Source organism: Streptomyces sp. NPDC042364, assembly GCF_056437585.1.
In genome coordinates this window covers 56,873-114,543 of the sequence record NZ_JBWKAJ010000011.1, presented here as the reverse complement: position 1 = coordinate 114,543, position 57,671 = coordinate 56,873, and the positions used below count along the sequence as shown (strand labels likewise).

48 protein-coding genes (1 of these 48 cut by a window edge) are annotated in these 57,671 nt (G+C 70.3%); 33 read left to right on the top strand and 15 right to left on the bottom strand.

Annotated elements, in window-relative coordinates; translation table 11 throughout:
- Positions 1-99: 99 nt before the first annotated feature.
- Positions 100-1,092, bottom strand: coding sequence for a PAC2 family protein (locus tag AC067N_RS22890; RefSeq protein ID WP_478680721.1), 993 nt, complete (start codon positions 1,090-1,092; stop codon positions 100-102).
- A gap of 157 nt (positions 1,093-1,249) precedes the next feature.
- On the bottom strand, positions 1,250-1,921 hold the full coding sequence (locus AC067N_RS22885; RefSeq protein WP_478680720.1) for a FadR/GntR family transcriptional regulator: 672 nt from the start codon (positions 1,919-1,921) through the stop codon (positions 1,250-1,252).
- 279 nt (positions 1,922-2,200) lie between these two features.
- Between AC067N_RS22885 and AC067N_RS22880 the strand changes: the two genes are divergently transcribed.
- Positions 2,201-4,000 carry a GNAT family N-acetyltransferase gene (locus AC067N_RS22880; protein ID WP_478680719.1) on the top strand — a complete coding sequence of 600 codons (1,800 nt, stop codon included), beginning with the start codon at positions 2,201-2,203 and terminating at the stop codon, positions 3,998-4,000.
- Here AC067N_RS22880 and AC067N_RS22875 read toward each other — a convergent pair.
- The 5 genes from AC067N_RS22875 to AC067N_RS22855 all read right to left on the bottom strand — a co-directional run bounded on the left by AC067N_RS22875 (position 3,957) and on the right by AC067N_RS22855 (position 11,289).
- Positions 3,957-5,858 carry an AMP-binding protein gene (locus AC067N_RS22875; RefSeq protein WP_478680718.1) on the bottom strand — a complete coding sequence of 634 codons (1,902 nt, stop codon included), beginning with the start codon at positions 5,856-5,858 and terminating at the stop codon, positions 3,957-3,959. The genes AC067N_RS22880 and AC067N_RS22875 overlap by 44 nt on opposite strands.
- Positions 5,859-6,050: 192 nt before the next feature.
- Positions 6,051-7,667, bottom strand: a complete 1,617-nt coding sequence (locus AC067N_RS22870; protein ID WP_478680717.1) for a glycerol-3-phosphate dehydrogenase/oxidase — start codon at positions 7,665-7,667, stop codon at positions 6,051-6,053.
- A 53-nt stretch (positions 7,668-7,720) separates the two neighbouring features.
- Positions 7,721-9,259: a glycerol kinase GlpK gene (glpK, locus tag AC067N_RS22865; protein ID WP_478680716.1), complete on the bottom strand. Its 1,539-nt coding sequence runs from the start codon at positions 9,257-9,259 to the stop codon at positions 7,721-7,723.
- Positions 9,260-9,352: 93 nt separating this feature from the next.
- The gene (locus AC067N_RS22860) at positions 9,353-10,153 is read right to left on the bottom strand and encodes an MIP/aquaporin family protein (protein ID WP_478680715.1); all 801 of its coding nucleotides are present in this window, start codon (positions 10,151-10,153) and stop codon (positions 9,353-9,355) included.
- Between the two features lie 371 nt (positions 10,154-10,524).
- Complete coding sequence (locus tag AC067N_RS22855) at positions 10,525-11,289, bottom strand: IclR family transcriptional regulator (protein ID WP_478680714.1); 765 nt, start codon at positions 11,287-11,289, stop codon at positions 10,525-10,527.
- Between the two features lie 372 nt (positions 11,290-11,661).
- Between AC067N_RS22855 and metH the strand changes: the two genes are divergently transcribed.
- From metH to AC067N_RS22835, 4 genes are all read left to right on the top strand, one after another.
- A complete protein-coding gene (gene metH, locus AC067N_RS22850) occupies positions 11,662-15,192 on the top strand; it encodes a methionine synthase (protein WP_478680713.1) in 3,531 nt (1,176 codons plus the stop codon).
- A gap of 190 nt (positions 15,193-15,382) precedes the next feature.
- Complete coding sequence (locus AC067N_RS22845; RefSeq protein WP_478680712.1) at positions 15,383-16,078, top strand: HAD family hydrolase; 696 nt, start codon at positions 15,383-15,385, stop codon at positions 16,076-16,078.
- A gap of 448 nt (positions 16,079-16,526) precedes the next feature.
- Positions 16,527-18,131, top strand: a complete 1,605-nt coding sequence (locus tag AC067N_RS22840) for an ABC transporter substrate-binding protein (RefSeq protein ID WP_478680711.1) — start codon at positions 16,527-16,529, stop codon at positions 18,129-18,131.
- Between the two features lie 83 nt (positions 18,132-18,214).
- On the top strand, positions 18,215-19,798 hold the full coding sequence (locus tag AC067N_RS22835; protein WP_478680710.1) for an ABC transporter substrate-binding protein: 1,584 nt from the start codon (positions 18,215-18,217) through the stop codon (positions 19,796-19,798).
- Positions 19,799-19,877: 79 nt separating this feature from the next.
- Here AC067N_RS22835 and AC067N_RS22830 read toward each other — a convergent pair whose 3' ends face one another.
- Both AC067N_RS22830 and AC067N_RS22825 read right to left on the bottom strand, forming a co-directional pair.
- On the bottom strand, positions 19,878-20,549 hold the full coding sequence (locus AC067N_RS22830; protein WP_478680709.1) for a response regulator: 672 nt from the start codon (positions 20,547-20,549) through the stop codon (positions 19,878-19,880).
- Between the two features lie 14 nt (positions 20,550-20,563).
- Positions 20,564-21,487, bottom strand: coding sequence for a RecB family exonuclease (locus AC067N_RS22825; protein WP_478680708.1), 924 nt, complete (start codon positions 21,485-21,487; stop codon positions 20,564-20,566).
- A gap of 230 nt (positions 21,488-21,717) precedes the next feature.
- Between AC067N_RS22825 and AC067N_RS22820 the strand changes: the two genes are divergently transcribed.
- From AC067N_RS22820 to AC067N_RS22810, 3 genes are all read left to right on the top strand, one after another.
- Positions 21,718-23,685: a site-2 protease family protein gene (locus AC067N_RS22820; RefSeq protein WP_478680707.1), complete on the top strand. Its 1,968-nt coding sequence runs from the start codon at positions 21,718-21,720 to the stop codon at positions 23,683-23,685.
- A gap of 70 nt (positions 23,686-23,755) precedes the next feature.
- Positions 23,756-24,658: a tRNA (adenine-N1)-methyltransferase gene (locus tag AC067N_RS22815; protein WP_478680706.1), complete on the top strand. Its 903-nt coding sequence runs from the start codon at positions 23,756-23,758 to the stop codon at positions 24,656-24,658.
- 191 nt (positions 24,659-24,849) lie between these two features.
- A complete protein-coding gene (locus AC067N_RS22810; protein WP_478680705.1) occupies positions 24,850-25,425 on the top strand; it encodes a hypothetical protein in 576 nt (191 codons plus the stop codon).
- A gap of 81 nt (positions 25,426-25,506) precedes the next feature.
- Here the strand turns inward: AC067N_RS22810 and AC067N_RS22805 are convergent, their stop codons facing one another.
- Positions 25,507-25,812, bottom strand: coding sequence for a ferredoxin (locus AC067N_RS22805; protein WP_478680704.1), 306 nt, complete (start codon positions 25,810-25,812; stop codon positions 25,507-25,509).
- A 245-nt stretch (positions 25,813-26,057) separates the two neighbouring features.
- On the opposite strand from AC067N_RS22805, the gene arc reads away from it, so the two are divergent.
- From arc to prcA, 6 genes are all read left to right on the top strand, one after another.
- Positions 26,058-27,824 (top strand): proteasome ATPase, encoded by a 1,767-nt coding sequence (gene arc, locus AC067N_RS22800; protein ID WP_468099690.1) that lies wholly within the window; start codon positions 26,058-26,060, stop codon positions 27,822-27,824.
- Positions 27,825-28,057: 233 nt separating this feature from the next.
- Positions 28,058-29,569 carry a depupylase/deamidase Dop gene (gene dop / locus AC067N_RS22795; RefSeq protein WP_478680703.1) on the top strand — a complete coding sequence of 504 codons (1,512 nt, stop codon included), beginning with the start codon at positions 28,058-28,060 and terminating at the stop codon, positions 29,567-29,569.
- 189 nt (positions 29,570-29,758) lie between these two features.
- Complete coding sequence (locus AC067N_RS22790) at positions 29,759-29,974, top strand: ubiquitin-like protein Pup (RefSeq protein ID WP_123544333.1); 216 nt, start codon at positions 29,759-29,761, stop codon at positions 29,972-29,974.
- Between the two features lie 119 nt (positions 29,975-30,093).
- Positions 30,094-30,606: an endonuclease VII domain-containing protein gene (locus AC067N_RS22785; RefSeq protein WP_478680702.1), complete on the top strand. Its 513-nt coding sequence runs from the start codon at positions 30,094-30,096 to the stop codon at positions 30,604-30,606.
- Positions 30,558-31,403, top strand: coding sequence for a proteasome subunit beta (gene prcB, locus AC067N_RS22780; RefSeq protein ID WP_478680701.1), 846 nt, complete (start codon positions 30,558-30,560; stop codon positions 31,401-31,403). The genes AC067N_RS22785 and prcB overlap by 49 nt, the downstream gene beginning before the upstream one ends.
- A gap of 68 nt (positions 31,404-31,471) precedes the next feature.
- Entirely contained in the window at positions 31,472-32,209 is a 738-nt protein-coding gene (gene prcA, locus AC067N_RS22775) for a proteasome subunit alpha (RefSeq protein ID WP_478680700.1), read from the top strand.
- Positions 32,210-32,305: 96 nt separating this feature from the next.
- On the opposite strand, the gene AC067N_RS22770 is transcribed toward prcA, so the two are convergent.
- Positions 32,306-33,322 (bottom strand): LacI family DNA-binding transcriptional regulator, encoded by a 1,017-nt coding sequence (locus AC067N_RS22770; RefSeq protein ID WP_478680699.1) that lies wholly within the window; start codon positions 33,320-33,322, stop codon positions 32,306-32,308.
- Positions 33,323-33,477: 155 nt separating this feature from the next.
- Between AC067N_RS22770 and AC067N_RS22765 the strand changes: the two genes are divergently transcribed.
- From AC067N_RS22765 to AC067N_RS22690, 16 genes are all read left to right on the top strand, one after another.
- Complete coding sequence (locus AC067N_RS22765; RefSeq protein WP_478680698.1) at positions 33,478-34,737, top strand: MFS transporter; 1,260 nt, start codon at positions 33,478-33,480, stop codon at positions 34,735-34,737.
- A 9-nt stretch (positions 34,738-34,746) separates the two neighbouring features.
- Positions 34,747-36,108 (top strand): Pup--protein ligase, encoded by a 1,362-nt coding sequence (gene pafA, locus AC067N_RS22760; RefSeq protein WP_055517796.1) that lies wholly within the window; start codon positions 34,747-34,749, stop codon positions 36,106-36,108.
- Between the two features lie 571 nt (positions 36,109-36,679).
- Positions 36,680-37,654, top strand: coding sequence for an FKBP-type peptidyl-prolyl cis-trans isomerase (locus AC067N_RS22755; protein ID WP_478680697.1), 975 nt, complete (start codon positions 36,680-36,682; stop codon positions 37,652-37,654).
- A 56-nt stretch (positions 37,655-37,710) separates the two neighbouring features.
- Positions 37,711-38,082: an FKBP-type peptidyl-prolyl cis-trans isomerase gene (locus AC067N_RS22750; protein WP_478680696.1), complete on the top strand. Its 372-nt coding sequence runs from the start codon at positions 37,711-37,713 to the stop codon at positions 38,080-38,082.
- 147 nt (positions 38,083-38,229) lie between these two features.
- Positions 38,230-39,183 carry a helix-turn-helix transcriptional regulator gene (locus AC067N_RS22745; protein WP_478680695.1) on the top strand — a complete coding sequence of 318 codons (954 nt, stop codon included), beginning with the start codon at positions 38,230-38,232 and terminating at the stop codon, positions 39,181-39,183.
- Between the two features lie 14 nt (positions 39,184-39,197).
- Positions 39,198-40,268 carry a helix-turn-helix transcriptional regulator gene (locus AC067N_RS22740; protein WP_478680694.1) on the top strand — a complete coding sequence of 357 codons (1,071 nt, stop codon included), beginning with the start codon at positions 39,198-39,200 and terminating at the stop codon, positions 40,266-40,268.
- Between the two features lie 41 nt (positions 40,269-40,309).
- The gene (locus tag AC067N_RS22735; RefSeq protein ID WP_478680693.1) at positions 40,310-40,570 is read left to right on the top strand and encodes a hypothetical protein; all 261 of its coding nucleotides are present in this window, start codon (positions 40,310-40,312) and stop codon (positions 40,568-40,570) included.
- Positions 40,571-40,580: 10 nt separating this feature from the next.
- Positions 40,581-40,775 (top strand): hypothetical protein, encoded by a 195-nt coding sequence (locus AC067N_RS22730; protein WP_478680692.1) that lies wholly within the window; start codon positions 40,581-40,583, stop codon positions 40,773-40,775.
- Between the two features lie 246 nt (positions 40,776-41,021).
- Positions 41,022-41,312, top strand: a complete 291-nt coding sequence (gene tatA, locus AC067N_RS22725) for a Sec-independent protein translocase subunit TatA (RefSeq protein WP_478680691.1) — start codon at positions 41,022-41,024, stop codon at positions 41,310-41,312.
- Between the two features lie 42 nt (positions 41,313-41,354).
- Entirely contained in the window at positions 41,355-42,302 is a 948-nt protein-coding gene (gene tatC / locus AC067N_RS22720; protein ID WP_478680690.1) for a twin-arginine translocase subunit TatC, read from the top strand.
- Positions 42,303-42,397: 95 nt separating this feature from the next.
- Positions 42,398-45,247: a DEAD/DEAH box helicase gene (locus AC067N_RS22715; protein WP_478680689.1), complete on the top strand. Its 2,850-nt coding sequence runs from the start codon at positions 42,398-42,400 to the stop codon at positions 45,245-45,247.
- A 664-nt stretch (positions 45,248-45,911) separates the two neighbouring features.
- The gene (locus AC067N_RS22710) at positions 45,912-47,558 is read left to right on the top strand and encodes a sensor histidine kinase (RefSeq protein ID WP_478680688.1); all 1,647 of its coding nucleotides are present in this window, start codon (positions 45,912-45,914) and stop codon (positions 47,556-47,558) included.
- Positions 47,555-47,962: a roadblock/LC7 domain-containing protein gene (locus AC067N_RS22705; protein ID WP_478680687.1), complete on the top strand. Its 408-nt coding sequence runs from the start codon at positions 47,555-47,557 to the stop codon at positions 47,960-47,962. The genes AC067N_RS22710 and AC067N_RS22705 overlap by 4 nt, the downstream gene beginning before the upstream one ends.
- Positions 47,959-48,369 carry a DUF742 domain-containing protein gene (locus tag AC067N_RS22700; protein ID WP_478680686.1) on the top strand — a complete coding sequence of 137 codons (411 nt, stop codon included), beginning with the start codon at positions 47,959-47,961 and terminating at the stop codon, positions 48,367-48,369. Before AC067N_RS22705 ends, AC067N_RS22700 begins: the two co-directional genes overlap by 4 nt.
- The gene (locus tag AC067N_RS22695; protein ID WP_478680685.1) at positions 48,350-48,970 is read left to right on the top strand and encodes a GTP-binding protein; all 621 of its coding nucleotides are present in this window, start codon (positions 48,350-48,352) and stop codon (positions 48,968-48,970) included. Before AC067N_RS22700 ends, AC067N_RS22695 begins: the two co-directional genes overlap by 20 nt.
- 110 nt (positions 48,971-49,080) lie before the next feature.
- A complete protein-coding gene (locus AC067N_RS22690; protein WP_478680684.1) occupies positions 49,081-50,565 on the top strand; it encodes a cytochrome P450 in 1,485 nt (494 codons plus the stop codon).
- Positions 50,566-50,583: 18 nt separating this feature from the next.
- Here the strand turns inward: AC067N_RS22690 and AC067N_RS22685 are convergent, their stop codons facing one another.
- Positions 50,584-51,525: an RluA family pseudouridine synthase gene (locus AC067N_RS22685; RefSeq protein WP_478680865.1), complete on the bottom strand. Its 942-nt coding sequence runs from the start codon at positions 51,523-51,525 to the stop codon at positions 50,584-50,586.
- A gap of 126 nt (positions 51,526-51,651) precedes the next feature.
- The gene (locus tag AC067N_RS22680; RefSeq protein WP_478680683.1) at positions 51,652-52,743 is read right to left on the bottom strand and encodes a hypothetical protein; all 1,092 of its coding nucleotides are present in this window, start codon (positions 52,741-52,743) and stop codon (positions 51,652-51,654) included.
- Between the two features lie 651 nt (positions 52,744-53,394).
- Between AC067N_RS22680 and AC067N_RS22675 the strand changes: the two genes are divergently transcribed.
- Positions 53,395-54,195: an N-formylglutamate amidohydrolase gene (locus tag AC067N_RS22675; RefSeq protein ID WP_478680682.1), complete on the top strand. Its 801-nt coding sequence runs from the start codon at positions 53,395-53,397 to the stop codon at positions 54,193-54,195.
- A gap of 166 nt (positions 54,196-54,361) precedes the next feature.
- Here AC067N_RS22675 and AC067N_RS22670 read toward each other — a convergent pair whose 3' ends face one another.
- Both AC067N_RS22670 and AC067N_RS22665 read right to left on the bottom strand, forming a co-directional pair.
- Positions 54,362-55,207: a siderophore-interacting protein gene (locus AC067N_RS22670; RefSeq protein ID WP_478680681.1), complete on the bottom strand. Its 846-nt coding sequence runs from the start codon at positions 55,205-55,207 to the stop codon at positions 54,362-54,364.
- 185 nt (positions 55,208-55,392) lie between these two features.
- The gene (locus tag AC067N_RS22665; protein WP_478680864.1) at positions 55,393-56,322 is read right to left on the bottom strand and encodes a 5'-3' exonuclease; all 930 of its coding nucleotides are present in this window, start codon (positions 56,320-56,322) and stop codon (positions 55,393-55,395) included.
- A 556-nt stretch (positions 56,323-56,878) separates the two neighbouring features.
- On the opposite strand from AC067N_RS22665, the gene AC067N_RS22660 reads away from it, so the two are divergent.
- Complete coding sequence (locus AC067N_RS22660) at positions 56,879-57,457, top strand: helix-turn-helix domain-containing protein (RefSeq protein ID WP_478680680.1); 579 nt, start codon at positions 56,879-56,881, stop codon at positions 57,455-57,457.
- 2 nt (positions 57,458-57,459) lie between these two features.
- Positions 57,460-57,671: the 5' end (the start) of a helical backbone metal receptor gene (locus tag AC067N_RS22655; RefSeq protein ID WP_478680863.1), read on the top strand. Its footprint extends 511 nt past the window's final position; only the first 212 of its 723 coding nucleotides appear in the window; it begins with the start codon at positions 57,460-57,462; the stop codon falls past the right edge of the window.

Here is a 57,671-nt window from a genome sequence, read left to right as displayed (position 1 = left end):
CCGGCCGCCGGGCCACCGCGGTGCGGTGGCACCCCGCGTATCCCCGTATCCCCGTCCAGAGCGCGGGGATACGCGGAACTCCTTACGGACGGGGGCCGATCAGTCCTCCGACGACTCCTCGTCGTCGCCGCCCGGCCGCTGGGGCTTCTGCGGTCGCGTCCGGCCACCGGGGTTGTCCTTCGGGTTCCACGCACCGGGCCCGGTGTCGCCCCCGTCGGCCGTGGCGTGTCCACCGGCCGAACCGGTGGGGCCGCCGTCGCGGCGCCGCAGATACCGCTCGAACTCGCGGGCGATCGCCTCACCCGACGCCTCGGGCAGCTCCGCCGTGTCCCGGGCCTCTTCCAGCGTCTGCACGTACTCCGCGACCTCGCTGTCCTCGGCGGCCAGCTGGTCCACGCCCACCTGCCAGGCGCGCGCGTCCTCGGGCAGCTCGCCCAGCGGGATGCGCACGTCGATCAGGTCCTCCAGACGGTTGAGGAGGGCCAGTGTCGCCTTCGGGTTCGGCGGTTGCGACACGTAGTGCGGCACCGCGGCCCACAGCGAGACCGCCGGGACGCCGGCGTGCGTGCACGCCTCCTGGAGGATGCCGACGATGCCCGTGGGGCCCTCGTACTTGGTCTCCTCCAGGTCCATCCGCCGCGCGAGATCAGGGTCCGACGTGACCCCGCTGACCGGAACCGGACGCGTGTGCGGGGTGTCGCCGAGCAGAGCGCCCAGGATCACCACCAGCTCCACACCCAGTTCGTGGGCGAAGCCCAGCAGCTCGTTGCAGAACGAGCGCCACCGCATCGACGGCTCGATGCCTCGGACCAGCACGAGATCGCGGGGCTTCTCACCGCCGACCCGCACCACCGACAACCTTGTCGTCGGCCAGGTGATCTTGCGTACGCCGCCGTCCAGCCACACCGTGGGGCGGTTCACCTGGAAGTCGTAGTAGTCCTCGGCGTCCAGCGCCGCGAACACCTCGCCCTTCCATTCCCGGTCCAGGTGCGCGACCGCGGCGGAGGCGGCGTCGCCGGCGTCGTTCCAGCCTTCGAACGCGGCCACCATGACTGGGTCGATCAGCTCGGGAACCCCCTCCAGCTCGATCACCCAGCGCCTCCTTCCGAACGTGCCCTCGCGTACGCCCCAACCTTACGGCGTGCCCAGGGGGCCTTCGCAGCCCCCTTGCACGGGGGAGTGAACGGATCAATGCCCCGTTCGCGCGGTGGAAACACTCGTGGCCGCCCGAGTGCGAGTGATCACCGCCTCACAGCGACGACCGCAGCCACTGCTCGACGCTCGCGATGTGGACCGTCGCCCAGGAGCGCGCGGCCTCGGCGTCGCGGTCGCGCAGGGCGGCGAGGATGGCGCGGTGCTCGTGGAGGGTGCGGCTGACGGCGTCCTCCTGGGTGAGACCGCGCCAGACGCGGGCGCGGGTGGTGGGGCCGGACAGGCCGTCCAGGAGGGAGCAGAGAACCGAGTTCCCGGAGCTCTGCACGATGCCCTTGTGGAACTCCAGGTCGCAGGCGACCAGTTCCTCCACGGACGGCTCGTCGCCCAGTTTGTCCAACTGGGCTCCCAACGCGTCCAGTTGCTGCTCACTGATCCGCAGGGCGGCCATCGCCGTGGCCGCCGGCTCCAGGATGCGGCGCACGGCGAGGAACTCCAGAACCGTGTCGTCGCGATGGAAGTCGACGACGAAACTCAGTGCCTCCAGCAGGAGCTGGGGGTCGAGGCTCGTCACGTACGTGCCGTCACCCTGCCGTACGTCCAGGATGCGGATCAGCGACAGGGCGCGTACCGCCTCGCGCAGGGAGTTCCGGGACAGCCCCAGGTCGGCGGCGAGCTCGCTCTCCTTGGGCAGGCGGTCGCCCGGGCGCAGCGCGCCGGAGACGATCATGTCCTTGATCTTCTCGATCGCCTCGTCGGTGACTGCCATGGCGTCCACCCTCCCTGTCGTTCCCTGCCCGCTCAGACATCCGATGTCTCAGGTCATTATGGGCCCACGACCCGGGGAAGGTTCCCCGGTCGACGGCGCCCCGGTTCAGGGCGCCCCACCGAAGGGCCTCCCGAACCGCGGTTCCCTCGATTCTTCCAGGTCGCGTACGGTGACGTGCCCCCTCCGCCCACCCCCGCCCGAGCTCCCGGCCCTCGGCCGTGTCCGACACCGGCCTAGGGTGATCACACGATCCGGAGTGCGGGAGGCACGGGGGTGGGGATGCGGATCCGAGCGGCGCGCACCGACGAGGCGGAGGCCCTGACCGAGCTGGTCCTGCGCTCGAAGGCCCACTGGGGCTACGACAGGGACTTCCTGGAGGCGTGCCGGGCGGAACTCACCATCCATCCGGACGACATCCACCGCCGCCGCGTCGTCGTCGCCGAGGACACCGACGGCCGAGTCGTGGGTGTGGCCGCCCTGGAGGGCACGGGTCCCGAGGGCAGCCTCGGCCTGTGCTTCGTCGAGCCCGCCGCCATCGGCCGGGGCGTGGGCCGCGCCCTGTACTTCCATGTGACGGGCGCCGCCCGCGCACTCGGCTTCACCCGGCTCACCATCGAGTCGGACCCGAACGCCGAACCGTTCTACCGCCGGCTGGGCGCCCGCCCCGTCGGCCGCACGCCCTCGGGCTCCCGAGCCGGTCGTGACCTCCCGCTCCTCGAGGTGCGTTTCCCGCCCCGGACCGAATGCTGGGCCCAGGTCTGGACGGGCGGACGCCGCGCGGTCCACCTCGGCAATGTCGCCGGGTTCCAGGCCCAGTTCGGCCCGGTCTCCACGCAGGCCGCGCACTACTCCTGCCTGGCCGCCTTCCTCTCGCCGCACCCGGCCGTCCTGATCCTGCCCGCGGCGGTCCCGCCCGACTGGATCGACCTGGCCGGCCGTGGGCTGGACTGGGGCGCCGTCGAGGTCTACGACGGCCTGACGGAACCCGGCCCGGCGAACGGCCGGGCGGCACACGCTGCCCGGCCGGTTCCGCCGGCCGAGGACGACGCCCTGACCCGGGCCGTCCTGTCCCGCCCGGCCCTCCTCCGGCGGCTGGACTCCCTCGACCTGCCCCTCCTGCCCTGGGGCCGCACCCCCGCCGTCGCCGAGCTGACCGGCGAACCCCTGCGCCCCGAGGCCCTGCGGTACGAGTCCAAGCGGGCCTCCCACGAGCTGTTCACCCGTCTCGCCCCCGCCCACCCGGAGATCCGGGTGCCCGAGCAGTGGCAGCCGGCCACCCGGCGGGAGGCGGCACGCCTGCTCCGGGCGCGGGGCCGCGCGGGCCTGGCGACGGTGGTCAAGACCGAGCACGGCGCCGGGGGCTCAGGCACCCGGGTGATACGGGACCACGGCCTGCGAAGACCTCCGCTGCCCCGGGGGCCCGTCCTTCTGGAGGAGTTCGTCACCGGGGAGACCGAACCCCGGGACCTGACCTTCGACGGACTGGTCGACGCGGACGGCCGGGTGCACGTGGTGGGCGTCGCCGTCATGGACGTCCTGGGCACCGCCTACCAGGGCGCCACCGTGGGCCCCGGTGCCGTGCCGTCACCGCTTGCCGAGGCCGTGACGCGGTTCGGCGAAGCCGTGGGGGAGCGGATCGCGGCGAGCGGCCACCGGGGCTGGTTCGACGTCGACTTCGTCACCGGCTCCGACGGCCGCCCGGCCCCCACCGAGATCAACCTCCGCATGACCGGCCCCTCCGTCGCCTTCATGGTCAAGGCCCGGCTGGACGACATCCGAGGGGGCGACCACCTCGTCCGCAGCGTCGACCACGTACCGCTCGGCGCCCGGCTGCCAGGCCCCGCCCTGTCCGCCTTCCTGCGCGAGACGACCGCCCGCTGCGCCGGGATCGACGCCGTCCTGCTGCCCTCGATCCCGACCGCGGCCTTCGCACCGGCCCCCTACCTGGGCGTCGTCCTCGCCGCGCACACCCGTGAACGCCTCGACGCCGCCGAGGCCCTGGTGCGCGCGGCGGCCCGTGACACCGGCCGGATGTTCACGGCCCAGGGGCGATCTCCGCGGGCGCCGGGCGCCGGGTGACGTACACCGCCACCACCGCCGCCGCGATCATCAGCGGCACATTGAAGGCGTACACCAGCGCCGCCTGCCGCTCCCAGTCGTTCTTCGCCGCGAGCCGGTAGAAGTTGTCCTGCGGCCACCAGGAGACCAGCAGCCACACCACGGCCAGATGGGCCGCCGTCGTCAGTCCGCCCGAGCGGCCCTGGCGGCGCATCAGCGGGCGCCCCGCGACCAGGAAGGCGAGGCCCGTGCCGAACGCCAGCAGCTCGGCGGCGTACAGCCCTCTGAAGAGCCACGACCACGGCGTGGGCACATATGTGAGGTCCGTGGAGCCCGGCCAGAGCACATCGGTGAGGACCGCTGCCGACGGAAGGACCACGACGAGCACCGCGCAGCCCACCCCGTAGAGGAACCCGGCCGGACCCATGGCCGCATCACCGCCCTTGCCGCTCACCGGCGCGGCCGTCCCGTGCCGCGCGGGCAGCGGCAGCAGCCGGCGGTCGATCCTCCCGGCCCGGTCACGGGGCAGCGCACCCAGGGTCACCACGGCCGCCGGGATCTCCTGCTCCGGCACCGCATCCCGCAGATGAGCGCGGATCGCGTCGGCGCCCGGAGCGGCCGCGGGGGAGGCCGGGACGACGTAGGCGACGAGCCGGTCCTCGTCCACGGCGGCGATCACCGACTCCCGTATCCCGGGATGCGCGGCCAGCGCGGCCTCGGCCCGGTAGGGGTCGACGGTACGGCCGCGGACGCGGACCCGGTGCGCCGGCCGGCCGCCGAACTCCAGCAGACCGTCCTCCCGCAGCGTCCCCGCGTCACCGGTGGGCAGGGCGTCGGAACCGTCCGAGCCGTCCGGGGGCGTCAGCCGGATCTCGCCGTCGCGGACCTCGGCCCGGCAGCCGGGGAACGGGCGGCCGAGCAGGCTGACCCGACCCGGCTCGGCGACCGGATCGCCGAGCTGGTCCGTCTCGAACCAGGTGCCGCAGCCCGCCACCTCCACGGTCCCGTAGACGTTGAGCAGCCGCGCCCCCGGCGCCAGCCGTCCCTGGAGCCTCACCTGCTCGTCGAGGGCGAGCCGTTCCCCGCCGACCGCCACCAGCCGCAGTCCCGCGGGCGGCGCGGCCTTGTCGAGCAGCAGCCGGGCCGAGTACGGGTCGGTGTCCAGCACCGTGACGTCCTCGGCGAAGGGGCGCCCCCACAAGGCGGGCCCGATCTCGTCCTCCGGCAGCACCAGCGTGCCCCCGGAGCACAGGGCCCGGATCCAGCCGTAGGCGAAGGCGGCGGTGTCGGTCGGCGCGGTCACCAGATGGACGTCGGAGGACCGGAGCCCGAACGTCTCGGACCAGGCCCGGTACGCGTCGTGCAGCCGCTGGTGGCCGACTTCCACCGCCCGCCGCTCGCCCGTGGTGCCCGCGGAGAACAGCACCGCGGCCGTGACCCCGCAGGGCGCGGCGGCGGGCTCGGGGGAATGGGCGTCGATCAGGGCCGCGTCGGTGTCGAGACAGACGACGGTACGGCCGGTGCCGTCGTCCACGGCGGGCCCGTAGCGCGCGTACGTCAGGACCGTGCGCGCCCCGGCCTGCTCCAGCGCCCGGCCGATGTCCCCCGTCGGCTGCCGCGGGCCGATCACGGCGAAGGCGCCCCCCGCCTTGAGCACGCCGAGTACGGCGATCAGCAGGTCCGGCAGCCGGGAGGCGCACACCGCGACGGTCTCGCCGGTGCCGAGCCCCGAGTCCAGCAGATGCCGGGCCAGGCGGTTGGCCCGGCCCTCCAGCTCCCCGTACGTCAGCCGGGTCGCCGCGGTGACCACCGCGGGCCGGTCGGGAGTCTCACGCGACCACGCCTCGAACAACCGATGGAGTTCGTTTGCCCCGTTCATGACCATTGATCATGGCAGAGGGAGAGCCGGCCGGGAAGAAGATCCGACCGGGCTACGCCCCGGACATACCGAGGGGGCGGCTCCACCGCCGTGGTGGAGCCGCCCCCTCGTGGTCCGGCCCCGGAGCGGAAGGGGCCGTTTCCCGGCCGGTCCGGCCCCGGTCAGGGGAGAGGGCCGGAGCGGCAGGCGGGTCTACTTCTCGTCGAGCAGGTCCTGGACCTTGGCGCGGACCTCGTCCGTCGCCAGACCCCGGATCGTCAGCGTCGTACGGCGGCGCAGCACGTCGTCGGCCGTCTCGGCCCACTCGGTGTCACGGGCGTACACGACCTGCGCCCAGATCTCCGGCGCGTCGGGGTGGACCCGCTCGGCCAGCTCGGGGTTCTCGTTGGCGAGCCGGGCGATGTCGAAGGCCAGCGAACCGTAGTGCGTGGCCAGGTGCCGCGCGGTGTCGGCGCCCATGCGGGGGCCCGGCGCCGGACGGTCGGTCAGCAGCCGGTGCGCGACCGCCCGCGGGTTGGCGATGCCCGGCAGCGGCAGCTTCCTCGGCAGCGTGGACACCGGCTCGAAGTCCTCGCCGAGCGGGTGGCCCGGCAGGGTCTCCAGCTTCTTCATGATGGTGCGGCCGATGTGCCGGAACGTCGTCCACTTGCCGCCCGCGATGGACAGCATGCCGCCCCGGCCCTCGGTCACGACCGTCTCCCGCTTGGCCTTGGCGGTGTCGCCGGGGCCACCCGGCAGCACCCGCAGGCCCGCGAAGGCGTAGGTGATCAGATCGCGGTCGAGCTGCTGGTCCCGGACGGAGAACGCGGCCTCGTCCAGGATCTGGGCTATGTCCTTGTCGTTGACGGCGACGTCCGCCGGGTCGCCCTCGTACATCTCGTCCGTGGTGCCCAGCAGGAGCATGTCCTCCCAGGGCAGGGCGAACGTGATGCGGTACTTGTCGATCGGGGTGGCGAGCGCGGCCTTCCACGGGGAGGTCCGCTTCAGCACCAGGTGCGCGCCCTTGGACAGCCGGATCGACGGAGCCGCGTTCGGGTCCTCCATCCGGCGCAGGTGGTCGACCCACGGGCCGGTCGCGTTCAGCACCAGCCGGGCGCTCACGCCGAACTCGTCCCCGGAGAGCCGGTCGCGCAGCTCGGCACCGGTCACCCGGCCCTTGGTGAAGCGCAGCCCGGTGACCTCGGCGTGGTTCAGCACCACCGCGCCGGACTCGACGGCCGCGCGGACCGTCATCAGCGCCATCCGGGAGTCGTTCATCTGCCCGTCGCCGTACACGGCCACGGCCTTCAGGTTCTCGGTGCGCAGTTCGGGCACGTCCTGCGCGGCCTTCGCCGGCGACAGCAGATGGCCGACGCCGTCACCGAAGGCCGACAGCGCGGAGTAGGCGAAGACGCCCGCCCCGAGCTTCGCCGCGCCGTGCGGCCCGCCCTTGTACACGGGGAGGTAGAACGTGAGCGGGTTCGCCAGGTGGGGGGCCACCTGGCGGGAGACCGCACGGCGCTCGAAGTGGTTCTCCGCCACCAGCTTCACCGCGCCGGTCTGCAGATAGCGCAGACCGCCGTGGAGCAGCTTCGAGGAGGCGGAGGAGGTGGCGCCGGCGAAGTCGCCGGCGTCGACCAGCGCCACCCTGAGCCCGGACTGCGCGGCGTGCCAGGCGGTGGAGATGCCCAGGATGCCGCCGCCGATCACGAGGAGGTCGTACGACGCCTTGGAGAGCTGCTCCCGGGTCTCGGCGCGGCTCGGGTTCGAGCCGGACGCCGGGCGCGTCCCCAGGGCAGGCAGGGCTTGCAGGGTGGACTGACTGGTCATGTCGGGTTCTTACTCCTCATCAGAGCCGGTACCGGAGCCTTCGGGGCCCCTGCTCAGCTCTCGTCCTCGAGCCAGCCCATGGTCCGCTCGACGGCCTTGAGCCAGCTCTTGTACTCACGGTCGCGGGTCTCCGCGTCCATACGGGGGGTCCACTCGGCGGCCCGGCGCCAGTTGGCGCGCAGGTCGTCGGTGCTGGTCCAGAAGCCGACGGCGAGACCGGCGGCGTAGGCGGCGCCGAGGCAGGTCGTCTCGGCGACCATCGGACGGACCACGGGGGCGTCCAGGAAGTCCGAGAGCGTCTGCATCAGCAGGTTGTTGGAGGTCATGCCGCCGTCGACCTTGAGGGCCGTCAGCTCCACGCCCGAGTCCTTGGTCATGGCGTCCGTGATCTCACGGGTCTGCCAGGCGGTGGCCTCCAGGACGGCACGGGCGAGGTGCGCCTTGGTGACGTACCGGGTGAGGCCGGCGATCACACCGCGGGCGTCGGAGCGCCAGTACGGGGCGAACAGGCCGGAGAAGGCCGGCACGAAGTACGCGCCGCCGTTGTCCTCGACCGAGAGCGCGAGGGTCTCGATCTCGGCGGCCGTGGAGATGAGCCCCATCTGGTCGCGCATCCACTGCACCAGCGAACCGGTGACGGCGATCGAGCCCTCCAGCGCGTACACCGGGGCCTGGTCGCCGATGCGGTAGCCGACGGTGGTCAGCAGACCCGAGTACGAGTTGATGATCTTCTCGCCGGTGTTCATCAGCATGAACGTGCCGGTGCCGTAGGTGGACTTGGCCTCGCCCTCGGCGAAGCAGGTCTGGCCGAACAGGGCCGCCTGCTGGTCGCCGAGCGCCGAGGCGACCGGGATGCCGCCGAGCAGGTCGCCCAGCTTGCCGCCGGTGACCTCGCCGTAGACCTCGGCGGAGGAGCGGATCTCCGGGAGCATCGACAGCGGCACGCCGATGGACTCGGCGATCTTCTCGTCCCACTCCAGGGTGTGGAGGTTCATCAGCATGGTGCGGGAGGCGTTGGTGACGTCGGTGTAGTGCTTGCCGCCGTTGACACCACCGGTCAGGTTCCAGATGACCCAGGTGTCCATGGTGCCGAAGAGGATGTCGCCGGCCTCGGCGCGCTCGCGCAGACCCTCGACGTTGTCCAGCAGCCAGCGGGCCTTCGGCCCGGCGAAGTACGAGGCCAGCGGCAGACCGGTCTCCCGGCGGAAACGGTCCTGCCCGACGTTGCGGCCGAGCTCCTTGCAGAGGGCGTCGGTGCGGGTGTCCTGCCAGACGATGGCGTTGTGGACGGGCTCACCGGTGTTCTTGTCCCAGAGCAGCGTGGTCTCGCGCTGGTTGGTGATGCCGATGGCCTTGATGTCGTCACGGGTGATGCCGGCCTTCTGGATGGCTCCGGCGACGACTTCCTGGACGTTGGTCCAGATCTCGTTGGCGTTGTGCTCGACCCAGCCCGGCTTCGGGAAGATCTGCTCGTGCTCCTTCTGGTCGACGGAGACGATACGGCCGTCCCGGTCGAAGACGATGCAGCGGCTGGAGGTGGTGCCCTGGTCGATGGCGGCGATGAAGGGGCCGGCGGTGTGGGCGTCGGTCACGGTGTGCTCCTGGAAGTCAACTGGTCGAAGGCGGTACGTACGGCGCGTGCCGGGCGTCGGGCGACACCTGCGGCCCGCTCGTAGGTGGTGCTCTTAGGCGAAGGCGACGTTGTAGATGCCTGCGGCGACGGCGGCGCCGATCAGCGGACCGACCACCGGGACCCAGGCGTAGCTCCAGTCGGAGCCGCCCTTGTTGGGCAGGGGCAGCAGGGCGTGCACGATACGCGGGCCGAGGTCACGGGCCGGGTTGATCGCGTAACCGGTCGGACCGCCGAGGGACAGACCGATCGAGACGACGACGAGCGAGGTGATGAGGGCGCCGAGGGTGCCGAGGCCCTTGCCGCTGTCGTTGAGGCCCTGGGTGAGGACCGCGAGGACCAGCACGATGGTGCCGATGACCTCGGTGGCGACGTTCTGTACCGCGTTCCGGATCTCGGGGCCGGTGGAGAAGATGCCGAGCACGGGGCCGGCAGCGGTCTCGCGGGCCTCGACGGCCTTGGCCTTGGTGGTCTCGGCGTCCGAACCGCCGACGATCTCCCTGTCGGTGAGGTGGGCGTGGAACTGGCCGTAGTAGGCGACCCAGACCAGAGCGGCACCGATCATCGCGCCGAGCAGCTGCCCGCCCCAGTAGGTGGGGACCTGGCTCCACTCGATGCCGTCGTCCTTCAGGGCGAGCGCGAGGGTCACGGCCGGGTTCAGGTGGGCGCCGGAGAGCGGCGCGGAGGTGTAGACGGCCGTCAGAACGGCAAAACCCCACCCGAAGGTGATGGCGAGCCAACCGGCGTTACGGGCCTTGGAGGCCTTCAGCGTCACGGCGGCGCAGACGCCGCCGCCGAGCAGGATGAGTATGGCGGTACCGATGGTCTCGCCGATGAAGATGTCGGAGCTGGACACCCGCGACTCCTTTGTCCTTCGTCCAGGGGAAGGCGGACCCCGGGTCCCATTCCGGGGGTCCGCGCCCTCGGGGGTGAGAGCTGTGCCGGCCCTTGGCGTTGTCACACTCTAGCGCTTATTGCCGGTAGGTGTTCGACAATGCCGACCGATGGACGGGAGTCTTGCTGTGGCGTGAGTGCCTCGTCAAGGGTCCTGTTGTCGAAAATCCGATCGTTACTGATCGAACCGCCTTGTCGATCTCGCGTGGGCTGCTATGGGCGCGCACTCGGAGCATCGCGCCTGCGTACGGCGAGGGCCGGGACACTCTCGGTGTCCCGGCCCTCGAAGGATCGGCGGAGGCCGCACGTACTGATGTGTCGGCCTCGCGGCGGTCAGAAGCGGGCGGCGCCCAGGTCGCGCGAGACGGCGCGCGCGCAGTCCCGCACCGCCGCGATCAGCTCGGGACGCAGTTCGCCGTCCCGGCGAAGCCGCTCCACCGCGCCCGTGATGCCGACCGCGCCGACGGGCATGCGCCGGCGGTCGTGGATGGGGGCCGCGATCGAGGCGACGCCCTCCCAGGTCTCCTCCACGTCCGCCGCGTACCCGCGGGCCCTGGTGAGGTCCAGGACGTCCTCGAAGTCGTCCAGCTCGCACACGGTCCGCTCCGTGAACGCCTTGCGGTCGGTCTCCAGGACCTCGCTGTGGGCCACGGGGTCATAGGCCGCGAGGACCTTGCCGAGGGCCGTGGAGTGCAGCGGCTGCATCGCCCCTATCTCCAGCACCTGCCGGCTGTCGTCGGGCCGGAAGACATGGTGCACGATCAGGACGCCCCGCTGGTGCAGCACCCCCAGGTGGACGCTCTCGCCGCTGGAGCGGGCCAGGTCGTCCGTCCAGACCAGGGCCCGTGCCCGCAGTTCGTGGACGTCGAGATAGGTGGTCCCCAGACGAAGCAGCTCGGCGCCCAGCTGATACCGGCCCGAGGCGTCGTCCTGCTCGACGAAACCCTCCTGCTGGAGGGTGCGCAGTATCCCGTGGGCGGTGCCTTTGGCGAGGCCCAGCGACGAGGCGATGTCCGACAGGCCGAGTCGTCGCTCGCCACCCGCGAGCAACCGCAGCATCGCGGCCGCCCGTTCGAGCGACTGGATGTTCCGTGCCATCGCCGTCCTGCCTCCGTCCCCTTCGACCGCCGCCCGCACATGAACTTCCAACGTTCGGCAATGTCGAACACTACCGGTCGTTGCCGACCTCTCGCCAATGGCCGTCAAAACCTTTTCGGCCAGACGGGCCGAGCGGCGCCCCTTCGGTGCCGGTCCGCTGTCGTTCCGGTGTGCGTCCATGGGGCCCGGTGCCCGGGCGGTGTGCGTCGTTCGTCCGTCGTGGGAGTAAACCGCACTCGACCGCTCACGCCACGCCGGTCCGTCCCGTGGAACGCCCCTGACCATCCCCGGCGCTCCGGGCTACTCTGACGGCGTGCGTCTTCCGTGGGAAGGCGCAAAGCCGACAGCCGTCGCATTCCAGGGAGCACCTTCATGGCCTCGTCGCCGAATCCGTCCCCTTCGTCCGCAGCCGCAGCCGCAGGTCGGGCCCGTTCCGACGCCCTGCGCGAGGCCTTCGCCACCCGCGTCGTCGTCGCCGACGGCGCGATGGGCACGATGCTCCAGGCCCAGGAACCCACCCTGGACGACTTCCAGCAGCTGGAGGGCTGCAACGAAGTCCTGAACGTCACCCGCCCCGACATCGTCCGCTCGGTCCATACCGCCTACTTCGAAGCCGGCGTCGACTGCGTCGAGACCAACACGTTCGGCGCGAACCTCACCGCCCTCGGCGAGTACGACATCCCCGAGCGTGTCGCCGAGCTGTCCGAGGCCGGCGCCCGCATCGCCCGGGAGACCGCCGACGAGTTCGCCGCACGCGACGGCCGGCAGCGCTGGGTCCTCGGCTCGATCGGCCCCGGCACCAAGCTGCCCACCCTCGGCCACACCACCTTCACCGCCATCCGCGACGCCTACCAGCAGAACGCCGAGGGACTCCTCGCCGGCGGCGCCGACGCCCTGCTGGTGGAGACCACCCAGGACCTGCTCCAGACGAAGGCCTCCGTCCTCGCCGCCCGCCGGGCCATGGACACCGCCGGCTACGACGTCCCGCTGATCGTGTCGGTCACCGTCGAGACCACAGGCACCATGCTTCTCGGCTCCGAGATCGGTGCCGCGCTGACCGCGCTGGAGCCGCTGGGCATCGACATGATCGGCCTGAACTGCGCCACCGGCCCCGCCGAGATGAGCGAACACCTGCGCTATCTGTCGCGGCACTCCCGCGTCCGGCTCTCCTGTATGCCGAACGCCGGCCTGCCCGTGCTCACCAAGGACGGCGCCCACTACCCGCTGACCGCCCCCGAACTGGCCACCGCCCAGGAGAACTTCGTCCGCGAGTACGGCCTCTCCCTGATCGGCGGCTGCTGCGGCACCACCCCCGAGCACCTGCGCCAGGTCGTCGAACGCGTCCGCGACCTCACTCCGCCCGAGCGCCGGCCCCGCCCCGAGCCCGGCGCCGCCTCCCTCTACCAGACTGTCCCGTTCCGCCAGGACACCTCGTACCTGGCCATCGGTGAGCGCACCAACGCCAACGGCTCGAAGAAGTTCCGCGAGGCCATGCTGGAGGGACGCTGGGACGACTGCGTGGAGATGGCCCGCGACCAGATCCGCGAGGGCGCCCACATGCTCGACCTGTGCGTCGACTACGTGGGCCGCGACGGCGTCGCCGACATGGCCGAACTCGCCGGCCGCTTCGCCACCGCCTCCACCCTGCCCATCGTCCTCGACTCCACCGAGGTCGACGTCATCCAGGCAGGGCTGGAGAAGCTCGGCGGCCGCGCGGTCATCAACTCCGTCAACTACGAGGACGGCGACGGCCCCGAGTCGCGCTTCGCGAAGGTCACCCGTCTCGCCCAGGAGCACGGCGCCGCCCTGATCGCCCTGACCATCGACGAGGAGGGCCAGGCCCGCACCCCGGAGAAGAAGGTCGAGATCGCCGAACGGCTGATCGACGACCTGACCGGCAACTGGGGCATCCACGAGTCGGACATCCTCATCGACACCCTGACCTTCACCATCTGCACCGGTCAGGAGGAGTCCCGCAAGGACGGCATCGCCACCATCGAGGCGATCCGCGAACTCAAGCGCCGCCACCCGGACGTCCAGACCACCCTCGGGCTGTCCAACATCTCCTTCGGCCTCAACCCGGCCGCCCGCATCCTCCTCAACTCCGTCTTCCTCGACGAATGCGTCAAGGCCGGCCTCGACTCGGCGATCGTGCACGCCAGCAAGATCCTGCCGATCGCCCGCTTCGACGAGGAGCAGGTGCAGACGGCCCTCGACCTCATCTACGACCGCCGCGGCGAGGGCTACGACCCGCTGCAGAAGCTGATGGCCCTGTTCGAGGGCGCCACCGCCAAGTCCCTGAAGGCGGGCAAGGCCGAGGAGCTGGCCGCCCTGCCCCTGGAGGAGCGCCTCAAGCGCCGCATCATCGACGGCGAGCGCAACGGCCTGGAGGCCGACCTCGACGAGGCCCTCCTGACCCGCCCGGCCCTCGACATCGTCAACGACACCCTCCTCGACGGCATGAAGGTCGTCGGTGAACTCTTCGGCTCCGGCCAGATGCAGCTGCCGTTCGTCCTCCAGTCCGCCGAGGTCATGAAGGCCGCCGTCGCCCACCTCGAACCCCACATGGAGAAGTCCGACGCCGAGGGCAAGGGCACCATCGTCCTCGCCACCGTCCGCGGCGACGTCCACGACATCGGCAAGAACCTCGTCGACATCATCCTGTCCAACAACGGCTACAACGTCGTCAACCTCGGCATCAAGCAGCCGGTCTCCGCGATCCTCGACGCCGCCGAGGAGCACCGGGCCGACGTCATCGGCATGTCCGGGCTCCTGGTCAAGTCCACGGTGATCATGAAGGAGAACCTGGAGGAGCTGAACCAGCGCGGCCTCGCCGCGAACTACCCCGTCATCCTCGGCGGCGCCGCCCTCACCCGCGCCTATGTCGAGCAGGACCTGCACGAGATCTACGAGGGCGAGGTCCGCTACGCCCGCGACGCGTTCGAGGGCCTGCGCCTGATGGACGCCCTCATCGGCGTCAAGCGCGGCGTGCCCGGCGCCAAGCTGCCCGAACTGAAGCAGCGCCGGGTCCGCGCCGCCACCGCCACGGTCGTCGAGGAGCGCCCCGAGGAAGGCCACGTCCGCTCCGACGTCGCCACCGACAACCCCGTGCCCACCCCGCCGTTCTGGGGCACCCGCGTCAGCAAGGGCATCCAGCTCAAGGAGTACGCGACCTGGCTGGACGAGGGCGCCCTGTTCAAGGGCCAGTGGGGACTCAAGCAGGCCCGCACCGGCGAGGGCCCCAGCTACGAGGAGCTCGTGGAGACCGAGGGCCGGCCCCGGCTGCGCGGCCTGCTGGACCGCCTCCAGACCGACAACCTCCTCGAAGCGGCCGTCGTCCACGGCTACTTCCCCTGTGTCTCCAAGGACGACGACCTCATCATCCTCGACGACGCCGGCAACGAGCGCACCCGCTTCTCCTTCCCCCGCCAGCGCCGCGGCCGCCGTCTGTGCCTCGCCGACTTCTTCCGCCCGGAGGAGTCCGGCGAGACCGATGTCATCGGCCTCCAGGTCGTCACCGTCGGCTCCCGCATCGGCGAGGAGACCGCCAAGCTCTTCGAGTCCAACGCCTATCGCGACTACCTCGAACTCCACGGTCTGTCCGTGCAGCTGGCTGAGGCGCTCGCCGAGTACTGGCACGCCCGGGTACGCGCCGAGCTCGGCTTCGCCGCGGAGGACCCGACGGCCATCGAGGACATGTTCGACCTCAAGTACCGGGGCGCCCGCTTCTCCCTGGGCTATGGCGCCTGCCCGAACCTGGAGGACCGCGCCAAGATCGCCCAGCTCCTCGAGCCCGAGCGCATCGGCGTCCAGCTCTCGGAGGAGTTCCAGCTCCACCCCGAGCAGTCCACCGACGCGATCGTGATCCACCACCCCGAGGCGAAGTACTTCAACGCGCGATAGCCCGGCCCGAGCCGGGCGACAGCCCCGCGTACGCCGCCGCCCCACAGCCCCGCCCCGAGTACCGCGCCCGACCCCGGCCCGGTACCGGCGAAAGGCGCTTCGCCGCGCGGCGTCGTACACTGGTCGGTCCACCGCAGGCCGGTTCCCCACCCGGGAACCGGCCTGCTCGTCCCACAAGGAGGTGCGCCGGATGACCACGACGATCCCCGCGCTAGGAACCCGGACGGCCGAAGGCTCAGCCCTGCAGGCCGTGCTCCTGGACATGGACGGAACCCTGGTGGACACCGAGGGTTTCTGGTGGGACGTGGAGGTGGAGGTCTTCCGGACCCTCGGCCACACCCTCGACGAGTCCTGGCGCCATGTCGTGGTCGGCGGTCCCATGAGCCGCAGCGCGGGCTTCCTCATCGAGGCCACCGGCGCCGACATCACCCTCGCCGAACTGTCCGTGCTGCTCAACGACGGCTTCGAGGCCCGGATCGGTCGCGCCCTGCCGCTGATGCCGGGTGCGGCGAGACTCCTCGCCGAACTCGCCGCGCACCGCGTCCCCACCGCCCTGGTCTCCGCCTCCCACCGGCGCATCATCGACCGCGTGCTGGCCTCCCTCGGCCCCCAGCACTTCGCCCTGACCGTCGCCGGTGACGAGGTGGAGCGCACCAAACCGTTCCCCGACCCGTACCTCCTGGCCGCCGCGGGACTCGGTGCCGACCCGGTCCGGTGCGCGGTCGTCGAGGACACCGCGACCGGTGTGGCGGCCGCGGAGGCGGCGGGCTGCCATGTGGTCGCCGTGCCCTCCGTGGCCCCCATCACCCCCGCCGCCCGGCGCACCGTCGTGACCTCGCTGGAAGAGGTCGACCTGCCATTCCTGCACGGTCTGATGACCGGCTGACGACGGACATAAGCCCGCCCGTGCACCCAGCGTGAACAATTGAAAGCGCAATAAAGGGCAAGATCATTCACGGTCCCGGGGCGGGCCGGAATTCAGCCCCGCACAAACCGAATTCCCGTCACCGGGAAGCCTCTTCGGCCTGTGACGTTGAACACTCGGACCCGGCCCGGGCGGCCGGGTCCCGCCCGTCCAAACCCCGCTTACAGGGGCGTTTGGCGCGCCCATGTGTCCCGATTCATGAAGGGTGCCCCAAACATTCCCCCCGCGCCCTCATCCGTGCGTCCACACCCGGTTCCGCAGCGTGAGGGGAGCTCAACTCCGGCGCACGCGGGCCCCTTACACGAGGCGGGCTAATCTCGACGCGGAAACATCGCCGTACCCCCCCGAGGCGCGCCCGCACCACCCCGCAGGCACGCGTCCCGGAATTGAGCTCTGGAGAAACTCGAGCATGAACCGCAAGACCCTGGTGCTGCCGGCCGTCATCGGCCTGCTCGCCCCGGTGATCGCCGCCTGCGGCGCCACCGACGGCGCGAGCAGCGACGGCGACGCGATCGTCGTCGGCACCACCGACCGGTTCACCGCCTCGAAGCAGGGCCCGGCCCCGATCGACCCGGCCTACGCGTACGACGTCGGCACCTGGAACATCCTCCGCCAGACCGTGCAGACCCTCCTCGTCCAGCCCAGCGGCGACGGCGAACCGGAGCCCGAGGCCGCCTCCAGGTGCGGCTTCACCGACACCGGCAGCGAGCGCTACGTCTGCACCCTGCGCGACGGCCTCAAGTTCTCCGACGGCAGCCCGATCACCGCCGACGACGTCAAGTTCTCCATCGACCGCGCCCGCTCCATCAAGGCCGACAGCGGTGTCTTCGCCCTGCTGTCCACCATCGACCTCGTCGAGACCAAGGGCGACAAGCAGGTCATCTTCCACCTCAACGGCCCCGACGCCACCCTCCCGTACAAGCTGTCCACCCCCGTCGCCGGCATCGTCAACCCCGCCGACTACGCCAAGGACAGGCTCCGCGACGGCTTCGAGGTCGACGGCTCCGGCCCCTACACCCTGGACGCCGAGGTCGAGAACAACGAGCTCGTCAAGGCCGTCTTCACCAAGAACCCCCACTACAGGGGGCACTTGGACCCGAAGAGCGACCAGATCGAACTGCGGTCGTTCGCCGACGCCGACGCCATGGGCACCGCCTTCGAGGACGGCGACATCGACCTGATGACCCGGACCATGACACCGGCCCAGATCGACAAGTACTCCAAGTCCGAGGACAACGACATCGACCTCGTCGAGTCCCCCGGCCTGGAGATCCGCTACCTCGCCTTCAACACCGACGCCGCCCCGGTCAAGAGCACCGCCGTCCGCCGGGCCATCGCCCAGATCATCGACCGCGGCGCACTCGTCTCCAAGGTCTACGGCAGCCAGTCCGAGCCCCTCTTCTCGATCGTCCCGGCAGGCATCACCGGCCACTCCAACTCGTTCTTCAACAAGTACGGCGACCCCAGCGCCTCCAAGGCCGCCTCGATCCTGGAGCGGGCCGGCATCACCACCCCGGTCAAGCTGACCCTGCACTACACGACCGACCACTACGGCGCCGCCACCAAGAACGAGTTCGAGGTCCTGAAGAAGCAGCTCGACGGCAGCGGCCTGTTCGACGTCACCCTCAAGGGCGCGCCCTGGTCCACGTTCCGCCCCGCCGAACAGCAGGGCGAGTACGCCGTATACGGCATGGGCTGGTTCCCCGACTTCCCGGACGCCGACAACTACCTCGCGCCCTTCCTCGACACGGACAACTTCCTCAACTCGCCGTACGACAACAGCGAGATCCGCAGCAAGCTGATCCCCGAGTCCCGCCGCCAGGCCGACCGGCTGACCGCCTCCGAGAGCCTCACCGGCATCCAGGACATCGTCGCCGACGACGTGCCCATCATCCCGCTGTGGCAGGGCAACCAGTACGTCGCCGCCCGCGACGACGTCACCGGCGCCGAGTACGCCGTCAACTCCGCCTCCACGCTGCAACTCTGGCAGCTCGGCCGAGGCATCGGCGACTGACCGTCACTCCTCACCCCCGCGCGCCGGAACCCGGGGGAGCCCGGCGCGTTCAGACACCCGACGACGACACAAGGCACTCACACGTGAACATGCGCACCCAGTGGTCCGTCCTGACCATCGCGACAGGGCTGGCCGCCGGCCTGCTGACCGGCTGCGGCTCCGAAACCGGCGGAACCGGGGACTCCGGCTCCAACGTGGTGCTGGGGATGTCCGACGACGTCCTGGCCACCGACCCCGCCTCCGGCTACGACCCGGGGTCCTGGCTCCTCTTCAACAACGTCTTCCAGTCCCTGCTGAGCTTCCCCAACGGCGCCACCGAACCGGAGCCGGACCTCGCCGAGGAATGCTCCTTCGTCGGCTCCAGGACCACGGTCTACGAGTGCACCCTGAAGAAGGGCCTGAAGTTCAGCAACGGTGAGGCCCTCACCGCGAAGGACGTCAAGTTCTCCTTCGACCGCATGCTGAAGATCGACGACGACGCCGGCCCGGCGATCATGTTCCCCATGCTCGACAACGTCGAGACGCCGAACGACACCACCGTCCGCTTCAACCTCAAGTACGCCGACGCCACGTTCCCCAGCAAGATCGCCTCCGGCGCCGGCGCCATCGTCGACGAGAGCTCCTACGACGCCGACGGCCTCCGCAAGGACGGCGAAGCCGTCGGCTCCGGCCCCTACAAGCTGGAGTCCTTCGGCGAGGACGAGGCCGTCTTCGCCGTCAACGACAACTACAAGGGCTCCGCCGACGTCGAGAACGAGGGCATCACCCTCAAGTTCTTCCACGGCGACCAGGACGCCCTGAAGAAGGCCCTCCTGGAGGGCGAGGTCGACGTCGCCTTCCGCGGCCTCAGCGCCGGAGCCATCTCCGACATCGAGACCGACACCTCCACCGCCAGCGGCGTCGAACTCGTCGACGGCACCGGAGCCGAGGTCCAGCACCTGGTCTTCAACATGAACGACCCCGTCACCGGCAAGATCGGCGTCCGCCGCGCCATCGCCCACCTCCTCGACCGCGAGGCCCTCGTCGGCGAGGTCTACCAGGGCACCGCCACCCCGCTGTACTCGATCATCCCGGCCGGCATCACCGGCCACAACACCGCCTTCTTCGACACCTACGGCGCCCGCCCCTCCAAGGCCAAGGCGGAGGCCGCCCTGCGCGCCGACGGCATCACCGACAAGGTCGAACTCACCCTCTGGTCCACGCCGTCCCGCTACGGCCCCTCCACCGACCAGGAGCTGGAGGCCATCGCCAAGCAGCTCAACGACAGCGGCCTGTTCGACGCCAAGGTGAAGTCCGTCGAGTTCGCCCAGTACGAGAAGGACATCGCCGCCGGCAAGTACGGCCTCTACGTCAAGGGCTGGGTCCCCGACTACCCGGACCCCGACAACTTCACCAGCCCCTTCTTCGGCAAGGGCAACGTCCTCGACAACAACTACACCAACAAGACCATCACCGGTGAGCTCCTGCCGAGCACCGCCGCCGAGAGCGACCGCTCCGCCACCGAGCAGGAATACGCAGAGCTGCAGAACATCGTCGCCGAAGAGGTCCCCCTCATCCCGGTCTGGCAGGCCAAGCAGTACGCCGTCATCCGCGACAACGTCTACGGCCTCGAGTACTGCCTCGACGCGTCCACCGTGTTCCGCTTCTGGGAGATCAGCAAGGGCTGACGACCACCCCGGTCACACCCGAGGGCGCCCTCTTCACCGTGAAGAGGGCGCCCTCGGCGCGTTCCTGACGCGGCTTCGGCTACTGGGGCCCGGGGCGCACCAGCCCGCTCTCGTACGCGTACACCGCCGCCTGGACCCGGTCCCGCAGCCCCAACTTGGTGAGCACATGCCCCACATGCGTCTTCACCGTGGTCTCACTGACGAAGAGATCGGCGGCGATCTCCGCGTTCGACAGTCCCCGCGCCACCAGCTTCAGCACCTCGACCTCACGGTCGGTCAGCGTGTGCAGCGTGTCCGGCACCGGCTCGTCCCCCGACGGCAGATGCTCCGCGTACTTGTCCAGGAGCCGGCGCGTGATGCTCGGCGCCAGCATCGCCTCACCCCCCGCGACCACCCGGATCGCCTGCACCAGCTCATTGGCCGGCGCGTCCTTCAACAGGAATCCGCTGGCCCCCGCGCGCAACGCCTCCACCACGTACTCGTCCAGATCGAACGTGGTCAGCACCAGCACCTTCGCCGGACCGTCCCGCCCGGGACCGGTGATCTGACGGGTCGCCTCCACCCCGTCCATCCGGGGCATACGAATGTCCATCAGAACCACATCGGGCTGCAACGCCCGCACCTGGTCGAGCGCCTGCAGGCCGTCTCCGGCCTCCCCGACGACCGCGAGGTCCTGCTCCGCCTCCAGAATCATCCGGAAGCCGGTACGCAGCAGCGGCTGGTCGTCGACCAGTAGGACGCGGATGGCCACGAAAATCTCCTTCGCTAGTCCGCGCCCATTCTGCCCTGCGCCCGGGCGGGAGACTCCGGCGACCTCACCTGCAAGGGATACGGCGGGGGAGTACCACCGAATTCCGGACACACCGCCTGGTGGTCGCACCAGCCGCACAGCTTCGTCGGCCGGGGCCGCCACTCACCGGTCTCCGTGGCCTGCCGGATCGCCTCCCAGAGCGCGAGCAGCTTGCGCTCCACCCGCTCCAGATCAGCCATCACCGGGTCGTACGTCAGCACATCACCACTGCCCAGGTAGACCAGCTGCAGCCGGCGCGGCACCACCCGCTTCAGCCGCCACACCACCAGCGCGTAGAACTTCATCTGGAAAAGCGCGCCCTCCGCGTACTCGGGCCGCGGCGCCTTCCCCGTCTTGTAGTCGACGATCCGCACCTCACCTGTCGGCGCCACGTCCACCCGGTCGATGATCCCGCGCAGCCTGAGCCCCGAATCCAGCTCCGCCTCCACGAACAACTCCCGCTCGACCGGCTCCAACCGGGTCGGGTCCTCCAGCGTGAACCAGCGCTCCACCAGCCGCTCGGCCTCCGCCAGCCACCCCGCAAGCCGCTCGCCCTCCGGGTCGTCCGCGAACAGCTCCACGACCTCCGGCTTCGTCTCCCGCAGCCGGTCCCACTGCCCCGGCACCAACGACTTGGCCCTCGGCGCGGTCCGCTCCGCCGCCGGCGCGTCGAACAGCCGCTCGAGCACCGCGTGCACCAGGGTGCCGCGCGTCGCCGCCTCACTCGGCTTCTCCGGCAGCCGGTCGATCACCCGGAACCGGTACAGCAGCGGACACTGCATGAAGTCACTGGCCCGCGAGGGCGACAACGAGGCCGGGGGCGCCGCCTCCCGCACGGGGCGCCCGCCGCCTTCGCCGCCGGAGGGGTCCGTACCGGTGCCGTCGGTGCTGGTTTCCATGACCACAGACCATAGGGCCCGCCACTGACAGTGACCGCCAGGGGCCCCCGACGGCGGACGCCGAGCGCCCCGCACGCCCCGGTCCACGACGAGGCCCGTGTGCCTCGTGCGACGCGGGGAAAACTGGGGGGTGCCGGGGCGGAACCCATGACGGGGACCGCATAGCATCGACCACAGACCCTTCCGCCCCTGGACAACGGCGCGGAAGACGCTTCGAACGAGGGGACATCGTGGAGACGAGCGGCGGGAGCGGGCAGCCGCGGTCCGGTAACGACGAGGCGAGCGAGCACACGGACGGCGACGTGACCCATACCGTCGGCACCGCCCCCAGCGCCCCCACCGCCCCTGCCGAGCCGACGATCGCCGGGGGCAGCGGTGCCCGTCGCGACCCGCAGGCCACGGAGGGCACCGGGAAGCAGAAGGCCGCGTCCCCCGAGACCGCCGAGGCCCCGAACGCCACCGGCGGAGCGGGAGCCCCGAACGCCACTGCGGCCACCGAGCAGCCGAAGACCGCCGGAGGCACCGGCGAGGTCGGCGAGCCGAACGGTTCCGAGGAGCCCGAGAACACGAGGCGCTCCGCGGACGCCGAGAGCACGGGCCGATCCGCGGACGGAGAGGACACGGGCCGATCCGCGGACGGAGAGCGCGCCGGGCAGCCGGACGCCTCCGAGAACCCCCAGCCGTCCGGCGGCGCGCGGCCCCCCGAGGACACGCAGCGGCCCGCGGGCTCGGACACCCCCCCGCCCGAAGCTCCCCGGGCGGCACCGGAGGCACACCTCGCCGAGGAGCCCCGCCCGGCTGACGGCCCCCCACGACCCGACGCCGCCCAGCCACCCGCCGACGCCCACCCGGCGGAACCGTCCGAGCCCAGCCGGCGAGCCACGGGAACCCGACCGCCGGAAACGCCGCACACGCCCGACAGCCCCCATCCCTCGGCCGACCCCACCCCCCTGCGCAAGGAACCGCCGGCCGGCTCCGACGACACGGCCGGCACCGCGCGGCCCCATGCCCACGGCGGCGGACCAAAGCCCCCCGAGCGGCCCAAGGAGCCCGGGGGCGGCATCCTCATGGGGCGCCCCTTCGGCGTACCCGTCTACGTGGCACCCAGCTGGTTCCTCGTCGCCGCCCTCATCACCTGGGTCTTCGGCGGCCAACTCGACCGCGTCCTGCCCGAACTCGGGGGCCTGCGCTACCTCGTCTCCCTCTTCTTCGCGGTCGCCTTCTACGCCTCCGTCCTCGTCCACGAACTCGCCCACACCGTCGCCGCCCTCCGCTTCAAACTCCCCGTGCGACGCATCCAGCTCCAGTTCTTCGGGGGTGTCTCCGAGATCGAGAAGGAGTCCGAGACGCCCGGCCGTGAATTCGTCCTCGCCTTCGTCGGCCCCCTCCTCTCCCTGATCCTCGCCGGCGTGTTCTACCTGGCCCTGCTCGTCGTCGAACCCGGCACCGTCCCCGGAGTCCTGCTGGCCGGCCTGATGATCTCCAACCTCATCGTCGCCGCCTTCAACCTCCTCCCCGGCCTGCCCCTCGACGGCGGCCGCATGCTCCGCGCCGTCGTCTGGAAGATCACCGGCAAGCCCATGAGCGGCACCATCGCCGCCGCCTGGGTCGGCCGCGCCCTCGCCCTCTCCGTCCTCATCGGACTGCCCTGGCTCACCCAGTCCGGGCTCCTCGGCGCCGACGCCGCGGACAGCGTCGGCATGGACACCGTCCTCGACGCCCTGCTCGCCGCGATCCTCGCCGCCATCATCTGGACCGGCGCCGGCAACAGCCTCCGCATGGCCCGCCTGCGCGAACACCTGCCCGAACTACGCGCCCGCGCCCTCACCCGCCGCGCCGTCCCCGTCCAGAGCGACACCCCCCTCTCCGAAGCCCTCCGCCGCGCCAACGACGCCGGCGCCCGCGCCCTCGTCGTCGTCGACGCCGAAGGCGAACCGCTCTCCCTCGTCCGCGAGGCCGCCATCGTCGGCGTCCCCGAACACCGCCGCCCCTGGGTCGCCGTCAGCGGCCTCGCCCAGGACCTCACGGACGGCATGCGCGTCTCCGCGGAACTCGCCGGAGAAGACCTCCTCGACGCCCTCCGCACCACCCCCGCCACCGAATACCTCGTCGTCGAGGAGACCGGCGAGATCTACGGCGTCCTCTCCGCCGCCGACGTGGAACGCGCCTTCGTCAAGGCCATGGCCAGGCCCTCCTGACCCGCCCAGCCCCCCACCACCCGGGAAAGCCGTGGTCTCCGGCCCCTCCGGGGACCGGTAGGCTGGTCACATGTCCGAACCGACCGGTGCCGCCCGCCGCCGCGGGCCCTTCAAGGTCGGGGACCAGGTTCAGCTGACCGACCCCAAGGGCCGCCACTACACGTTCACGCTCGAAGAGGGAAAGAACTTCCACACCCACAAGGGTTCCTTCCCCCACGACGAGCTGATCGGCGCACCCGAGGGCAGCGTTGTCCGCACCACGGGGAACGTCGCCTACCTGGCGCTGCGCCCCCTGCTCCCCGACTACGTCCTGTCCATGCCCCGCGGTGCCGCCGTGGTCTACCCCAAGGACGCGGGGCAGATCCTCGCCTTCGCCGACATCTTCCCCGGCGCACGCGTCGTCGAAGCCGGCGTCGGCTCCGGATCGCTCAGCAGCTTCCTGCTCCGCGCCATCGGCGACCAGGGCATGCTGCACTCGTACGAGCGCCGCGCGGACTTCGCCGAGATCGCCCAGCAGAACGTGGAGCGCTACTTCGGCGGCCCCCACCCCGCGTGGCAGCTCACCGTCGGCGACCTCCAGGACAACCTGTCCGACACCGACGTCGACCGCGTCATCCTCGACATGCTCGCCCCCTGGGAATGCCTTGAGGCCGTCTCCAAGGCACTCGTCCCCGGCGGCATCCTCTGCTGCTACGTCGCCACCACCACCCAGCTCGCCAGGACCGTCGAGTCCATCCGCGAGATCGGCTCCTTCAACGAGCCGACCGCCTGGGAGACGATGATCCGCAACTGGCACATCGAGGGCCTCGCCGTCCGCCCGGACCACCGCATGATCGGCCACACCGGCTTCCTGCTCACCGCCCGCCGCCTCGCCGACGGCGTCGAGCCCCCCATGCGCCGCCGCCGCCCCGCCAAGGGCGCCTACGGCGAGGACTACGCCGGCCCCAACGCCGACGGCGGCACCGCCCGCTGACCCGGCGCAGCGAACCCACCCTCGACGTGGCCGAGTTCCCCGCAGCACCCGGGAACTCGGCCACGCCGCTCTCGCGTTGACGCGCCGGCAGAAGACTCCGGGAACCCCCACCCCGCCGTTCCACCCCGCTGTGACATGTGGCACCATGCGGGTCACCCCAACCGCCACAGCCCTCTCAGGAGACGCTCCTAGTGCAGCAATCCGCGGTCCCGGAACTGGCGCACACGCACACCCGCCCGATCCACTGGCTCGCCACGGCCACCGCCCTCGCCGGAGTCGTGGCCCTGTCGTCGGCCCTCCAACCCGACGCGGCGAGAGCCGCCCAGTCCGGCCCGGGGCCCAAGCCCGCTCCGGCCGTGGTCGCCGCCCCCGATCCCGCCGACGCCGACCTCCCCCTCGACTGCGGACCCGTGGACGTCGTCATCAAGAAGCAGGCATCCGGGGACCTCGACGGAGACGGCCGCCCCGAAAGCGTCGCCGTCGTCCACTGCGACGCCAGCATGGGCACCCCGCCCGACGCCGTCTACGTCCTCACCCGCTCCACCGACGCCGCACGCCCTCGCGTCGTCGCCACCCTCGTCGCCCCCAAGGACCGCAACACCGTCTCCGACTTCGCCGTCCGTGACGGCGTCGTCACGGCCACCCTGCACGGCTACTCCTCCCGCAAGGTGCCCAATTGCTGTCCCGACGTCGCCGACGACGTCGAATGGCGGTGGAGGAACGGGGCGTTCGTGCGCTCGGCACCCGCAGGCACCCAAAGCGTGTGACACCCCGCCCAACGAGACGTGATCACCCGGCCGACCCGGTGTGAGAAACCAGACACGGCATGGCGCGCAGTGGCCGCCCGGTCACTCCGCGTCCGGGCCGTAGACCTCGACCCCGTCCGAAACCCGACGCACGTGGATGCACTCACCCGGACACTCCTTCACCGAGTCCACCACGTCCGTCAGAAGCGGCAGCGGAACCCGCGTCGTCGCCCCCGGAGCCTGCAGCAACTCGTCGTCCCCGCTCTTCACATACGCCAGCCCGTCGATGTCCAACTCGAACACCTCGGGCGCGTACTGCGCACAAATACCGTCACCGGTGCACAGGTCCTGGTCGATCCAGACCTCGAGCGCCTCGCCCACGGTCCCGGACTCCTGCCGCACGGTCATCTCTCCTGCCATTCCTCTCGCCCAGCCGGTCGGGAACCATGCAGGCCCTGACGGGTGTTGAACACTTCGACCCTACCCGGACCGGCTTCCCAACCATGTTCAGTGGGTATTCCCCTGGCGTGAGGGAGAGCGCAAGGGTGAAGATCGGACACACCCCGACCGTCTTTGTGATCTAGGGGTTTCAATCGACACCCACCCAGGTAGGGTCTGGAAGCGTCCAGCTCCCCTTGGAGGAGGTGAGGACCGTGGCAGCCCACGACGACGACATGAACCGCGGCATCCGCCCGGGACGAGGGTCCGACGACCCGGCCGGGCAGATTGCCTACCTTGAGCAGGAGATCGCCGTCCTGCGACGCAAGCTCGCCGACTCTCCGCGACACACGAGGATTCTCGAAGAGCGGATCGTCGAGCTGCAGACAAACCTGGCCGGCGTGTCCGCGCAGAACGAGCGGCTCGCCAACACACTCCGTGAGGCCCGCGACCAGATCGTGGCCCTCAAGGAGGAGGTCGACCGGCTCGCACAGCCCCCGGCCGGCTTCGGTGTCTTCCTCACGGCGAACGAGGACGGCACGGCCGACATCTTCACCGGAGGCCGAAAGCTCCGCGTGAACGTCAGCCCGAGCGTCGACCTGGAAGAGCTCCGGCGCGGCCAGGAAGTCATGCTCAACGAGGCGCTCAACGTGGTCGAGGCCATGGAGTTCGAGCGCGTCGGGGACATCGTCACCCTCAAGGAGATCCTCGAGGACGGCGAGCGCGCCCTGGTGCTCGGGCACACCGACGAGGAACGGGTGGTACGGCTCGCCGAGCCGCTGCTGGACGTCACCATCCGCCCCGGCGACGCCCTGCTGCTCGAACCCCGCTCCGGCTACGTCTACGAGGTCGTCCCCAAGAGCGAGGTCGAGGAACTCGTCCTCGAAGAGGTCCCGGACATCGGCTACGAGCAGATCGGTGGCCTCGGCAACCAGATCGAGGCCATCCGCGACGCGGTCGAGCTCCCGTACCTCTACCCGGACCTCTTCAAGGAGCACGAGCTGAGGCCGCCCAAGGGCGTCCTCCTCTACGGCCCCCCCGGATGCGGCAAGACGCTCATCGCCAAGGCCGTGGCCAACTCACTGGCCAAGAAGGTCGCCGAAGTGACCGGCCAGGCCGCCGGCAAGAGCTTCTTCCTCAACATCAAGGGACCCGAGCTCCTCAACAAGTACGTCGGCGAGACCGAGCGGCAGATCCGCCTCGTCTTCCAGCGCGCCAGGGAAAAGGCCAGCGAGGGCACACCCGTCATCGTCTTCTTCGACGAAATGGAATCCCTCTTCCGCACCCGCGGCTCCGGTGTCAGCTCGGACGTGGAGAACACCATCGTCCCCCAGCTGCTCGCCGAGATCGACGGCGTGGAAGGCCTGCAGAACGTGGTCGTCATCGGCGCCTCCAACCGCGAGGACATGATCGACCCCGCCATCCTGCGCCCCGGCCGACTCGACGTGAAGATCAAGATCGAGCGTCCCGACGCCGAGGCCGCCAAGGACATCTTCGGCAAGTACCTCACCGAGCGCCTCCCGCTGCACTCCGACGACCTCGGCGAGCACGGCGGCAGCAAGGCCACCACCGTCCAGAGCATGATCCAGACGGCAGTGGAACACATGTACGCCGAATCCGAGGAGAACCGCTTCCTGGAAGTCACCTACGCCAACGGAGACAAGGAAGTCCTCTACTTCAAGGACTTCAACAGCGGCGCCATGATCGAGAACATCGTCGGCCGCGCCAAGAAGATGGCGATCAAGGACTTCCTCGAAAAGAACCAGAAGGGCCTCCGCGTCTCCCACCTCCTCCAGGCGTGCGTGGACGAGTTCAAGGAGAACGAGGACCTGCCCAACACCACCAACCCGGACGACTGGGCCCGAATCTCCGGAAAGAAGGGCGAACGGATCGTTTACATCCGTACCCTGATCACCGGAAAGCAGGGCGCCGACACCGGACGCTCCATCGACACGGTGGCGAACACCGGACAGTACCTGTAAAAGACAGGGCGGCTGCGGGTGCCCTCAGTGGGTACCCGCAGCCGACTGTTTTTCGGGTCACGGCTGGAGCAGTCAATGACGCAAATGATCTCCCCACCAGCGCGAAGCCGTTCTAGGCTCGTTCGTACCGCCGAGTCGCGCAGTGCGGGGACGGGCACCGCACACGCACCTGAGCGCCAGCGGTACTTGAGCAGCGTCCCCGACCGAGGACGCCGCCGGGCAAGGAGGGCCGCATGACCGTACGGCGAGTAATGGGCATCGAGACGGAGTACGGGATCTCCGTCCCCGGCCACCCCAACGCCAATGCCATGCTCACCTCGTCCCAGATCGTCAACGCCTACGCCGCGGCGATGCACCGGGCCCGCCGGGCCCGCTGGGACTTCGAGGAGGAGAACCCGCTGAGGGACGCGCGAGGCTTCGACCTCGCCCGTGAGGCCGCCGACTCCAGCCAGCTCACCGACGAGGACATCGGCCTGGCCAACGTCATCCTCACCAACGGCGCACGCCTCTACGTCGACCACGCACACCCCGAATACAGCGCCCCCGAGGTCACCAACCCGAGGGACGCCGTCCTCTGGGACAAGGCCGGCGAACGGATCATGGCCGAAGCCGCCGAACGGGCGGCCCAGCTCCCCGGCGCACAGCCGATCCACCTCTACAAGAACAACACCGACAACAAGGGCGCCTCCTACGGCACGCACGAGAACTACCTGATGAAGCGGGAAACCCCCTTCTCGGACATCGTGCGCCACCTCACGCCGTTCTTCGTCTCCCGCCAGGTCTTCGCCGGCGCCGGACGCGTCGGCATCGGCCAGGACGGCCACGAACACGGCTTCCAGCTCAGCCAGCGCGCCGACTACTTCGAAGTAGAGGTGGGCCTGGAGACGACCCTCAAGCGCCCCATCATCAACACCCGCGACGAGCCCCACGCGGACGCGGAGAAATACCGCCGCCTGCACGTGATCATCGGCGACGCGAACCTCTCGGAGATCTCCACCTACCTGAAACTGGGCACCACCGCCCTCGTCCTCTCCATGATCGAAGACGGCTTCATCGCCGTCGACCTCGCCGTCGACCAGCCCGTACGCACCCTCCACCAGGTCTCCCACGACCCGTCCCTGCGGCGCCTCATCACGCTTCGCAGCGGACGCACGCTGACCGCCGTACAACTCCAGATGGAGTACTTCGAGCTCTCGCGCAAATACGTGGAGGAGCGGTTCGGAGCGGACGCGGACGACCAGACCAAGGATGTCCTCAGCCGGTGGGAGGACACCCTCAACCGTCTGGAGAACGACCCCATGAGCCTGTCCGGAGAGCTCGACTGGGTCGCCAAGCGGGAACTCATGGAGGGCTACCGGCGCCGCGACGGCCTCGACTGGGACGCCGCCCGGCTTCACCTGGTCGACCTGCAGTACGCCGACGTACGGGCCGAGAAGGGCCTCTACAACCGTCTCGCGGCCCGCGGCAAGATGAAGCGCCTCCTCGACGAGACCGAGGTCGAGCGGGCCCGTACGAAGCCGCCGGAGGACACCCGCGCCTACTTCCGCGGCCGCTGCCTTGAGCAGTACGCCGACGACGTCGCGGCCGCCTCCTGGGACTCCGTGATCTTCGATCTTCCGGGCCGGGACTCGCTCCAGCGGGTTCCAACCCTCGAACCCCTTCGCGGAACGCGAAATCACGTCAAGGAGCTCCTGGACCGCTGCCGCACGGCGGAAGACCTGGTCAGGGTCCTGTCCGGCAACTGAGTCGGGCCTCAATCGTGATCAGCCGGGCAGGGTGGAAACACCGCCGGACGGGAATCATCGAGGTGGTCCCCGGAGGTTGTCGAAACAACGGGGCCAATGTCAGACCGGGCTTGTAGGGTCTGATCATGACCGATCGGCAGGAAAGCCGACCTGCCGACCATGTCGGGCGAACTGAGCGGGGTGAGGGTTATGGCGACCAAGGACACCGGCGGCGGACAGCAGAAGGCCACCCGTTCCACCGAAGAGGTCGAGGAGGCGCCCGAGGCGCAGGCTTCGGAGGACCTCAAGGAACGGCAGGAGAAGCTGAGCGACGACGTGGACTCGGTTCTCGACGAAATCGATGATGTGCTCGAAGAGAACGCCGAGGATTTCGTGAGGTCCTTCGTTCAGAAGGGTGGAGAGTAGTTTCACCTTTGATTCAAAGGTGAAACGGGGGTCGTTCGGTGGAGCAGCAGTCGGAGTCGCGGCGCTGTTCGCGGTGCAAGGGGTACTTACCGCGGGCGGCGTTCGCCAGTAACAAAGCCATGCCTGACGGCCTTCAGGCGTACTGCCGGGAGTGCTCGGCCGAGTACTACCGGCAGCGCCAGGAGGCCAAGGGTAAAAAGGTCCGGCCCAAGGTGCCGGTTCCTCGCGGGCACAAGCGGTGCCCCCAGTGCGAACAGGTCAAGCCGCATTCCGAATGGGAGCCGAACAGGTCCGCGTCGGATGGATGGGCGAGCTACTGCCGGAAGTGCCGTGCGGAGCGCAATCGGATCAGCTATTTCAAGCGCAAGTACGGCCTCACGCCAGCCGAGTTGGACGCCATGATCGCCGAGCAGCACGGGATCTGTTGTATCTGCCTCGCTGCTCCGGCCGAGCATGTGGATCACTGCCACGAGACGGGTAGGGTCCGAGGCGTACTGTGCTTCAGCTGCAACGCGGCGCTGGGGCAGTTCAAGGATCGGCCCGACGTCATGAGGCGGGCTGCGACATATGTGGAAGGAAACGCGTGGAAGCCAACACTCGTAGCACCGGGCGTCTACCAGCTGCCTTCCTGACGCCTGGGTCGTCGTCCTTCATGGACTTCCTGTCGGAGCACCAGCCGGAGCTGCTGCCCGGCAAGCGGCAGCTGCCGCCGACCCAGGGCGTGATCGAGGCCCCGCACGGCACGACGATCGTGGCCGTGACGTTCCCCGGCGGTGTGGTGCTCGCCGGTGACCGGCGGGCCACGATGGGGAACATGATCGCGCAGCGGGACATCGAGAAGGTGTTTCCTGCGGACGAGTACTCGGCGGTGGGTATCGCCGGTACGGCCGGTCTGGCCGTGGAGATGGTCAAGCTGTTCCAGCTGGAGCTGGAGCACTTCGAGAAGGTCGAAGGGGCGCAGCTCTCCCTGGAGGGCAAGGCGAACCGCCTGTCGACCATGATCCGTTCCAACCTCGGTATGGCCATGCAGGGTCTGGCCGTGGTCCCGCTGTTCGCGGGCTACGACGTGGACCGTGAGAAGGGCCGCATCTTCTCCTATGACGTGACGGGCGGCCGTTCCGAGGAGACCGGTTACGCGGCCACCGGTTCCGGTTCGATCTTCGCGCGCGGTGCCATGAAGAAGCTCTTCCGCGAGGATCTGACCGAGGAGCAGGCCACCACGCTGGTGGTGCAGGCTCTGTATGACGCGGCTGACGACGACTCGGCGACCGGTGGTCCCGATGTCGCCCGCCGGATCTACCCCATCGTCACCGTGATCACCGAGGACGGCTTCCGTCGGCTGACCGACGAGGAGTCCTCCGGGATCGCCCGCTCGATCCTGGAGCGGCGTCTGGAGCAGCCCGACGGTCCGCGGGCCGCGCTCCTCTAGCCGGTCCGGCGAGACGGCCCTCTTATCAAGGTGATCCAGTGACTTCGACAGAAAGGGACGGATAACCGGTGTCGACGCCGTTCTATGTATCCCCCCAGCAGGCCATGGCCGACCGGGCGGAGTACGCCCGCAAGGGCATCGCCCGTGGCCGCAGCCTGGTCGTGCTGCAGTATGCCGACGGCATCGTGTTCGTCGGCGAGAACCCGTCCCGTGCGCTGCACAAGTTCAGCGAGATCTATGACCGGATCGGTTTCGCGGCCGCCGGCAAGTACAACGAGTACGAGAACCTGCGGATCGGGGGTGTGCGCTACGCGGACCTGCGGGGTTACACCTACGACCGTGACGATGTGACCGCTCGCGGTCTCGCGAACGTCTACGCCCAGACGCTGGGCACGATCTTCTCCTCGGCGGCCGAGAAGCCGTACGAGGTGGAGCTGGTCGTGGCCGAGGTGGGGGAGACGCCCGAGGGTGATCAGATCTACCGGCTGCCGCACGACGGTTCGATCGTCGACGAGCACGGTTCGGTCGCGGTGGGTGGTAACGCCGAGCAGATCAGCAGCTATCTGGACCAGCGTCACCAGGACGGTATGTCGCTGGCGGAGGCGCTGAAGCTCGCGGTCCAGGCGCTGTCGCGGGATACCAACGGCACCGAGCGGGAGATCCCCGCCGAGCGCCTGGAGGTGGCGGTCCTCGACCGTACGCGGCCGCAGAAGCGCAAGTTCAAGCGCATCGTCGGCCGTCAGCTGGCCCGTCTGCTGGAGACGGACGGCGCGTCCACGGAGGCCGAGAGCTCCGAGGAGGAGTAGGTTCTCAGGTCAGCAGTAGTCCGCCCGTAGTGCGCCCCGGCCGACCATGGCCGGGGCGCGCGGCGTTGGAGAGTGGTCGCCGCTCACCCCGACGGCCTATTCAGGCCCCTGGCGCGCCGTGGAGCCCCGTACGACGAGTTCCACTGGAATGTCTCCCTCCTCGGGTGTGCGGCCTTCCAGGACCGCCAGGAGGGCCGCCATGCCGCGTTCTCCGAAGGTTTCCGCGTCGAGGCGGACGGTCGTGAGTTCGGGGTCGAGGGCGGTGGCGAGGCCGAGGTCGTCGACGCCGGTGACGGAGATGTCCTCGGGGACCCTGAGGCCGAGGCGCCGTAGTGCCTTGTAGGCGCCGGCGGCGAGTTTGTCGTCGTCGCAGACCAGTGCGGTGGGTCGGGGTCCCGGCTCGGTGAGGGCGGCTTCGGTGGCGGCCAGGGCGCCCTCGATGGAGATGGGCGCGGTGGCCGTCCGCAGGGTGGTGCCGGCGACCGCCGCGATCCGCGTGCTGAGTTCGTCCGCGCGTACCTCGAAGGTCCAGGAGGGGACGTCGGCGGCGAGGTGCAGGAAGTGGCGGTGGCCGAGTCCGAGCAGGTGCTCGGCGGCCTGTCGTGTCCCGTCCCGGATGTCGAGGTTGACGGTGACGGCTCCGTGGCTGCCCCGGGGGTCGCTGTCCAGCATCACCAGGGGTAGCTGGTCGCCGCGGATGGCGCTGAGGGCGTCGGCGGCCATGGAGGAGGCGATGACGCCGTCGAGGGCGGCCTGGGCGGAGGCGAAGGGGTCGCGGGCGGGGCCGACGCCTTCGGGGGAGGGGTAGAGGACGACGCCGAAGCCGTGCCGGGCGGCGACGCGGGCGGCGCCGGTGTAGACGCCGCCGAAGAACTCGGTGGTGAGGGCGGGGACGACGAGGAGGACGGTGCGGGTGCGGCCGAGGCGGAGGTTGCGGGCGGCGAGGTTGGGCCGGTAGCCGAGTTCGCGAGCGGCTTGGCGTACGCGTTCGGCGGTGGTCTCGGAGACGCGTCCGCGCCATTTGTCGCCGAGGACGAGGGAGACGGCGGCCTGGGAGACTCCGGCGGCCTGGGCGACGTCACGGCTCGTGGGCCGTGTACCTGCTCGTGCCACCGTGGGCGTGCTCCTTCGTGGGACGGGTGCGTATGGACTCGTGGTCAGCGCTCATGGTACGTATGGCAGCGGACGTTATACGTAACACTTCCTGTCGGCGCCGTGCGGACCGGCGGAGGTCGATGAGCCGACGAGAGTCTTCCGAGGGGCGGAACATGGCAGCCGGATACCTGGAGATCCTCAGGACGCGGCACGCCGCGCGTCTGCTGGCGGGCACGCTGGTGGGGCGTTTGCCGAACGCGACGGCCGCGATCGCGATCGTGCTGTTCGTGCGGGCGGAGGGCGGGACGTACAGCCTGGCGGGGGCGCTGGCCGCCGTGTACGGCGTGGCGAACGCGGTGGGGCAGCCGTTGCTGGGCCGGCTGGTGGATCTGTGCGGGCAGCCTCGGGTCCAGGTGCCGGCGGCGCTGGTGTCGGCCCTCGGTATGACCGTCTTCGCCCTCTCGGGTCTGGATCCGCTACCGGTCGCGTATCTCGCCATGGCGGTCGCGGGGCTGTTCACGCCTCCGCTGGAGGGCGGGCTGCGGGCGCTGTGGTCGTCGGTCCTCCGGCGGGAGGAGCAGGTGCACACGGCGTACGCGATGGACGCGGTGGCCCAGGAGGTCATGTTCACCGTGGGGCCGCTGCTGGTGACGCTGTGCGTGTCGCTGTGGTCCGCGGCGGCGGCCCTGGTCGTGCTCAGTGTCATCGGGGTGCTCGGTGCGCTGTGGGTGGTGGTCTCGCCGCCGTCGCGGGCCTGGCGCTCGGCGCCGCGGGAGGCGCACTGGCTGGGCGCGCTGCGTTCGCCGGGGATGCTGGCGCTGCTGGGCGCGTTCCTGTTCGTGGGCATCGCGCTGGGTTCGATCACCGTCGCGGCGGTGTCGTACGCGGACGGTCACGGCGGGGACGCGGTGTACGGCTGGCTGATGGCGGGCGTGGGGCTGGGCGCGCTGGTCGGTGGTACGGCGTACGGGGCGCGGCGGTGGAGCGGGCCGCCGGAGCGGCGGCTGCGGGTGCTGGTGGGGCTGCTGGCGGTCTGCTACGTGCCGCTGACGCTGATGCCGGGGCCGGTGGGGATGACGGGGCTGACGGTCCTCGCGGGGGTGTTCCTGGCGCCGGCGATCGCGTGCGGGTTCGTGCTGGTGGACGGGCATGCGCCGCGGGGGACGGTGACGGAGGCGTTCTCGTGGATCGTGACGACGTTCACTGTGGGCCAGTCGGCGGGTACGGCGGTGGCGGGGCCGGTCGTGGAGTGGGGCGGGACGCTGTGGGGCTTCGTGGTGCCGGGCGCCGCAGGTGCCGTGTCGCTGCTGGTTCTGCTGCTGACGGGACGGGTTCTGGCTGTTCCCTCGGGGGGTGCGGTCGTTGCGGTCTCATCGGAAAATGATCCAAACCGTGCTGCCGAACCCCGTTTCAGGTCGGTGGATCGGGCGTAATGTTCAGTCATGGACCGCCGCATTTTCGGGCTGGAGAACGAGTACGGCGTCACGTGCACGTTCAGGGGACAGCGCCGTCTGTCTCCTGACGAGGTGGCGCGGTACCTCTTCCGCCGTGTCGTGTCATGGGGCCGCAGCAGCAATGTGTTTCTGCGGAACGGGGCCCGCCTCTATCTCGACGTGGGCTCACATCCGGAATACGCGACACCCGAATGTGACAACGTGACCGAGCTGGTCACTCACGACAAGGCCGGCGAGCGCATTCTGGAAGGACTGCTGGTCGACGCCGAACGCCGCCTGCACGAGGAGGGAATCGCGGGCGACGTCTACCTCTTCAAGAACAACACCGACTCGGCGGGCAACTCATATGGTTGCCATGAGAACTATCTGGTGGCGCGGCACGGGGAGTTCTCCCGGCTCGCGGACATCCTCATTCCGTTCCTGGTCACGCGGCAGTTGCTGTGTGGCGCGGGCAAGGTGCTGCAGACTCCGCGTGGTGCCGTGTACTGCGTGAGTCAGCGTGCGGAGCACATCTGGGAGGGCGTCAGCTCGGCGACGACGCGTTCCCGGCCGATCATCAACACGCGCGACGAGCCGCACGCGGACGCGGAGCGGTACCGCCGGCTCCATGTGATCGTGGGCGACTCGAACATGTCCGAGACGACCATGCTGCTGAAGGTCGGTGCCACCGACCTGGTGCTGCGCATGATCGAGGCGGGCACGGTGATGCGCGACCTGACGCTGGAGAACCCGATCCGGGCGATCCGTGAGGTCAGCCATGACATCACGGGCCGGCGCAAGGTGCGGCTGGCCAGTGGCCGGGAGGCGTCCGCGCTGGAGGTGCAGCGCGAGTACTTCGAGAAGGCCGTGGACTTCTGCGAGCGGCGCGGTATCCGTACGGGCACCGTGGAGCAGGTCCTGGAGCTGTGGGGTCGCACGCTGGACGCGATCGAGGCGGAGGATCTGGACCGGATCGGTACCGAGATCGACTGGGTGATGAAGTACAAGCTCATCGAGCGGTACCGGGCCAAGCACAACATGACCATGTCGCATCCGCGGGTCGCGCAGATAGACCTCGCTTATCACGACATTCACCGTCGTCGTGGGTTGTACTACCTGCTGGAGAGGAAAGGTCAGGCCGCTCGGATCTGCAATGACCTGAAGATCTTCGAGGGGAAGTCGGTTCCGCCGCAGACGACTCGGGCGCGGCTGCGTGGTGACTTCATCCGGCGGGCGCAGGAACAGCGCCGGGATTTCACGGTCGACTGGGTGCATCTGAAGCTCAACGACCAGGCGCAGCGCACGGTGTTGTGCAAGGACCCGTTCCGTTCGGTGGACGACCGGGTGGAGAAGCTGATCGCCGGAATGTGACCGAATGCCGCTCGTCCGGTGCACAGGACGGTGCGGGATACCGATGCCCGGGGGTGTTCGTGCCTCCGGGCATCGGCGTTTTATCGCCGCCGCCGCGAGTGATACGGCTCGCGCCTGATCGGACCATCGTGTGTGACCGGGACGGGTGCGTGCCGGGGCGTCCTCCGGGCCACCGTCGTGTGAATTCCCGCGCCCTTCCGGTGTGACGTGGTGTCAGCCGTCGGCTGCCCGCCGTGTTTATGACCGGGCCCGGCGGCTTCGCTGCGATCTCCCCGACCGGGTACGACGCCGTCGGCTCGTAGACCGGTCCAGCCCCACACCCGAGTTCCTCCACCGGGAGACGGGCGGCGACACCGTCGTCGTCGCCACCTGTGCGCGCGGTGTCCACGACGGGGCCCGGCCGGACGCGGATTCCTGATCGGCGGTCGGCGGGACGTGCACCCGGTGGGCGTCGCCCGGGGCCGGTGTTTCCGGGCCAGGTGCGACGGCGTGTCGTGCTTGGAACCGTTCCTGGAGCGCGCAGGTCGTAGAGTGGCGGCCATTGTCCCCGCCCCCGACCCCAGTTGGACTGATGAACTACAACACGAAACGACGCGTGGCCGCACTGCTGGCCGTTCCCGCCCTGTTGTTCACCGCCGCGTGCGGATCGGACGACGACGGCAGCGCTGATGCGGCGGGAGGCGTCGCCGAGGTCAAGGGGAAGGTCGGGGCCGAGCCCGAGATCTCTGTGCCCAAGGACGGAGAGCCGTCCGAGAAGACCGTCGTGAAGACGGTCTCGGAGGGCAGCGGAAGCCCGATCAAGGCGTCGGACTTCGTCCGGCTGGACTGGACCGTCGAGAAGTGGGGCGACGGCAAGGCACTCAGCGGCACCTGGGCCGAGACCGGCGATGCCAAGGCCCGACGGCAGTCCGTCGAGCAGATCGGCAAACCGAGCCAGCAGTTGCCCGCGAAGGTCCTCGACTCCGTGAAGGGGAAGAAGCCCGGCAGCCGGATCCTGGTGCAGGGCACCGCGGGCGACCTGATCGGCCAGAACCTGAACACCGCCTCCGGGATCGCCGCGACGGACGTGCTGGTCTGGGTCGTCGACCCGGTCGGTGCCACCACCGTCGACGCCAAGGCCGAGGCCAAGGGCGAGCAGGAGGCCCCCGACGCGGGCATGCCCGAGGTCGACGCCCCGTCGGGCAAGGCGGCGACCATCACCATCCCCAAGGGCGCCAAGGCCCCCAAGGACCTCGAGCAGCAGGTGCTGATCAAGGGCAGCGGCGAGAAGGTCGAGGCCGGTCAGGGTCTCGTCGCCCAGTACACCGGGGTCAAGTGGGAGGACGGGAAGAAGTTCGACTCCTCCTGGGACCACGGTGGAGCCACCGCCTTCCAGATCGGCACCGGGTCGGTGGTGGCGGGCTGGGACCAGGGCCTCGTCGGCAAGAACGTGGGCGACCGGGTGCTGCTGGTGATCCCGCCCTCGCTCGGCTACGGCGCGAACCCCCAGAGCGAGCTGGCCAAGAACACGCTGGTCTTCGTGGTGGACATCCTTGGCGTCGTCTGACCGCATTCGTCTGTGAGACTGGTCCCGACGCAGGTCACGCAACAAGGAGTGATGAAGTGAGCATTGACAAGCCCGAGATCGACTTCCCCGGTGGCGAGCCCCCGAAGGACCTTGAGATCAAGGACATCTGGGAGGGCGACGGCGAGGTCGCGCAGGCGGGCCAGACCGTCACCGTGCACTACGTGGGCGTGGCGTTCAGCACCGGCGAGGAGTTCGACGCCAGCTGGAACCGCGGTACGCCGTTCCGTTTCCCGCTCGGTGGTGGCCGTGTCATCAAGGGCTGGGACCAGGGCGTGCAGGGCATGAAGGTCGGCGGCCGCCGCCAGCTGACCATCCCGGCGCACCTCGCCTACGGCAACCAGAGCCCCACCCCGGCGATCAAGCCCGGCGAGACGCTGATCTTCGTGGTGGACCTCCTCGGGGTCTGATCGCCGGACGACCGGAGCGGCCCGGTCCTGCGACCGGAGCCGACCACCTGGGGCCCATGCCTGTCCGGGCATGGGCCCTCGGCTTTTGCCGCGACGCTCGGTAGCGGTACGGTCGTGCCGCAGAAGCACCCATAGGGAAGGGCGTCGATGGCCATTGCCAAGGCCGAGCGGTTGATGAACCTGGCGCTGTGTCTGCTGGGGACGCGCCGACCGCTCAGCAAGCGCGAACTGCGGGAGTCCATCGAGGCCTATCTGGAAGCCGGCTCCGACGACTCCTTCAACCGCATGTTCGAGCGCGACAAGGACGATCTGCGCGAACTCGGCCTGGTCATCGAGACGGTGGAGAACCTGGACGGCGAGATCGGCTACCAGGCCCGCCGTGACAGCAACAGCCTTCCGCCCATCACCCTCGACGCCGAGGAGGCCGCCGCCCTCGGGCTCGCCGCCAAGGTGTGGCAGCAGGCCCGGCTCGCCGGAGCCGCGAGCGGTGCCCTGCAGAAGCTGCGCGCGGCCGGTCTCCCCGAGGACGTCGACCCCTACGAGGCCCATGGGGCGCTGGAGCCGCGCATCCCGGTGCACGAGGCCGCCTTCGAACCGCTGATGCTGGCCTGCCGCGACCGCCGCCCGGTGGTGTTCGACTACCGCAAGGCCACCGCCGCCCGTCCCGAGCCCCGTCATGTGGAGCCATGGGCGCTGGAGTGCTGGCGCGGGCACTGGTACCTCGCCGGTTTCGACCGGGACCGGGGCGCGGAGCGGGTCTTCCGGCTCTCGCGGATCACCGGCAAGGTGCGCAGCCGGGGCGGTGCCTTCACCGCCGAGGTCCCGGACGTCGTCACGGTGCGGGAGACCGTCGCGAGCTGGGCGGGGGAGACCGCCGACCGCTCCGCGCTGATCCGGCTCCGCACGGGCGCCGGCTACCCGCTGCGGGCGAAGGCCACCGCCGTGCGGGAACTCGGCGACGGCTGGGACGAGTTGGAGATTCCGTACGGGCACGGTCTGGATGCCTGGCTGGTCGAGTTCGGGCCCGATGTGGTGGTCCTGGAGCCCGCCGAGCTGCGGGCCGACGTGGTGGACCGGCTGCGTGCCGTGGCCAAAGGCTGAGGGGACATAAGAAAGTGGTGGGAAAACCGGCCCGGCCGGCGAACGCCATCGACCAGACCCGGCGGATGCTCTCCCTGGTGACGTATCTGCGCGAGCGCCCCGGTGCCCGTATCGAGGACGTGGCCCGCGCCTTCGGGATCACCGAGGACGAGCTGGTGTCGGACCTCGATGTGCTGCCCATGTGCGGGACGAGCTTCCGTGGCGGTGACCTGCTCGACATCGACACCGACGGCGAGCGGATCTGGTGGCACAACCCGGCCGCGCTCGGGGCGGAGGCGGCCGAGCCGCTGAGGCTGGCCGCCGACGAGGCGACCGCGCTGCTCGTGGCCGCCCGCGCGGTGGCCACGCTGCCCGGGCTGCGCGAGAGCGACCGGCAGGCCCTGCTGCGCGCCACCGCCAAGGTGGAGACGGCGGCGGGCGAGGCGGCCGGGGCGAGTTCCCGGCTGTCGGTGACCTTCGAGTCGGAGGGCGGTGTCTTCGCGGACGTCGACCGGGCCATCTCGGAGCGCCGCCGACTGTGGATCCGCTACTACTCGCCGGCCCGCGACGAGGTCACCGAGCGGGAGATCGACCCGATTCGCCTGGTCAGCGTGGGCCACACCTATGTCGAGGCGTGGTGCCGTCGCTCGGAGGCGCGCCGGACGTTCCGGCTCGACCGGGTCGCCGAGATCAAGATCCTCGACGAGCCGTCCGCGCCGCCCGAGATCGAGCTGCGGGACCTGTCGGAGGCGCTGGTGCAGCCCGCCGCCGAGGACCCGGAGGTCGTGGTCGAGGTCGGTCCCGGCGGGCGGTGGGTCGCCGAGTACTACCCGCACGACAGCGCCGAGGAGCTGCCCGACGGCGGGCTCCGCATCACCCTGCGCACCCCCGACCCCGCCTCGCTGCGGCGGCTCGCGCTGCGGCTCGGGCCCGACGGCCGGATCGTCTCGCCCCAGGACCTGGCCGACCGCGCCCGCCGGGCGGCCCGCGAGGCCCTGGCGGGCTACGACGAGGTCATACCGGAGTACGACGGGCCCGGCACCCCGCCCGGCGTGCTCCGGGAGGCTCGGGAGGGGCACCACGACAGGCAGGAGCGAGGGCTGTGAACGGCGGGTCGGCTGTGTCTGGTGTGAAGGGTGTGCAGGAGATGACCGCGGCGATCGCCTTCGCGGGGATGAAGCGGGTCGCCGACGTGGTGTTCAGGGCCGGATGCCCCGACTGCCGGGCCAGTGTCGAACTCGGTGCGAGCGCGCTGCGCCTGGCCATCGGCGCCACCAGCAAGACCACGTTCTACTCCTTCACCTGCCCGGAGTGCGGGGTCGCCGTCCGCAAACCGGCCGGGGAGCGCATCGTCGAGCTGCTGACCGGGGGCGGCGTGCGGACACTGCGGCTGCACCCGCCGGGCTAGGGTCGTCGCTATGTTCTGGCCGATGTTCGCTGTAGCTGTGGGTTTTCTGGGGCTCGCCGTGCTGGGGGTGCTCGCCGTCCGGGTCTTCGTCGAGGCCCGGCGGCTGGGCAGCCAGGTCGCCGAGTCGGCGCGGCGGATCAACCGGGCGGCGGAGGACCTGGAGCGGGCGGCGGCGAGCGCGGCCCGATCCGTGGACGCTCTGTGAGCCGGGCCGGCAAGTCCTGTGAGTTGTGAGCCGCAGGGGCTTCGGGCCACTTCCGCCCTGTCACCTTCTTACCGTGGGCAGGTACGCTCATGAGCGCGGCCCAGGGACGAGGCGAGGGCCGAGCACGGAGTACGCACAGGCATTGCCAGACGTTTACTCCCGAGGGTTACGATCGCACTGCTCGGATGTATGTCCGGCTGGACGGTCGGATCCCGCCCCCGACCACGCCGTGAGAAGGAGTCCAACATGATCGGCAACCTGAAGCCGCTTGAGATCATTCTGATCATCGCCGTCATTCTGCTGCTGTTCGGTGCCAAGAAGCTTCCTGAGATGGCTCGGTCGCTGGGCAAGTCGGCTCGCATCCTGAAGAGCGAGGCGAAGGCGATGAAGAAGGACGACGAGGCGGCCGGCTCTTCGGAGACCACTCAGGACCAGGCCGCACACCAGCCGGTCGCCCCGCGCACCATTCAGGCCGCCCCCGGCGACGTCTCCAGCTCCCGCCCTGTCACGGACCCGCAGCGCACGACTCAGAGCTGACCCGGTTCCCCTGAAGGCCCTTGGACGAGACGAGGATGTGGGTTGCTCAGGTCTCCCCGCAAGCAGGAGAAGGACGCCGAGGGGCGGATGCCTCTCGGAGAGCACCTGCGTGAGCTACGCAACCGGCTGCTGAAGTCGGTACTGGCCATCATCGTCGTCACGATCGTGGCGGCGTTCTTTCAGAAACAGATCTTCGAGTTCCTGATGCGGCCGATCCTCGAGTCGGTCGGTTGTGTCGACGGCGCCACGAGAATGCGCAACGGCGAGCCGTGCGCCTCGATGACCACGAACGGACTGCTTTCCCCGTTCACGATCGCGCTCAAGGTCGCTCTGATGACGGGCGTGTTGGCCGCCACGCCGGTCTGGCTCTACCAGCTGTGGGCCTTCATCGCGCCCGGACTGCACCAGCACGAGAAGCGCTACGCCCTCGCGTTCGTGGGCGCCGGTGTTCCCCTCTTCCTGGGTGGCGCGTATCTCGCGTACTCGATCCTGCCCCAGACGGCAGAGATCATGCTCAGCTTCACGCCGGACAACGCCCAGAACCTGCTGCCGCTCGACGACTATCTGGACTTGATCACGCGCATGGTGATCGTCTTCGGCCTGGCATTCGAGCTGCCCCTTCTGCTGGTGCTGCTGAACCTGACGAACGTGTTGAGCGGCAAGAAAATGCTCGGCTGGTGGCGGGGCATGATCATCGGCTTGACGGCCTTCGCCGCGATCGCCACGCCTGGTGGTGAGCCGATCTCCATGCTCCTGCTCGCGGGCCCTCTATGTGTGCTGTATTTCCTCGCCGTCCTCTTCTCCATGCTCAATGACATGCGGCGAAGGCGGAGCGACTCCGACGCGCAGCTCGGCGACGACGAGGCCTCGGAACTGGACCTCACCCCCGAGACCATCGGCGAGGTCGAGGCGGTCTCCAGCAGCCCGGCGCTGCCGGCCCAGGCGACCCCCGAGCGCGAGCGGATCAACGGTTACGACGACATCACCTGAGCCGAGGCGCGGTTCCCGACCACGACGAGCGGCCCACCGACGCGGTGGGCCGCTCGTGGTTGTCCCGGCGGCCATGGCCTGGATCGATCCGGATAATGATCGTCCCGTTGTCAGTGGCGCCCGGTACGCTCGAAAGCACGATGACAGAGGATCTCTCACCGGCCGAGCGGTACGCGGCAGCACGCAGGCGCGCTGCCGAGCAGGCCACCGCGCTCGCGTCCTTCCGCGAGATGTACGACTTCGGCCTCGACCCCTTCCAGATCGAGGCCTGCCAGGCACTCGAGGCGGGCAAGGGCGTCCTGGTGGCCGCCCCCACCGGCTCGGGCAAGACGATCGTCGGCGAGTTCGCCGTCCACCTCGCCCTGAAACAGGGCAAGAAGTGCTTCTACACGACACCCATCAAGGCCCTGTCGAACCAGAAGTACGCCGACCTCTGCCGCCGGTACGGCGCCGACAAGGTCGGGCTCCTCACCGGCGACAACAGCGTCAACTCCGACGCCCCCGTGGTCGTGATGACCACCGAGGTGCTGCGGAACATGCTGTACGCGGGCTCCCAGACCCTGCGCGGCCTCGGCCATGTGGTCATGGACGAGGTGCACTACCTCTCCGACCGCTTCCGCGGCGCCGTGTGGGAAGAGGTGATCATCCACCTCCCGGAGTCGGTCACCCTGGTCTCCCTCTCGGCGACCGTGTCGAACGCCGAGGAGTTCGGCGACTGGCTGGACACCGTGCGCGGCGACACCGAGGTGATCGTCTCCGAGCACCGGCCCGTGCCGCTGTTCCAGCACGTGCTCGCCGGCCGGCGGATGTACGACCTCTTCGAGGAGGGCGAGGGCCACAAGAAGGCCGTCAACCCCGACCTCACGCGGATGGCCCGCATGGAGGCCAGCCGCCCCTCCTTCCAGGACCGCAGACGAGGCCGCGCCATGCGCGAGGCCGACCGCGAGCGGGAGCGCCGCCAGCGTTCCCGGATCTGGATCCCGAGCCGGCCGGAAGTCATCGAACGCCTCGACTCCGAGGGCCTGTTGCCGGCCATCACCTTCATCTTCAGCCGCGCCGCCTGCGAGGCCGCCGTCCAGCAGTGCCTCCACGCGGGCCTGCGGCTGAACGACGACGACGCGCGGCTCAGGGTGCGCGCCCTCGTCGAGGAGCGCACGGCGTCGATCCCCCGTGAGGACCTCCACGTCCTCGGCTACTACGAGTGGCTGGAAGGTCTGGAGCGCGGCATAGCGGCCCACCACGCGGGCATGCTGCCGACGTTCAAGGAGGTCGTCGAGGAGCTCTTCGTACGCGGCCTGGTCAAGGCCGTGTTCGCCACCGAGACCCTCGCTCTCGGCATCAACATGCCCGCCCGCTCGGTGGTGCTGGAGAAGCTCGTCAAGTGGAACGGCGAGCAGCACGCCGACATCACCCCCGGCGAGTACACCCAGTTGACCGGCCGCGCCGGCCGCCGCGGCATCGACGTAGAGGGCCACGCGGTCGTGCTGTGGCAGCGCGGCATGAACCCCGACCACCTGGCCGGACTCGCGGGCACCCGCACCTATCCGCTGCGCTCCAGCTTCAAGCCGTCGTACAACATGGCGGTCAACCTGGTCGAGCAGTTCGGCCGGCACCGCTCACGGGAGTTGCTGGAGACGTCCTTCGCGCAGTTCCAGGCCGACAAGTCCGTCGTCGGCATCTCCCGGCAGGTGCAGCGCAACGAGGAGGGGCTCGCGGGCTACAAGGAGTCCATGACCTGCCACCTCGGGGACTTCGAGGAGTACGCCCGCCTCCGGCGCGATCTGAAGGACCGCGAGACCGAACTGGCCAAGCAGGGCGCCGCCCAGCGGCGCGCCGAGGCCGCCGTGGCCCTGGAGAAGCTCAAGCCGGGCGACGTCATCCACGTCCCCACCGGCAAGTACGCGGGGCTCGCGCTGGTGCTGGACCCCGGGCTGCCCGCCGGGCGGTCCAACGGGCACCGGGGCTTCGAGTACCACGACGGCCCGCGCCCGCTGGTGCTGACCGCCGAGCGGCAGGTCAAGCGGCTGGCGTCCATGGACTTCCCGGTGCCGGTCGAGGCACTGGAGCGGATGCGCATCCCGAAGTCCTTCAACCCCCGCTCGCCGCAGTCCCGCCGGGACCTGGCGTCCGCGCTGCGCACGAAGGCCGGGCACCTCGTGCCCGACCGGCACCGCAAGCGGCGGTCCGCCGCCGCAGACGACCGTGAGATCGCGCGGCTGCGCGCCGACCTGCGGGCCCACCCCTGCCATGGGTGCAGCGACCGTGAGGACCACGCCCGCTGGGCCGAGCGCTACCACCGGCTCAAGCGGGACACCGCGCAGCTGGAGCGGCGCATCGAGGGCCGGACCAACACGATCGCGCGTACCTTCGACCGGATCGTCGCGCTCCTGACCGAACTGGACTATCTGCGGGGCGACGAGGTCACCGAGCACGGCAAGCGGCTCGCGCGGCTCTACGGCGAGCTGGATCTGCTGGCCAGCGAGTGTCTGCGCGCCGGGGTCTGGGAGGGGCTCGGTCCTGCGGAGCTCGCCGCCTGCGTCTCCGCGCTGGTCTACGAGGCCCGGGTCGGGGACGACGCGCTGGCGCCGAAGCTGCCGTCCGGTGCCGCCAAGGCCGCGCTCGGCGAGATGGTGCGGATCTGGGGGCGGCTGGACGCGCTGGAGGAGGAGTTCCGGATCACCCAGAGCGAAGGGGTCGGGCAGCGCGAGCCGGACCTCGGCTTCGCCTGGGCCGCGTACATGTGGGCCTCCGGGAAGGGGCTCGACGAGGTGCTGCGGGAGGCGGACATGCCGGCCGGTGACTTCGTGCGGTGGTGCAAGCAGGTGATCGATGTGCTGGGGCAGATCTCGGCGGCCTCCCCTTCGGGGTCGACCGTGGGCAAGAGCGCCCGCAAGGCGGTCGACGGGCTGCTGAGGGGAGTTGTGGCGTACTCCTCGGTGGGGTGACGCCTGCGGGGGAGGGGTGCGGGGGGTTCGGCGGGCGCCGGCCGAGTGTGGCTGGTCGCGCAGTTCCCCGCGCCCCTGACGGCCCACTCCCGGTTCACCGCGCGCCCTCGGTTGCGCCGCGCGTCGGAGAAGGCCCCGCCGCCGTACTCGCTGCTGTCCGGGCCTGGGGCGTCCCGCGGGGCCCACGGCCGGCTGCGAAAGCCCGGCGCCCCTGAACCGCCGGCTCCGTCCGCCGCGTTTCCGTGTTCGCCGACGCCGCGACGGCCGTCGGCCTGCGCAGAGTCGGCGGATGAACCCGGCCGGCAGGGGACTTGGTCGCTCCTGACTCGCCCCCGGCTTCGCCGCGCTCCCTCGACCGAGGCTCCTCGCTCATGTCCTCGTACGCCTGTGCCCTGTCACATTGTGCGTTCGAGTGGTGTCTGAGCGTGTAAACGACCAGAGCCTACTCCTGTCGCGAGGGTGAGTTCAGGCGGTTGCTGAATATGACACAGCGATGATCCGGTCGGACTAAGCTCGCCCGCGGCGCACCGAGTTGAGATGTATTCGTGCGCTTGTTCCAAAAAATACCGAAGATCCAGTTTGAATCACGGATGAACCCCCAGCACGTCCCAGAAGTCCCAGCAAGTCCCCCGACCTTCAGCCGATTTGTCGTTAGAGGGCATACATGGTGAGTGTTCAATCGCCTCCCGGTGGCCGTGACCTCCCCCACGGGCGCGTACTACTGCTGCCGGCGATACTGATGGCCGCGGCGACCGGGACCACCGTCTCCCTGGTCACGGGTCCGGCCCGGCTCGCCGTCGGCTTGTCCGGAGCCGTCGCGACGCTGCTGCTGCTCGCGGTCGCGGTCGCGGCCGTGCGCGGCACCCGTCGCGCCATCCGCGAAGTGCGCGCCGAACACGAACGGCGGACCCTCTCCCTGGAGCAGCGGATCGCCGGCCACGACCAGGAGTTCACCCGGCTGGGCAAGGAGATCCTGCCCGCCGTGCTGTACCGGCTGCGCGGTGGAGAATCCCCCTCCGAGGTGATTCGTCACGTCATCGACGGTGACGCCGAGTGGCGCGAACTCCCGAAGTCGCAGCGTGACTTGCTGCGCGCGGTGCTCAACATCGTGGACCGCGAGGAAGCGATGCGCGACTCCTCCCAGCGCTCCTTCGTCAACATCGCCCGACGCGTCCAGGCGATCGTCCACCAGCAGAACAAGGAACTCCGGGAGATGGAGGAGGACCACGGGCGCAACCCCGAGGTCTTCGACGACCTGCTGCGCATCGATCACGGCACCGCGCTGATCGGCCGTCTCGCCGACTCCATCGCCGTCCTCGGCGGCGGCCGCCCCGGCCGCGTCTGGCCCAAGCCCGTCCCGCTGTACAGCTGCCTGCGCGGCGCGATGTCCCGCATCCTGGAGTACCGCCGCATCGAGCTGCACTCCATCGCCAAGGTCAACGTCAACGGCGTCTCCGTCGAACCCGTCATCCACGCCTGCGCCGAACTCCTCGACAACGCCACCCGCTACTCCCCGCCGCACACCAAGGTGCACGTCACCGCGGTCGAGGTGCAGACCGGCGTCGCCATCGAGATCGAGGACGGCGGCATCAGCCTCAGCGAGGAGGCGCGGGCCAAGGTGGAGGACATGCTGACGAAGGCGCAGCAGGGCATCGACCTGCAGGAACTCGGCGCCAGCCCACGTCTCGGTCTCGCCGTCGTCGGCCGTCTCTCCACGATGTACAACATGCAGATCTCGCTGCGGCAGTCCGCTTACGGCGGTGTTCGCGCCGTCGTCGTCGTACCCCGTGACATGCTCACCGACGAGCCCGCCCCCGGACTCGCCCACGGCATCGGCGCGGCCGCCGTACCCACGATGGACACCGGCGGCGTCGAGGGCCCCAACCGCAAGCCCAAGCGCCGCCGCCCGACGACCGGACCGCGGATCCCGAGTTCCGCGGAGGAGATGGGCCAGGGCATGGACGACGACGCACCCGTCGTCACCGAATGGACGGCGGGCGGCCTCCCGCAGCGCCGCAGCCGTATGAAGATCCCGCTCAGTCAGCGCTACGCCGAGGCCGCCGCCGCGGAGGCCGCCGCCGAGGCCGCCATGGCCGCCGCACCCGTCTGGGAGCCCGAGCCCGAACCGAAGAAGGAACTGCCGCCGCCCGGGATGTGGGTCGAGGCGTTCATGGCCGGACTCAAGCGCGACCCGGACCCCGGCGCCTTCTCCAGGAATCCGGACGATCCGGCTGACCCCGGGGCCACCGCTTCCACCGCGAACAACGAGCCGGCCCGCAACGAGGCCGACGACGAGGGGGACCTCAAGTGATCCAGCAGCGAGCCAATTTCGACTGGATGCTCAAGGATCTGGCCGACGGCGTACCGGGCATCCAGCAGATCGTCGTGCTCTCCGCCGACGGGCTGCGGATCGCCCGCCACGGCGGTGATCCCGACGCAGCCGACCGCGTCGCCGCCGCCTGCGCAGGACTGCAGAGCCTGGCCGGCGCCGTGGCCGCGGAGATCCCGCAGAGCGACGGCGAGATGCGCATGGTCATCATCGAGATCAACGGCGGCTACTTCTACCTCATGGCCGCCGGCTCCAACGCCTATCTCGCCGTGCTCGCCAACGAGATCGCCGAACCCGGGCTGATGAGCAACCGCATGCGCGACCTGGTCGACCGTATCGGCGCCCACCTCACCAGTCCGCCCCGGCGGAACGGGCAGACCGTATGACGCCTCCGCAACGCCGGCGTCGGCCCCCCACGTCGCAGCCCCCTCCCCCGCCTCCCGTGGAAGCGCCCACGGGAAGCGAGGGCGACCGTCCGCCCGAGCGGCTCTACATCCTGACCGGAGAGAACGGCGAACGGGCCCCGATCGACCTCGTCACGTTGATCGTGGCCCGCGCCGACCCACCGCCGTCCGCCCCACCGGAGCAGGCGGCCCTGCTCCGGATCTGTCAGGCCCCCCTGTCCGTGGCCGAGATCTCGGCCTATCTCAGACTGCCGATCAGCGTGGTGACCGTCCTGCTCACCGAGCTGCTGACGGCCGAACTGGTTCAGGCGCGCGCACCCGTCGTCCGGCAGGCGCGTGCCGACCGTTCCCTCCTCGAAGCGGTGATGCATGGACTTCAAAAGCTCTGACGCCATCACGGGTCCACGGACCGAGGACCACCTGCCGCACACCGCGCAGGCCGCGGCGAAGATCGTGATCGTGGGCGGTTTCGGAGTCGGCAAGACGACCATGGTGGGCTCCGTCAGCGAGATCAGGCCGCTGACGACCGAGGAGACCATGACCCAGGCCGGCATCGGGGTCGACGACAACTACGGCTCCAAGTCCAAGACCGCCACCACCGTGGCCATGGACTTCGGCCGCATCAGCATCACGGACCAGCTGGTGCTCTACCTGTTCGGCACGCCCGGCCAGGAGCGCTTCTGGTTCCTGTGGAACGGCCTGTTCGAGGGCGCCCTCGGCGCGGTCGTCCTGGTCGACACCCGCCGCCTGGAGGTCAGCTTCGACGTCATGGGCCGTCTGGAGGAACGCGGTGTCCCCTTCGTCGTCGCCATCAACGACTTCCCGGACGCGCCCCGCCACCCCATCGAGGAACTGCGCCAGGCACTCGACCTGCCCCCGGAGATCCCCATCGTCCGCTGCGACGCACGGCGCCGGGCCTCCAGCCGGGACGTCCTGATGACCCTCATGCGGTTCCTGCACTCCCTGACGATGACGGGTGCGTCGGCGTAGCCCCCGTACGTGTCCCCGGACCGGGAGCCGTGCCGTCCCGCACGACGTCCCCTCCCGGTCGCCCCAGCAACTCCCCAGACCCGGATCCACTTCCATTCGGAGCGATCACCGTGACGCCTGAAGCACACTCCCCGACCGGTACGGACGACCCCGAACTCGGGCCGCCCCCCGGCTGCCCCGCCCACGGCCTGGGACCCGGCGGACTGCGCCGGCTCTACGGCCCCGAGGCGGAGGACCTGGGAGCCGTGTACGAGAAACTGCGCGCCGAGCACGGCACGGTGGCCCCCGCGCTGCTCCACGACGACGTGCCGATCTGGGTGGTGCTCGGCCACAGCGAGAACATGCACATGGTGAGCACGCCCTCGCAGTACTGCAAGGACACCCGTCTGTGGCGGCCCATGCTGGCGGGGGAGATCAGGCCCGACCACCCGCTCATGCCGCACTTCGCCTGGCAGCCCATCTGCGCCCACGCCGAGGGCGACGAGCACCTGCGGCTGCGCGGCGCGGTCACCGGTGCCATGTCGACCATCGACCCCCGGGGCATCCGCCGCTACATCAACCGCGCCACCCAGCACCTCGTCAACAAGTTCTGCGAGGACGGCAGGGCCGATCTCGTCGGCCAGTTCGCCGAGCACCTGCCGATGGCGGTGCTGTGCGAGATCCTCGGCATGCCCGAGGAGTACGGCGACAAGCTGGTGCACGCCGCCCGTGACTGCCTCAAGGGCAGCGAGACCGCGCTCGTCAGCCACGCCTACGTCATGGACGTCCTCGGCAGGCTCGCCGTCCGCCGCCGCGCCCAGCCCGAGGAGGACTTCACCAGTCACCTCATCACGCACCCGGCGGCGCTCACCGTCGACGAGGTCAGGGAACACCTGCGCGTGGTGCTCCTCGCCGCCTACGAGGCCACCACCAACCTCCTCGCCAACGTGCTGCGCATGGTCCTCACCGACCCCGGCTTCCGCGCCCAGCTCAAGGGCGGCCAGATGACCGTGCCCGAGGCGGTCGAGCAGTCCCTGTGGGACGAGCCGCCGTTCAGCACCGTCTTCGCCTACTTCGCCAAGCAGGACACCGAGCTGGGCGGTCAGCGCATCCGCAAGGGCGACGGACTCCTCCTCGGTATCGCGCCGGGCAACGTCGATCCGCGGGTCCGGCCCGACCTCACGGCCAACATGCAGGGCAACCGCGCCCACCTGGCCTTCAGCGGCGGCCCCCACGAGTGCCCGGGCCAGGACATCGGCCGTGCCATCGCCGACGTCGGCGTCGACGCACTGCTGGCCCGGGTTCCGGACATCCAGCTCGCCTGTGAGGAGCACGAGCTGCGCTGGCACGAGTCCATCTCCAACCGGCACCTGGTGCAGCTGCCGGTACGGTTCGCGCCGAAGCCCCCGCAGGACGTCATCCCGGGGCCCGGCGCCGGGCCGCTGCCGCCGCAGCGCCGGGTCTCCGAAGGCGCCGCCGCACCGCAGCCCCGGCCCGCCGCCGCGGAACCCGCCGTCCCCGCGCCCGAGCCCACGACCGAGCCCACGACCGCGCCCGAACCCGCCCGCCGGCCCGGTGTGTTCCGGCGCATCCTGCGCTGGTGGCGGACCGGCTGACCCCGTCGTCGTACGTGCCTACTCCGCCCACGCGTCGTACGACGACCAGGCCCGCAATACCCGCGGGCTGACGAACCGGTGCTCCCGCCCCGTGACCGGATCGGTGAACTCCAGGCTCCGCGCCAGCAGTTGGAGCGGACGCCGGAAGTCACCGGCCGCCACGGGGCCGGTCACCACCGGATAGAGGGGATCGCCGAGGATCGGCACCCCCGACGCGCTCATGTGCACCCGCAGTTGATGGGTCTGCCCGGTACGCGGCGTCAGCCGGTAACGGGCGCGCCCCTCGCGGTGCTCCAGCAGTTCGATCCGGCTGACGGCATTGGGCTCGCCGTCGACCTCACGGGCGGTGAGGACCCCCCGCTCCTTGACGATCCGGCTGCGCACGGTCCGGGGCAGCGCCAGCCCGGGGTCGTACGGCGCCACCGCCTCGTACTCCTTCGCCACCCGCCTGTCCCGGAACAGCGACTGGTAGGCGCCGCGCTCCTCGGGCCGCACGGTGAACAGCACCACCCCGGCGGTCAGCCGGTCCAGCCGGTGGGCGGCGGTGAGCGCCGGGACACCGAGCCGCCGCCGCAGTCGGGCCAGGGCCGTCTCGGCGACATGGCTGCCGCGCGGGGTGGTGGCGAGGAAGTGCGGCTTGTCGGCCACCACCAGGTGTTCGTCGCGGTACAGGACGTCCACCTCGAACGGCACCCGTTCCTCGGCGGGCAGCTCCCGGTGGAACCACACGGACATGCCCGGCACGTAAGCCATGTCGCGATGCACCGGACGTCCGGCGACATCGACGATCAGACCCGCGTCGAGCATGCCGTCGATCACCCCGGGCCCGGCCGCGAGCCGTGACACGAGGTGATCCCGCACCGTCGCCCAGGCGTCCCCGGCGGGCAACCGCACCCGCACCGGATCCACCCCGTCGCGCTGCGGCAGGGGAGAGGGCGGGGACGGGGCACGGCGTCTCATCATGGTCAAGCATACGAGCGGCTCGGTGAGCCCCACCGGGGACCATTCTGAGCCACCGGGCCCCTCGGCCCCGCCACTCACGCCGGCCGAGCCGCGGTCGGCACCGTGCGGTCCGGAGGCCGGCGGTCAGGCGGGCAGGCTCGCGGCCTGCGCCGCGACCTCCTCCCGCACGCCCGCGTGCAGACGGGGGAAACGCTCCACGTCCTGCGTCTCACCGACGCAGGGCGACTCGGTGAGACGCATGCGATTCGCGGTGGCGAACGCCTCGTCGAGCCATTCGTCCGTCGGATTCTCACCGAACAGCCGGGTGAGTTCCCGCAGCATGGGCGGGGCGAGCGGGAATCTTTTCCCCCGGCGCCGCTCCTGGTAACGGTCCTGTAACTGCACGAAGAGGAATCCGCTGCGGCCGAAGTGAACCAGGGATTCCGGTGCCCCTGTGAAGACCAGGTCGTCGATGAGATCCAGGTAGATCGACCGGTAGCTCGCCTTCCGCGACTCCGATCGGCGGTCATTCGAAGTCGGCTGGTGATTGTCCACCGAGTAGACGCCGAGCGCGGACTTGCTCAGATCCATGGAGAGACAGTCGCAGATCGCGCTGTCCATGAGCCACGGGAAGGAAACCGGACCGGTCCCGCTGTTACGGACCACCATGATGGCGGTGCCATACGCATTTCCGGTATTCCCCCGGAATATGACACCGTCCCACATGTCCGGAGAGCCGTTCAGTGCCTCATGGAGTCCGACATGTGCCTCCCCGGGGCGGAAGTCCATCTTCTCCGCGTACTGGAGGACGGCCTGCCGGACCAGCGACAGCAGCGCGTGCACACCGTCGCGCCCCCAGCCGGCCGCGTCCATCTCGCGCGTCAGGTCGCCCACGGACCTGCCGTACATACGGAAGCGGCCCCTGACCAGGTCGAGCGGGGGAATGCAGATGTCGTCGATGATGGTGGCGAAGGCTATGTAGTGCAGACCCAGAGGGTCCGCGTCATAGTCCTCACCGCACCAGCAGGCCATCCACTGGACGGTGTCGCGGCATGCGCGGGACACCGTGTCGGCGGCCTGGGCGTCATGCTTCTTCGTCCAGTCGGAGTAGTGGGCCGGTATCGACCCCCGTCGCTCTCCGGCCGCGTCCCACCGCTTGAGCACCTCGTCCAGCAGCGGCCACACGTTCACCTCGTGGTGCTGGGGTTCGGGTCCCGCGTACCCTCCTTCTCCCATGACGCCGTACAGGTGCGCGGTCTGCTTGTTGTAACGCGACCGTGTGGTCTGCGGAACGGTGGTTTCCTGGCCGTTTCGCGGGTAATGAAGGAAGGTGCATGTCGTGTCATGCGGGCAGTCCGAACCGCACCAGAAGTCATGTGCGAGGTGCACCATTTCCTGAATTCCGCGGGTGCCTGACAGCTGTTCCAGTGCCTCGTGCGCCGTTCCCTTCCAGGCGAGCATGTCCGGGGTTACCGGCACGCTCTCCACGCCACTTGATGCCATAGCCCGAGCCTCCGCAAGAAGTTCCCACTTCTGGCTGCAACCGCAGCGTGCGCGCGACGCCGTTTTCCGTTGAAGAGCGTACGGCGAGCGTACGGCGGCAAACAAGGGGCGCATTTGACCGAAACATTGTCACGGGTGCTGTGCGGGGCGACGGGTGGTGTGCGGTGTTGATCGTGATTGTTCGCCGTGCGGGTGTGCAAAAAGAGGACCGGACTGCTCCGTTCAGCCCCTTGAGTCGGGACGGGCGCGAGGGCGGGGGCCGTGGCGGGGGCTCCCCGACGTCCGAGGTGCCGTCGGGGGAGTGCGGCGCGTCGATATCTCGTCATCTCGCCGGCTTTATGCTGAGCGGCCCCGACGAACCGATCCCACTCCGAGGAACCGCGAATGAACGACGCTTCGCCCGCCCGTCAACTCCTGCCCGGCGCGCCGGAGTCACCCGTGCTCCTGCATGTGCCGCACGGTTCACGGGCGATACCCGCGGCCGTCCGGGAGGGGATCGTCCTCGACGACGCCGCGCTGGAGCGGGAACTGGACCACATCACCGACGCGCACACGGACCGGATCGCCGAGCGGGCCGCCGCCCGCGCGGCCACGACGCCCTGGAGGTTCGTCAACCGGCTGTCACGGCTGGTCGTCGACCCCGAGCGGTTCCCGGACGAACGGGAGGAGATGCTGGCCGTGGGCATGGGTGCCGTGTACACGAGGACCACGCACCGGGAGGTGCTCCGTGCGGACGGACACGACGGACGGCCCCTCGTCGACGCCTACTTCCTGCCCTACGCCGCCGCCATGACCGACGCCGTGGCGCGGCGCCTCGAAGCCGCCGGGCGGGCCGTGGTCGTCGACGTCCACTCGTACCCGGCCGAGCGTCTCCCCTACGAACTCCATGGCGACGGCCCCCGCCCGCCGATCTGTCTGGGGAGCGATCCCTTCCACACCCCGCCGGACCTTCTCGCCCTCGCGGAGGAGGCGTTCGCCGAATTCGGCGGGACGGGCGTCAACAGTCCGTTCGGCGGTGCGTACGTACCGCTGGAGTACTACGGGAAGGACCCGCGGGTCGCCGCCCTGATGATCGAGATCCGCCGTGACGTCTACATGGCCGAACCGGGCGGCCCGGCCGGCCCCGGCCTGGAGGAACTCGCGGCTGCCCTGGCCCGGTTCGTCGACGCGGTGACGAACGCCTGAGCCCGGCCGAAATCCCGCTCCGCCGGACTCGGTGGCCGTCAGGGGCCGTCGTAGGGGTCGCGGCACGAGGGCGTCCCGGTGCGGTCGGCGGTCTGCTCGGGTGGAGGCCGGCGTGTCCCATGGAGGCGGTCGTGTCCGATGGGAGCCGTCGCGTCCGGCGCTCTGCTCAGGCGGAGGCCGCCGCACCGTCCTGTTCGGCCTCCACGCGCGCGTTCCACTCCTTCTTGGTGGCCTGCCAGCCGTCCTCGTCGTGACCGAGGCGCCAGTAACCGGAGACGGAGAGGTCCTCGCGCGGGATCTGGCGTTCCACGCGGAGCAGCCGGCGCAGTTCCTTCACGAAGCCCGCCTCGCCGTGGACGAAGGCGTGCGGCCGGCCCTGGGGGAACTCCAGCGCGCGTACGGCCTCGACGAGCAGCGAGCCGACGGGGCGGTCACCGCGGTGCAGCCAGACCACGTCCACGTCGGAGTCGATCTTCTGTTCCTCCTCGGGGCCGGCGACCTCGACGAACGCGTAGGCGCGGGCACCGTCGGGAAGAGCCTCCAGCGAGGCGCCGATCGCGGGCAGGGCGCTCTCGTCCCCGGCGAGCAGATGCCAGTCGGCGTCGGGGTTGGGTGCGTACGCGCCGCCCGGACCCAGGAGCCGGACCGCGTCGCCCGGCTGGGTGCGGGTGGCCCAGGGGCCGGCGAGGCCCTCGTCGCCGTGGAGCACGAAGTCGAGGGTCAGTTCGCGCAGTTCGGCATCCCAAGCGCGCACGGTGTACGTCCGGGTCACGGGCCACTGCTCCCGCGGCATCTCCGCGCGGATCCGCTCCAGGTCGAACGGCTCCGGGTACGTCACACCGTCGGGGCCGAAGAGGAGCTTCACGTAGTGGTCGGTGCTGCCGCGCGTGGCGAAGTCGGCGAGCCCGTCGCCGCCGAGGACGACGCGCTGCATGTGCGGGGTGAGCCGCTCGGTGCGGACGACTCGCGCGGAGTGGGGCTTGGGGGTCCTGCGTACCGGACGCTCTGCCATGACGGCCTCCTGAAGACCTAGTAAGGCTTACCTAAGTTATCATCTCCCCCGGCATTTCACCCCATGCTCGACCAGTACAGGAGAGCTTCGCGATGTGAGTCGCGCCTCAAGGCCCCCACCACCGCGGGGTCACCCCACCCCCGTCGTGTGCCCCGTCGGGACCTGTTCATGGCGAGGACCGGCTGTCACCCCTGAAGTGTCGTGAGCAGTCGCTGCAACGATCCTCCCAGGCCCCAGCGGGCGGCCAGGGCGGCCAGGGCGGCCGGATCCCGCGGCGCCTTCGGCAGGACGGTGTCGACGTCCGGCAGCGGTACGTCCGAGGCCACCCGTACCACCTTGGGCGCGACGGCCACGTACGCGCGCGCCCCGTCCAGCCGCTTGCGCTGTGACGGCGTGAGTCCCGCCGTCGGATCGTCGACCGCGGCCATGATCCCGGCCAGGTCGCCGAACTGCGCGAGCAGCTTCGCGGCCGTCTTCTCGCCGACGCCGGGGACGCCCGGCAGACCGTCGCTCGGGTCGCCGCGCAGCAGCGCCAGATCCGCGTACCCCCCGCCGGTCACCCCGTACTTCTCGCGCAGCACCGCCTCGTCGGTGAGCTGGAGCGTGCCCACCCCCTTGAGCGGGTACAGCACGCGGATGCCGCGCTCGTCGTCGACCAGCTGGTACAGGTCGCGGTCGCCGGTGACGATGTCCACCGGGTCCTTCGCCAGCGCCGTGAACGTGCCCATCACATCGTCCGCCTCGAACCCGGCGACGCCGACGCGCGCGATACCGAGCGCGTCCAGCACCTCCTCGATCACCGGCACCTGCGGCGACAGGGTGTCCGGCACCTCCTCCTCGTCCGGCCCGGCGTCGTGCTCCTCGGCCACGCGGTGCGCCTTGTAGGAGGGGATCAGGTCGACCCGCCACTGCGGCCGCCAGTCCGCGTCCATGCAGGCCACCAGATCGGTCGGCCGGTGGTCCTTCACCAGGCGGTCGATGAAGTCCAGCAGTCCGCGCACCGCGTTCACCGGGGTGCCGTCCGGGGCCTTCACCGACTCGGGCACCCCGAAGTAGGCCCGGAAGTACAGGGAGGCGGTGTCGAGAAGCATCAGGCGTCCAGTCACGCCCCGCATCATGCCGTACGGCGCCGACAGCGGTCCCCTGACGCAACCGCCACGCCCCCGGTGCGGGGCGGGTGAACGCGTCGCCCGCGAGGCGGCCCGGGGCTGCCGCCCCGACACCCGTGCCGAACGGGAGGCGCGGTCGCGTACTGGTGTACGGGAAGGATCCGGACAACCGCTTCGTGGTGCGCGGACGCACCGGGCGCGAACTCGTCGGCCGGCGCCGACACCCGTGCGCGACCCAGCGTCAACAACGGCCCGGCGGACCGCCCGGACCGGTGACCGAGCGTGTCGGAAGGATCACATCGCGCACCCGTCCCGGCGGCCGGTGCGGCTCTCTCACTGGCGTGAACTGTGAGCATGGCTCTTGCCGGGGTCACGGGGATGTGAGGGGCGCGTGAAACGGTTTGCCGAACATGCGTAGGGTGCAGAGAACTCATCAGGAGAACCGCACCGGATGAGTGCCGGGCCGTCGACCATCCGTACTCGGAGCCGTGGGCGCCCTCGACCCGACCCGCGAACGAAGTCCCCGGACGACGAGCGACGAGCGACGGAAGGAGCCGGAGCTATGGGCGACCACAAAGAGCAGCCCCTTCGGGTGGGCGCGGCCGTCCGGCGGCGGCGCCGGGCACTGGAGCTCACGCTCTCGGCCGTGGCCGAGCGCAGCGGCCTGTCGGTCCCCTTCCTCAGCCAGGTCGAGAACGAGCGGGCCCGCCCCAGCAAGCCCTCCCTGGAGCGCATCGCGGACGCCCTCGGCACCACGGCCGTCGAACTGCTCGCCGCGGCCGACCCGGCGTGCAGTGTCGACGTCGTGCGGGCCGAGGACGACCCGGTCACGCCCCCCGTCTCCAGCGCGCGCTCCCTGGTGCGTGGCCACCACCAGTTGCATGCCATGGAATTCACCGGCGACCACGACGAGGGCCGCGAGGTCCAGCACCGCAACGACGAGCTGATGTACGTCGTCGAAGGTGCCGTCGAGGTCGAGGCGGAGGGCCGCGCCCACCGGCTGGGCCGCGGCGACACGCTGTACATGTCCGGTGGTGTGCGGCACCGCTGGCGGGCCACCGTCCCGGACACCCGGGTCGTCGTGGTGGCGGTCGCCGATCACATCGAGGCGCTGGAGGACCGGCACCGGCGGGGGACATGACCATGAAGCGCGTCGTCTCCCTCGTCCCCTCCCTGACCGAGGCCGTCGCGGTGACGCTGCCCGGCGCCCTGGTCGGCGTGACCGACTGGTGCGACCACCCGGCTGACCTGGATGTCGTACGGATCGGCGGCACCAAGAACCCGAAGACCGACGTGATCCTGCGGCTCGCCCCCGATCTCGTCATCGCCAACGAGGAGGAGAACCGCGCCCCCGA

Coding starts and splice junctions, on each gene's coding strand:
- AC067N_RS22875 (WP_478680718.1), bottom strand. CDS start 5,858: ATGAACGGGGCAAACGAACTCCATCGGTTGTTCGAGGCGTGGTCGCGT.
- AC067N_RS22845 (WP_478680712.1), top strand. CDS start 15,383: ATGACCACGACGATCCCCGCGCTAGGAACCCGGACGGCCGAAGGCTCA.
- AC067N_RS22745 (WP_478680695.1), top strand. CDS start 38,230: ATGGCCATTGCCAAGGCCGAGCGGTTGATGAACCTGGCGCTGTGTCTG.
- AC067N_RS22885 (WP_478680720.1), bottom strand. CDS start 1,921: ATGGCAGTCACCGACGAGGCGATCGAGAAGATCAAGGACATGATCGTC.
- AC067N_RS22675 (WP_478680682.1), top strand. CDS start 53,395: ATGAACGACGCTTCGCCCGCCCGTCAACTCCTGCCCGGCGCGCCGGAG.
- AC067N_RS22805 (WP_478680704.1), bottom strand. CDS start 25,812: ATGACCGTGCGGCAGGAGTCCGGGACCGTGGGCGAGGCGCTCGAGGTC.
- AC067N_RS22880 (WP_478680719.1), top strand. CDS start 2,201: ATGCGGATCCGAGCGGCGCGCACCGACGAGGCGGAGGCCCTGACCGAG.
- AC067N_RS22715 (WP_478680689.1), top strand. CDS start 42,398: ATGATCGTCCCGTTGTCAGTGGCGCCCGGTACGCTCGAAAGCACGATG.
- AC067N_RS22670 (WP_478680681.1), bottom strand. CDS start 55,207: ATGGCAGAGCGTCCGGTACGCAGGACCCCCAAGCCCCACTCCGCGCGA.
- AC067N_RS22825 (WP_478680708.1), bottom strand. CDS start 21,487: ATGGAAACCAGCACCGACGGCACCGGTACGGACCCCTCCGGCGGCGAA.
- AC067N_RS22735 (WP_478680693.1), top strand. CDS start 40,310: ATGACCGCGGCGATCGCCTTCGCGGGGATGAAGCGGGTCGCCGACGTG.
- AC067N_RS22765 (WP_478680698.1), top strand. CDS start 33,478: ATGGCAGCCGGATACCTGGAGATCCTCAGGACGCGGCACGCCGCGCGT.
- AC067N_RS22785 (WP_478680702.1), top strand. CDS start 30,094: ATGCCTGACGGCCTTCAGGCGTACTGCCGGGAGTGCTCGGCCGAGTAC.
- AC067N_RS22665 (WP_478680864.1), bottom strand. CDS start 56,322: ATGCGGGGCGTGACTGGACGCCTGATGCTTCTCGACACCGCCTCCCTG.
- AC067N_RS22790 (WP_123544333.1), top strand. CDS start 29,759: ATGGCGACCAAGGACACCGGCGGCGGACAGCAGAAGGCCACCCGTTCC.
- dop (WP_478680703.1), top strand. CDS start 28,058: ATGACCGTACGGCGAGTAATGGGCATCGAGACGGAGTACGGGATCTCC.
- AC067N_RS22855 (WP_478680714.1), bottom strand. CDS start 11,289: ATGGCACGGAACATCCAGTCGCTCGAACGGGCGGCCGCGATGCTGCGG.
- AC067N_RS22870 (WP_478680717.1), bottom strand. CDS start 7,667: ATGACCAGTCAGTCCACCCTGCAAGCCCTGCCTGCCCTGGGGACGCGC.
- metH (WP_478680713.1), top strand. CDS start 11,662: ATGGCCTCGTCGCCGAATCCGTCCCCTTCGTCCGCAGCCGCAGCCGCA.
- AC067N_RS22840 (WP_478680711.1), top strand. CDS start 16,527: ATGAACCGCAAGACCCTGGTGCTGCCGGCCGTCATCGGCCTGCTCGCC.
- AC067N_RS22685 (WP_478680865.1), bottom strand. CDS start 51,525: ATGAGACGCCGTGCCCCGTCCCCGCCCTCTCCCCTGCCGCAGCGCGAC.
- AC067N_RS22700 (WP_478680686.1), top strand. CDS start 47,959: ATGACGCCTCCGCAACGCCGGCGTCGGCCCCCCACGTCGCAGCCCCCT.
- AC067N_RS22680 (WP_478680683.1), bottom strand. CDS start 52,743: ATGGGAGAAGGAGGGTACGCGGGACCCGAACCCCAGCACCACGAGGTG.
- tatA (WP_478680691.1), top strand. CDS start 41,022: ATGATCGGCAACCTGAAGCCGCTTGAGATCATTCTGATCATCGCCGTC.
- AC067N_RS22815 (WP_478680706.1), top strand. CDS start 23,756: ATGTCCGAACCGACCGGTGCCGCCCGCCGCCGCGGGCCCTTCAAGGTC.
- AC067N_RS22710 (WP_478680688.1), top strand. CDS start 45,912: ATGGTGAGTGTTCAATCGCCTCCCGGTGGCCGTGACCTCCCCCACGGG.
- pafA (WP_055517796.1), top strand. CDS start 34,747: ATGGACCGCCGCATTTTCGGGCTGGAGAACGAGTACGGCGTCACGTGC.
- AC067N_RS22695 (WP_478680685.1), top strand. CDS start 48,350: ATGGACTTCAAAAGCTCTGACGCCATCACGGGTCCACGGACCGAGGAC.
- AC067N_RS22755 (WP_478680697.1), top strand. CDS start 36,680: ATGAACTACAACACGAAACGACGCGTGGCCGCACTGCTGGCCGTTCCC.
- AC067N_RS22660 (WP_478680680.1), top strand. CDS start 56,879: ATGGGCGACCACAAAGAGCAGCCCCTTCGGGTGGGCGCGGCCGTCCGG.
- AC067N_RS22730 (WP_478680692.1), top strand. CDS start 40,581: ATGTTCTGGCCGATGTTCGCTGTAGCTGTGGGTTTTCTGGGGCTCGCC.